We start from the raw sequence: 57,671 nt of genomic DNA, 5'->3' as shown, positions 1-57,671 counted from the left end.
GCGGCTCAACTCGGACGTGTTCGACTTCCGTGGCATCGTCCCGCTCGCCTACACCGTGTTCGCGTTCGCGGTCGGCGTCGCCGCGGGGGCCCTGTTCAAGCGGACCATCCCGGCGATGGTGGCCACGCTCGCCATCTACCTGCCGGTCAAGATCGGTGTCCTGCTGCTGCGGGAACGGTTCCAACCGCCGCTCACCGAGACGTACCCGTTCGGCACCACCAGCCCGCGCGCCGGGAAAGGCGACTGGCGGATCGCGCATGAGGTCATCGACAAGGCCGGCACCGTCACCAACCGTGTCTCCGTGCCGGCCGTGTGCCGGACGTTGCCGGACGAGGCGGCGATGCGCGCCTGCGTCACGGAGCAGGGCGGCTACCGGTTCGTCGACACCTACCAGCCGGTGGGGCGGTTCTGGACCTTCCAGCTGATCGAGTCGGGCATCTTCGTCGGCCTGTCCGCGGCGGTGCTCGCCCTCGCGGTGTGGTGGGTCGTGCGCAAGCTCGCCTGACGGTTCACAGCTCGGCCTGCGGGCACACCTCCCGGACGCGGGCGCGGGAGGCCGCGTCGAGGCGGTTGTACCGCAGGTCGAGCCGGTCCAGCGGCAGCGTGAACAGGTCCTCGGGCAGGGACCGCAGCTCGTTGAACGACAGGTCGAGGATCCGCAGCGCCCGGAATCCGCCGATGCCCGCGAGGTCACCGGCGGTGAGCGGGCCGCGGCCGCCCTTGTCGCTCGGCCCCCACCGGTCCACGGACAGCTCCACCAGGGTGGCGACCGGCACGGCGAACACCGGGCGCAGCAGCGAGTGCGGCGGCACGGGCACCGCACTGTGGTCGGTGCCGCCGGACAGCCGCAGCACCCGCAGCCGCGACAGCCCGGCGAGGCTGGGCAGCGGGGTCCGCAGCAGCCCGAGCGCGTTGCCGAGATCCAGCTCCTCGACGTCCGGCAGGTCCGCCGGCAGCGCGTCGAAGCAGTTGCCGGACAGGTCGAGGCGGCGCAGGTGCCGCAGCCCGGTGAGGCCGGGCGGGACCCGCCGCAGGTGCTGCCACGTCGAGCCCCGCAGCGACAGCTCCCGCACCTCGGCGGGGATGCCGGCGAGGTTGGTGCCGTCGGCGACCAGCCGCCGCAGCCCGGTCAGGTCCGCGGGCAGTTCGAACACCGGCAGGTCCCCCGTCGCGGACGGGCGGGCCAGACCGGACACGTCGAGCTCGACCAGGCTGGTGAGACCCGCCGGCAGGGCCGGCAGCGGGTTGCCGGCGACGCGGAGCACCCGCAGCGCGGGCAGCGCGGCGACGGCGGCGGGCAGCGACGTCAGCCGGCACGAACGCACCGACAGCGTCTCCAGGGCGGTGAGCGCGGCGATGCCCTCCGGCAGCGTGCCGAGCGCGGTCCGGTCCAGCACGAGGGTCCGCAGCCACGGCATGGCGAGGATCTGCTCGGGAAACCCGTCGAGGTCCCGGCCGGTGAGGTCGAGATGGTCGTCACGGGCGACGGCGATGTCGGCGAGCGTCTGTTCCCGGGCGGTCATCGCCCCGGGCAGCAGGACCGGCAGCCCGGCCCGCAGCCGCTCCAGGAACGCGTCCAGGTCCAGGTTGCCGCGCTTCGCGTCGAGCACGTCGGGCACGAACGACTCGGTGATGGTGCCGCGGTGGAAGTCGCCGTCGACGCCGAAGTTGTCGACGCGGGTCGCGCCGGGCGCGGTGACCCGCAGGTCGTGGTCGGAGTTCACGACCCACGGCGTGTCGATCCGGCCGGTCTCCAGGATGCCGTCGTTGTAGTGCCCGTAGACGAAGCACGTGAACGCGCCGTCACCCAGGTACACCTCGGCGTCGCCGCCCTCGAGGGTCTCCGCCCGGGTGAACCCGCCGACGTAGACGCCCGGCGTCGCCTCGTAGGCGGCGACGGCCCCGCCGACGGTGAGGTTCCCGGCGAACGCGACGAGGTCGAACGGGCCGGGCGCGACGGCCTCGACGGCGGGCAGGAGGTCGCCGTCGAACGTCACGTCACCGGCGAACAACAGCACCGTCTCGTAGTAGCCCTGGAAGCAGGCGGACAGGCCGCCGTCGAGGCGGGCGTCGGCTTCGGCGAACGGCAGCAGCTCCGGGATCACCCAGGCGATCGTAGTAGGCGAGGATCCGGGTGTACGACTACCGTCAGCGGATGAGCTCAGGACGGTTGGTCCTCATCGCCGGCGCGACCCTGCTGGCGCTGGCGGCGTGCAGTGACTCCCCCGCTACTCCTTCGGCCGCGCCGACCTCCGGCACCGCGACCAGCGGCGACTGCGGTGGCGCCGGCACCAGGGTCCAGGAGCGCCTGGCCCGGCCCGGCGTGCAGGGGGTGAGGGTCGAGGGCCAGTGCACGACCGTCGTCATCGCCACCACCCTGTCCGACGGCGACGCCGGCACCGCCCGCCAGCTGTGCGACCTGGCGGCCGAGGTGGCCTACACCGGCGGCGTCAACGGGATCCGGGTCCTCGGCCAGGCGGACAAGGAACTCGCGCGGGGCAGCGCCGGCGCGAAGTGCACCTGACAGGTCCGACCTACCGAGCGGCGCGCGGAACGATGAGGCCTGACTCGTAGGCGACAATCACGGCCTGCACCCGATCGCGGACACCGAGTTTGAACAGCACCCGGCTCACGTGGGTCTTGACGGTCTCGGCGCTCACGACGAGCCGGTCGGCGATCTGCGGTCGGGGTCGTCGGTGGCGCGCTCGCCGGCAGATCCCTGCTCCACGGCGAAGGGCTCACCGTGGCCCTCGGCTACGGGCCACCCACGTTGTCCGACCCGACGTTCCGCCGCGCCGTGCTCGGCACCGTGCTGTATCTGGTGCTGGTGTCGCTGCTCAGCGCCGGGATCGCCGCCGGGGTGCGGCACAACGGTGCCGCGGTCGGCGCCGTCGTCGCGCTGCTCTACGGGCCGTACCTGGTCACCCTCATCGTGCCCATGCCGGCCCACACGCTGCACCTCATCCAGAAGATCTCGCCGATGACCGCCGGGCTGGCGGTCCAGTCGACGGTCGCGGGCAGTGCCACCGCACCGCTGCAGCCATGGGGAGGGCTCGCGGTGTTGGCCGCGTACGCGGCCGGCCTCCTGGCCGTGGGCGGCGTGCTGTTCAAGGTGCGCGACGCCTGACGGACCCGTGCCGGCAGTTCGTCGACCGGCCGGTTTCCGACGCTGCGCAACCCGGGTGGAGACCGGCCGCAGACCGTGCGGTCCGGGCCACGCGGCAGCCCGCGTCGGAAACGGCGGCCGCGTTGGACGGCGCAGGTCACCTGTATTTGACCGCGTGAATCGACTACGGTCGTGCTGGTGACTGCCAAGCGTCTGACGCTGCCCGCCCGGGTCAAGGCCCTCACGGTGCCGCTGCCCGCCGGGAAGCACATCCGTCCCGACCTCGACGACGACGAGCCCGCGGTGCTGTGGCTGAGCAAGACGGCGCCGCCACCCGGGCTGTGGGAGGAGCTGCGGGCCGCGCACCCCACCTCCGGCCTGTGGCCGCTGCTGCTGACGCCGCTCGAAGGCGACGCGGCCCGGCCGTGGGTCGAGGGTGAGCTGGTCCCCGACGACATGTCCGACCCGGCCTCGCACGACCCCGCCGACCTGCTGTCGTCGTGGTGGGCCGGGTCCGAGACCGGCGGCGGCGCCTGGCCCGGCCTGGCACCCGCGGCCGGCCCCGACGAGGCCGCGGCCGACGCGACCGCCGACCGGGAGGCGGCGGCGCTGCTCGCCTCCCGGCGCCAGTGGCGGCTCGGCCTGGTCGCCGCCGGCCGTGGCGCGGACGCCCCGACCGTCGCCGGCTGGGACGGCCCGGCCAACCACACCGGCGACACCGCCGAGATCTCCGCCGTGCTGCGCAGCTGGGAGGACCGCTTCGGCGCCCGCGTCGTCGGGCTCGGCTACGCCGAACTGTTCCTGAGCGTCGCCGCCCCGCCGGCCACCGTCGACGAGGCGCTGCGTATCGGGGCGGAACACGTCGCGTTCTGCCCCGACACCCTCAACGACCTGCCGCTGGACGCCTACGCCGCGGGCCTGGTCGACCTGCCGGCCTGGCATTTCTGGTGGGACTGACCGCTATTTGTCGAAGTTCATGCCGCTCGGCTCGAGTTCCTTGCACGCCGTGCGCGCCTCCTGCCACTTCGGGTGGGCCGTGATCGGCACCAGCGCCGGCGGCGGGTGAAAGTCGCCGTTGCTGTCCGCGTCGGGCAGTTCGGGTATGCCGTGGGTCTGGATGCAGGCCCCCCATTTGCGCAGCTGGGCGACCTCCTCGGCGGTGCGCTCCCGGCGCGGCGGCGGGCCTTTCGCGCCCCGGAACAGCTCCTCGCACGCCGGTGGCGCGGGCAGGTCGCCGGCCGGGGGCGGAATCACCCACGTGCCCTCGGCCTCGACCGGGTCGGGATAGTCGGGAAAGCCGTTGTCGCGCATGCAGCGCACGGCCTCGAGGAGCTTGGCGTGGTCGGCCCCGCTGGACGGACGGGCGGTGGGCTGGCCGCCGCCGCACCCGGTCAGGACGAGCAGCGCCACCACCACAATCGGTCGGACTCGCTTCATGCCACCCACCGTCGCGGTTGCGGGTCGGCCGCCACTTCCCCCAAAGGTGGGCCGGTGAACCCCCCGATCTGGGGTCCGGGGTGCCCCCGCAGGCTGGGTAACCTGAGGTGGTGTCCATCCGGTTCGGCCTGCGCGGCCGCATGGCCGTGTCCTACGTGCTCGTGTCGGCGGCCGCGGTGCTGGTCGTCGAGGCGGTGCTGCTGGCGGTGGTGATCCCGCGGATCCGCGCCGCCAGCGACAGCGTCAGCCAGGCCAGGCAGCGCGAGGCCATGACGGACAGCGCGAACCTGCGACTCAAGAGCGAGGCCACGGCGCTGGACGTCGCGACCGCCCTCGGAGGCACCGTCACCGTCCTGGCCGCCAGGGCGCCCGGCAGCTCCGGGCCGCCGGAACTGTTGAGCGGCGCCGCCGCCGAGCACTACCAGGGGAAGGACAAGCCCACGGACGCCGCCGACGCGGTCGAGGTGGTCGCGACGACCGACGGGCGGGTCGTGCGGAGCACCTCCGCCGACTTCCCGGCCGGCTCGACGCTACCCACCGCCGTCACGGCGCCCGGCAGCGGCACGACCGACGTCTCGGGGCGCACCGCCGGCTGGGCCACCCGGCCGGTGGAGCTCACCACCGCGTCGGGCCGCACGGTGATCGGCGTGGTCTACGTCCGGACACCGGCACAGTCCACCGGCGGCGGCGACCTGACCGCCACCAGGATCAGCCAGGCGGTCACCTCCCTGGTCGTGCCTGGGTTGGCGGTGCTGGTGCTGCTCCTGCCGGTCGGCGCGTTGTTCGGCCTGCTCAGCACCGGCGGGGTGATCCGGCGGGTGCGGCGGCTCGCCGCCGGCGCCACCGCGATGGCCGACGGCGACCTGCAGGCCCGGATCCCGGTCGCCGGCAAGGACGAGCTGGGCCGGTTGGAGGCGGCGTTCAACACCCTTGCCCAGCGTCTGGACGCGGCGGTCGAGGTCGAGCGGACGATGGCCGGCGCGGCGGCGCGGCGGGCCGAACGGACCCGGATCACCCGGGAGCTGCACGACTCGATCTCCCAGGACCTGTTCTCGGCGAACCTGCTCGCCGGCGGGCTGCGCCGGGCGCTGCCGGCGGACACCGAGCTGCGCCGGCAGGCCGAGGCCATGGAGGAGTCGCTCGGCCGCACGATGCGGGAGATGCGCGCGATGCTGCTGCAGCTGCGGCCGATCGCGCTGGAGGACGCCGGGCTCGCCGAGGCGCTCGCCGAGCTGTGCCGCGCGTATGAGGCCCGGCTCGGCATCGCCATCACCATGCACGTCGACCCGGTGCCGCTGGAACCGGCGGTCGAGCACGCGGTGCTGCGGATGGTGCAGGAGGCGCTCAGCAACGCAGCCCGGCACGGCGATCCCAGCGCGGTCGAGCTGCGGGTCACGGCGGCCGACGGCGGGGTCGCGGTGACCGTCCGCGACGACGGCAAGGGCTTCGACCCGGCAACCGCCGGGCGTCGCCACGGGATGGGGCTGGGACTGATGCGCGAACGGGCCGGCGAACTGGGCGGCACCCTCGACGTGGTCAGCGCCCCGCGGTCGGGCACCACGGTGACGGTGCTGCTGCCGGGTGGTGCCGGATGATCCGGATCCTGATCGTCGACGACCATCAGGTGGTGCGCCAGGGGCTGCGGTTCGTGCTGGAGCAGGAGCCCGATTGCGTGGTCGTCGGCGAGTGCGCCGACGGTGACGCGGCCCTCGCACAGGTCGACGCGGCCCGGCCCGACGTCGTCCTGCTGGACATGGTGATGCCCGGCCTCGACGGGATGGGCGTGCTGCACGCGTTGCAGGACCGCGACGAGCGGCCCTCCGTGGTGGTGCTGACGTCGTTCCCGGCCGATGATCTGGTGATGGACGCCGTGCGGGCGGGGGCGACCTCCTATCTGCCGAAGACCGCCGCGGTCGACCGGGTCGTGGAGGCGGTCCGGGCGGCGGCGACCGGCGGCAGCGTCCTGGACCCGGGGGCGGCGGCGGTCCTGGTGCGCAGCGTCCGCGACGGCGGCAGCAGCCCGCTCGCCCGGCTGTCGACCCGGGAGCGTGACGTCCTCGCGGCCCTGACGCGCGGCCGGTCCAACCGGGAGATCGCCCGCGCACTGTCGTTGAGCGAGCAGACCGTGAAGTCGTACGTGTCGAGCATCCTCACCAAGCTCGGACTGCAGGACCGCACCCAGGCCGCGATCTTCGCCCTGCAGCAGGGTCTGGTGCCGCTGCGCGAGGCCCTGCAGACCGACCGGGAACCCTGACGCACGCCCGGTGTTGGCCCGCGGGCGTACGCCCGGCGGTCGATGCCCCGGACGTGCTCGGCGAATACGGTGGGTCGGTGAACCTGCGCGCGCCGCTCGTCTGGCTCCTGTTGTGCACATACCCGCTGGTGGTGGCCTCGGCTACGGCGAACGGCGGCACGGACAGCTTCGGGCTGCCCGGGCTGCGGTACGTGCTGCCGCTGCTGGTCGTGGTCATCCCACTGGTGTTGCTGAGCCGGCGGCCACTGGTCGCGCTCACGCTCATGCTCACCGGCTGCCTGATCGTCGCCGCCTACGTCTGGTCGTGGGAGTTCGGCTTCCTGCGCGACGTGCGGTACCTGCAGTTCATCACGATCGACCTCACCGTCGGGTACATCGCAACGCATCGCAGCCCGCGGGTGTCGATCGTGGCGGCGGTCGTGGCGTGCCTCGCGGAGATCGCGGCCATCGCCGCCGGCCGGCTCGCGAGCGCACCATCCTTCATCCTGGCCGTGGTCACGGCCATGCTCGCCGCGTGGCTGATCGGCAACCGGAACCGCGAACGCCGGGCACTCGCCGAGACGACACGCGCGCAGGAAGCCTCGCAGGCGATCACCGCCGAACGGCTGCGCATCTCCCGGGAGCTGCATGACATGGTCGCGCACAGCATCGGCGTCATAGCGATCCAGGCGGGTGTGGGCGCCCGGGTGATCGACACGCAGCCGGGCGAGGCCCGCAACGCGTTGCGCACGATCGAGACGACGAGCCGGGAGACCCTCGCCGGGCTGCGCCGCGCGGTCGGGGCGCTGCGCGGCAGGGAGACCGCCGACGGGCGCTACCCCCCACCACTGGAGCCGGTGCCCGGCCTGGCGGACCTCGACCGGCTCGTCGCGGCCACCGCCGACGCCGGGGTCAGGGTCGACGTGCACTGGCGGGGACCACGCCGGCAGCTGCCGCCCGACCTGGACCTCGCCGCGTTCCGGATCATCCAGGAGGCGGTCACCAACGTGGTGCGGCATGCCGGCACCGATGTCTGCCAGGTGACGATCGGACACGGCGACGACGACCTGACCGTCGAGGTCACGGACCACGGGTCAGCAGGGGCGGTCCCGTCCGGCGAGGCGACCGGCCACGGGTTCGGGCTGCTCGGGATGCGGGAACGGGCGACCCTGTTGCGGGGGGACTTCGCCGCCGGGCCACGGCCGGCGGGCGGATACCGGGTCGCGGTCCGCCTGCCGCTGCCGGCGACCGCATGAACACCGACCGGGGCGACGATCCGCCGTCCGGCACCACGATCCGGCTGGTCCTGGTCGATGATCAACCGTTGATCCGGGCGGGGCTGCGGGTGCTCATCGCCGACACTCCCGGCATCGACCTCGTCGGCGAGGCAGGTGCCGGCGAGGAGGCGGTCCGCCTGGTCCGCTCGGTGCGGCCGGACGTGGTCGTGATGGACATCCGGATGCCGGGCATGGACGGAATCGAGGCGACCCGGCAGCTCATGGTCGACCCGGGCACCGCACGGGTCCTGATCCTCACCACGTTCGACGAGGACGAGCACGTCTACGCCGCGCTGCGCGCCGGGGCCAGCGGCTTCCTCGTCAAGGACATGGCGCTGGAGGACATCGTGCACGCGATCCGGGTCGTCGCCGCCGGGGACGCCCTCATCGCCCCGAGCGTGACCCGCCGGCTGATCGCGGTGTTCGCCGAACCGGTCGCACCGTCACGGACCCCGGCGGGTGCGCGCCGGTTGCCGGACAGCGTCACGCCCCGCGAGACCGAGGTCCTGACGCTGGTCGGCCGGGGCATGTCCAACCACGAGATCGCCGCGCACCTCACGATCAGCGTCGCCACGGCAAAGGCGCACGTGGCCCGGCTGCTGACCAAGCTGGACACCCGGGACCGGGTGCAGCTCGTCATCCGCGCCTACGAGGTCGGGCTCGTGCCCTGAACCTCGGGCCCCGGCTCCTGCCGGACTACACCCACGGTAGGACCCGGCCGCCCGCAGATCCAGCCCACGGCCGGCGACGTGGCCGCCGCCGACCGGACATCCGATTCGTGCTCGACCGGATCGCGGACCTCGTCGCCGGAGCCAACCCGGACGCCGGGCACCGGCCGTTGCCGGCCGGGCTGCGCGCCGCTCTGGATCGCTCCTTCATGCTGATGACCGCCGAGTTCACGCGTGAAGCCGCAAAGTCGGGTTCTGTCCGGCTACCTTTGGGGGAAGTGGTCGTGCCGGGCCTGAGCGACCGTCAAGGTATGTCGTTGCGGATGCTTGCCGTCGCCGGGACCGCCCTGATCGCTCTGGCCGGGTGCGGTGGCGGTGATCCGCCCACCGAGCCGACCGGCAACAGCTCCACGTCCATGCTCGAGGCCGCGAAGTGCATGCGCGAGCACGGCTACCCCGGCTATCCCGACCCGGTTCGCTTCGACGACGGCCGATGGGGATTCCCGGACTCCGCGCCCGACGTGGACCCGCCCGAGGACTGCCGCAGACTGTTCATCAGGGGCAAGAACGAACAGGCCCCGAAACCCGACGCGAACGCCGCGTACCTGGCCCAGGCACGGAAGTTCGCCGAATGCATGCGGACGCACGGCGCACCAGGGTGGCCAGACCCCGACAGCGACGGATACTACGACCCGCCGGCCGCGCTGCTGGAGAAGAACAACGCCGACGTGCACCAGGCGCACGCCGCCTGCGACTCCCAGCAGCCGCCCGGCGGCGCGCTCACGAAGCCGCTGCCCGAGTGACGGCACCCGCCCCCTGGCATGGGGGCGGGAAGCTGGGCAGCCCGACGAGGTCAGTGTGTCGGCAGCCAGGCCAGGAACAGCTCAACGAACTCGTACAGCACCGCGGCGGCGACTGCGATCGAGGCTGCGGCCAGGATCACCGCGCCGAAGTCCGGCGCGCCACCGGGGCGCTGCCGGCCGGCATGCGGCTTCACGAGGGCTTCGACCCGACGCACCGTGCTGGACCCACCGAACCCGAGCGTGTGGCCGTCGCTGTGCGCCGCGAGGGCGACCTTCGCGACGGTCTGTGCCACCAGGCGGCGATCGGCGACAGCTCGGGCGGCGTCCTCGTCGGCGCTGCGTTCCGCGAGCAACCACACCGCCGACTCCACCGGGCGCAGCAGCGGGTTGACGGCTGCTGCGGCGGCGGCCAGCGCGGTCGTGCGATAGTGCCGATGGGACAGGTGGGCGCGCTCGTGCGCGAGGACCGCGGCCCGTTCACGCGGGTCCAGCAGGCGCAGCATGCCGCTGGTCACCAGGACATGGCCGCGACGGCCGTGACGCGGTGGGACGGCGACCGCTCGCGGGCTTTCCCAATCGACCACGAGGAGCCAGTCGCGTGCGGATCCGACCGCGTGCAGGTCGCTGGTGACCAGTCGCCGGCGGCGCAGTTCGGCGGCCAGCCGCCAGCCGATGAACGCCAGCAGCAGGGTGACGGCTATCGCGACGCCGTCCGGGATGGGCTCCGGCAGGATGTGGCCACGGCTGCGGGCCTGCCGCGAGTATGCGACGACTGCGGGAATGTCGTCGGCGAGCGTCGCGGCGACGAGGACGAGGCAGGCGGTCCCGCAGGCTGCGGTGACCACGGCCGCGGCCGCGAGGGCCCGGGCGGCCCGCTCCGGGCGGCGGGTGCGGGCGGAGAGTCTGGCCAGCGGCAGCAGCAGCACCGGCAGCAGCAGCGAAACGGGCACGAGCCAGGTCATGATGGGCCCGCATCAGGTGCTGCGGCGTCATCGTGGCCGGCATCGTCGTGCAGGAGTGTCCGTAGCACGTCGGCGTCGGCCGGATCGAGGTCGGCGGTGAACTGCTGCAGCACGGCCCGGCGGTCACCGGGACCGTCGAGCACGGCTCGCATCCGCCGTGCGGCCACGACGGGTTGGCCCTCGGCCGGGAAGTAGACGTGGCCGCGGCCACCGGTGAGCTTGATCCGACGGCGTGCCAGGCCCTTCTCCATGAGCCGGGTGAGGATCGTCTGCACGGTGTTGTACGCGAGGTCATCGCCGAGCAGTTGCTGGACCTCGGCCGGGCTCAACGGGGATGCCGCAGCCCATAGCACGGTCATGACGTCGGTCTCCAGAGCGCCCCAGGCTCGCCGTTCCGGACTCATCGACACACCTTAACTCCCACTGCAGTTGCGTGCGGTCGCCGCGCGCCCGTGCGGCACGTCGTTCACGCCGACTTGCGGGGTTGCCGCTGCAGTTCGTCGGCGATCTGCAGCCACTCGTCCGCGACTCGGCGGGCGACGTCGGCGAGGATGTATGTGGCGTGCGTCGGCACCTCGCCGGACACCTCCCGCCAATCCTCGACCCGCACCGCACGGGCCATCAGCCATCGCAGCAAGGTGCGTCCGGACTCGTTGAACCGCAGCGCCGGGTCGCGCTGCAGCCCCGCGAGGGCCTCGTCGATGCCGGGTGGTCGCGAGTCGGTGTGCTGCTGGCGGAAGTTGCGGCGCCGGTCCGGACCGGTGTCGGTGAACCGCCGGGCCGGCACCGGGTCCTCGCCACGGCGCAGCCGGTTGCGCACGTCCTGCGCCGTGGAGGGGGAGACACCGGACCTGCGGGCGATCTGGCGGAGTGACGCTTCCGGCTCGTTGCGGATGATCTCGGCGGCCTGGAGTCGGCCTTCCGCGTTGTCGACCGGGCGTCGACGGCCGTCGCGGCCGACGCGGGCCCGGATGCCCCGTGCGGCGTCGTCGGTCGCCTCGATCTTGCGGCGGATGCCGCCCACGGTGTTCGCGCCGAGCCCGACCGTGTCGGCGATCGACCGATCGGACCATACCGGGTTCTCGGTGATGATGCGCTCTGCGGCAAGCATCCTGTCGTGCAGCGACAACGGACGGCCGTGGGCGATGTTGGACCGTACCGCCAGGATGAAGGCCTCCTGGGTGGTGCCGTCGAAGAACCGGGCCTCGATCGTGGCGTCGCCGCGGAGCTGCGCGGCGCCGACGCGGTGCATGCCGTCGATCACCCGCATGGTGCCACGGTGCACGATGACCGGCGGAAGCGTGGTCGCGGACTCGGCCAGGACGCGTATGTGCTCGTCGTCCTCGCCGGATTGCCGTGGCGAGTCGGCCGGTTGCAAGGCGGTCAGCAGCACACGTTCAGTGCTGCCGTCCGGGTCAGGCGCGGTCGAGCCGTCATCGTCCTGCATGTGTTGCCCCCGTTTTGTGTTGCTCGACCGGCGCATGCCTGGTCAGACAGCCTCGGTGCCGCTGCCGAACGCGCAGGTCGCGCTCGATCGATAGGGGCCTCCGGGGTGCCCAGCATGGTCGTGCCGAATATCTGCTCCGCCTCATCACCGAAACGCGGTGCCGAACGCCGTTGCCGTCAAGGAAACACCCAGGAAGAGGTCGTCATCCTAGGGTGTTCAAACGTGATGCTCTCAATGCGCAACAGCCAATGTCAATAGATTGCACTACTCCTATGACTTCCTGCACCACATGGGGAGATAGGGCCAATCCTCTTACGTAATGTAGGAGTGGGCAATGCCGGCCGCCTCGATGTCATTTCCGCAGGTGACACGCATAACTGCGGAATGGTTGCACCAGATCGGCGCCGGTTGTGTTGCGTCTCAAGCCGGGCTGACACCCGACTGTTGAATACATGGTCGGCAATGATTTCCAGGATGCCGCCATTTTCCTCGAACTGCAAACGTGGACCGGACAAACGTCGACTTCATCGTCGAGCGGACCGGGAAGCTCTTGCCGCAGCCTGGGCCGCAGCCGGTTCTCAACTGCCGCCGAAGGGCTGAGCCGCACCGTTGTAGATGCCGAGCCATCCGGTCGCGTGATGGTCGCCGCGCCACGTGAAGACGGCGGCGTCAAGACCTGCCGCCTCGCTGGCGCTGGGACCGGCATCGCGCCGCCTGTCGGCGTGCGCATCAACCTGCGCGTCCGGGCCCGTTCCGTCGTCGTTGCCGAGGGCCGGCGGCTCGCAGGAGACCTCCCCGACGCCTCGCCTGATCGGCGCCGACCGATACCTGGAACCGCGCCAAACGGCCAGCACGCTGCCGGTCGGGCCGGTCGCACGCACGCTGTCGGCTGACAGCCGCACCGTGCCGGCAGAAGCACGGTCACGGCAGAGTTCCAGGTATTCGCTGTCGGTGAGCCGGCACAACGTCGGTCTGGCCTCCGATTGCCAGTCGGGTGCGGCGTGTCCACGCTCGCGCGCCGCCTGCCACAGCCGCGGAACAAGCTCCTGCGCGTGAGCCGGGGTTGCCATCTGCTCACACATCCACAGCAGCCTGCCACTACCGCGCTGCGGACGGCATCGGCGCCAGCGCACCCGTCGGCCGAGGTCCGCGGCGACGATCGCGATCCAAGGATGCACAGTGCCGAGCTGACCCTGGGCGGCCAGCCAGTGCAGATACCGCGGCGCCTCCTCCAACACCGGGTAGAGGGCCGCGTGGGGAACACCGGCGATGTCGGGGGCGTGTTCGCCGAACAGCTGTGGAGAGTTGGCAACCGCCAGCAGAGCAGCCCGGGCGAGGTCGCCACGGCGCAGGTTGGCCGGGTGCTGTGTCCCGTGCGTCGCCGGCAGCGCGCGTCGCCCCGCCGCCGCAGGGATGTCGTCGTATGCCACCCACCCGTCGGCGGCCAACAGGGCGGCCACCGCGGCCTTCGCATCGTCACCGACGTTCGCCTGCAGCATCTTCGGCACCGAGCCGGCCAGAGCGTCGACCAGCGTACGCTCGGCATCTGCCGCGTTGTCCGGCACGGGCGCGTCGTGGAGCGCGGTGCGCAGCAGATCCCCGACAGCTGTCGGCACCATCATCCGGCCGGTGAGCGCACCCAGGTCCGTGGCCGCCAGCGCCCGCTCCGGCCCCGGCGCACCCGCGCCCTGCAGCATCGCCGCCCGCACCAGAAACCCGACCGCCTCCGCCAACGGTGCACTGCTGCGGTTGTCCTGGTCCTGGTGGTAGGCCAACGTCTGGACCCACCAGCGTTCCGCCTGCGACACCGAGCTCACCGCGCCGCGCACCACCTCACCGAGGACGTGGTCGGCGAGATTGCCACGCATCTGCGACGCCACTCGGTGGCCCTGCACCAGACGGGCCTGCCAGGCGCTGCGCTCGTGCTCATCGGCGATGAGGAAGGCGTATCCACTCGCCTCGCCCACACCCACCCGGCCGGCCCGGCCGAACATCTGCTGAATGGTGGCTCCGTCGAAGCTGTCCAGGCCGACCTGGGTGTCACGAACCACGACCGCACGTGCGGGCAGATTCACACCTGCGGCAACGGTTGCCGTGGCGACCAGAATGTCGGTGCGTCGCTCGCGGAAGTCTCGCTCCGCCTCATGCCGGTGCGGCCAGCCGCTGTAGTGCAGTCCGACGCCTGCCGCTCGGCACACGACGTGAACTCGGTCGATGTCGTCCGGGTGAACGCCACCGACGTCCGCCCGCCGCCCGGCGGCGATGATCAAGGCGGTCCGACGCACGTTGCGTTTGCTGCCGCAGAACACCAGGACACTGCCACCGTCGGAACTGACCAGACGGGTGATCGCGGCGGTGAGGCGGGTACGGGCCGCCTCGGTCACGTTCCAGTCGGCGTGACCGGCAATCATCGGCAGTTGCCAGCTGAGTCGGCTGGCCCGCCACGTGATGTTGATCAGGCTGGCGTTCAGCCAGTCCGCGATCTCCTCCGCGTTCGCCACTGTTGCCGAAAGACCAACGAGACGCACCCGCGAGCCACTCTCCCGCAGCCTGGCCAGCAGCGCCTCGAGCGTCGACCCCCGCGACTCGTCGCCCAGCAGGTGCACCTCATCGACGATGAGGCAGCCGATCGGCTCCAGCGCGTCACGGAGCGACACGGTCCGCGACACCGCTTCGAACTTCTCAGTGGTGGACACCCACAGATCCGCCGCACGGAGCCGTTGCGCGTCAAGGACGTGCTCACCGGACAGTCGCTCCACCTTGAGCCCTCGCGCGCGCCAGCCCTCCAGCTCCCGATCAAGCTCGTCGGTCAACGACCGCTGCGGCACCAGCCACACCGCTCGGCGCTGGGCACCGAGGATCGCCTTGAGCGCGGCGACCATGCCGACGACAGTCTTTCCGGTGCCTGTCGGCGCGACGATGACGAGGTTGTTGTCGTCGGCCAGCACCGCCGGCATGATCTCTGCCTGCGCCGGATTCAGTGTCGGATGCTCGATGAAGCGCGCCCACTCCCGCGGCATCGCCTGCACCGCCGGCACCGCACCGGTGATCTGGGCGGTCCGCGGATCGCACTCCTGCCACATCAGATTGAAGGCGTCCATCGCCGCCTGCGCCGGTCGGCCGGAGCGGCGGGCGACGGTTCGCCGGGTCCCGCGCACCAGGCCGGTCGGGTAGGTCACGGCCTGCAGGACACCGTCCGGGCCATCCCGGACGAATTCGTGCTCAACCAGATAGGGCGTGTGCCGCACCTGCGCGCCGGCGCCGACCAGCTTGTCGGCAAGCACGTTGAACCGTGGATCTTCGGGCAGCAGCACCCGGACGTCTTGATCGGCGGAGAACTCGGGGATCGCGCTGTCAGCGTCGGCGATCTTCAGGTAGAGGCGCGGCCGACCCGGGTCATCACCGCGTTCCATGCGCCTCCGTTGCCGCTGGGTGCTCCGTCGAACGCAGTATGAACGGCGGGTACGACACTTTTCCACCGCGCGATCCGGTGACGCGGTGCGACCACAACGACCAATATGCCCGCAGCGTTCACAACCGTGACCTGGGTCACCCCGTGAGGCATGGTGCGTAACACGTTCGCCTCACCCACGTGACAGGAGCACAAACCTCATGTTGAAACGGAGCCTCGCGGTGGCGCTGCCGGCTGTGCTGCTGCTCGCCACCGGCTGCGCCAACCAGTCCGTCGGTGACTCCCCCGCCCCATCCGGTGCGGGGGCTGTGGCGTACCCGACCAAGACGCTGCAGATCATGGCGCCGGCCGGGGCCGGTGGTGGCTGGGACACCACAGCGCGTTCGATGCAGAAGGTGCTGCAGGACGCCGGCCTGCTCAACGGCCAGTCGGCGGAGGTCCGCAACGTCACCGGCGCCGCCGGCACGATCGGCCTCGCCGAGCTCGTGACCAGTCACCAGAAGGACCCTCACCAGCTCATGGTCACCGGCCTGGTCATGGTCGGCGGCGTGGTCACCAACAAGTCGCCGGTCGACCTCAGCAAGACGACGCCGATCGCGACCCTCACCGCCGAGTCCGAGGTCATCGTCGTTCGCAGCGACTCGAAGTACACGACGCTCAAGCAGCTCGTCGACGACGTCAAGGCCAACCCGACCGCGGTCAAGTGGGGCGGCGGCTCGGCCGGCGGCACCGACCAGATCCTGGTCGGGCTGCTCGCCAAGACGGCCGGTGCTGACGCCAAGACGGTCGCGAAGCAGTACGTGGCGTACTCCGGCGGCGGCGAGACCAAGGCGGCGCTGCTGTCCGGTGACGTGAGTGTCGCGGTGTCCGGCACCAGCGAGTTCGCCGACCTGGTCCAGTCCGGCAAGCTCCGCGCCCTCGCCGTGTCCAGCCCGAAGGGTGAGGACGCCGGCGCCGGCACGCCGGCGCCGAGCATCAAGGAGTCCGGCTACGACCTGGACCTGCTCAACTGGCGTGGTGTGGTGGCACCGCCCGGGCTCAGCGCCGGCGACCGGGCCGCCGTGCTCAAGCTCGTCGACGACCTGCACAAGTCGGCGCAGTGGAAGCAGGAGCTGACCGCCAAGAAGTGGCAGGACTTCTACAAGACCGGCGACGAGGCGGCCGCGTTCTACCAGGCCGAGAGCACCCGTATCAAGACGGTCCTGACCGAGATCGGCCTGGGCTGACCGCTCATGACCGCAGCGATGTCCCCTGATCCGGAGGTCACGCCCCCCGAGGCCTCCACCGTGGCGCCGGAGGTGGCCCCCTCCACCTCCGGCGCCACCGGGCCGCTCGCCGTCGGCGGCCTGCTGCTGGCCGTCGGCGCGGTCCTGCTGTGGCGGGCGGTCGCCGCCGGCGTCGACAGCGGCATCACGCTCGGCGGTCCGACGCTCGCGCCGATCGTGGTGACCGGCCTGTGGGTGGCGGTGGCGCTCTGGTACCTGCTCGAAGCCGTCCGCAAGCGCGCCGTGGCCACCGGCCAGCCGGCCGCGGTCGCCTGGCGCACCCCGGTGCTGCTGCTCGCGGCGCTCATCGGGTACGCGATCGTGCTCAAGTACACGGTGGTCGGTTACGTGCTGTCGACCGCCGTGTTCGTGCTCATCTCCGCCCGCCTGCTGAGCACCCGTCCGGTCCGTGCCGTCATCGTGCGCGATCTGGTGACGGCGGTCGGGCTGTCGCTGGGCATCTACCTGGTCTTCACCCGGTTGCTCGGGATCGTCCTGCCCGCCGGGGTGTTGCCGCTGTGAACTCGATCATGGATCTGCTGTCCGGGTTCGAGACGGTCCTCAGCCCGCAGAATCTGCTGTACGCGGCGATCGGCGTCACGATCGGCACCCTTGTCGGCGTGCTGCCCGGCATCGGGCCGGCGCTGACCATCGCGCTGCTCCTGCCGGTCGCGTTGCGCCTCGACGACCCGACCGGCACGCTGATCATGTTCGCCGGGATCTACGCCGGCGCCATGTACGGCGGTTCGACGACCTCGATCCTGCTCAACACCCCCGGCGAGTCCGCGTCGGTGGCGACGTCGATCGAGGGCTACCAGATGGCCCGGCGGGGTCGCGCCCGCTCGGCGCTCGCCACCGCCGCGATCGGGTCGTTCGTCGCCGGCACGGTCTCCACGGTGCTGCTCGCGTTCGTCGCCGCGCCGATGGCGAGCCTCGCGGTGACGTTCCGCGCGTCGGACTACTTCGCCCTCGCGGTGCTGGCGATGGTGACGGTCACCGCGATGGTCGGCGCGTCGCTGGTGCGGGGCCTGATGTCGTTGACGTTCGGGCTGTTCCTGGGCCTGATCGGGATCGACTCGCTCACCGGACAGGCCAGGTTCACCTTCGGGGTGCCGGAGCTGCTCGACGGCGTCGACATCGTCACCATCATCGTGGGACTGTTCGCGATCGGCGAGACGCTGTACCTCGCGTCCCGGCTCAAGACGCTGCCGGAAACGGTCGCGCCGCTGGAGCCCGCCGGGAAGGGGTTCGCCTGGCTCAGCCGGGAGGACTGGTCGCGATCGTGGCGACCGTGGCTGCGGGGCACCGCGCTCGGGTTCCCGTTCGGCGCGCTGCCGTCCGGGGGTGCCGAAATACCCACCTTCATGTCGTACACCTTGGAAAAACGACGATCGAAGCGCCCTGAGGAATGGGGCAACGGTGCGATCGAGGGTGTGGCGGGGCCGGAGGCGGCGAACAACGCCTCGTTCTCCGGCGTGCTGGTGCCGTTGCTCACGCTGGGTATCCCGACCTCCGCCACGGCCGCGGTGATGCTGGCCGCGTTCGGCTACTTCGATCTGTCCCCGGGCCCGCAGTTGTTCGAGAAGTCCCCGACCCTCGTGTGGGGGCTGATCGCGTCGCTGTTCATCGGCAACGTCATGCTCCTGGCGCTGAACCTGCCGATGATCCGGATCTGGGTGAAGGTGCTGCAGATCCCGCGGCCGCTGCTGTACACCGGCATCCTCGTGTTCGCCACGCTCGGCGTGTATGCGGTGTCCGGCAGCGTCGTCGACGTCCTCATCGCGTTCGCGATCGGTGTCGTCGCCGTGTTCATGCGCCACTTCGAGTTCCCGATCGCCCCGGTGATCCTCGGCGTCATCCTCGGGCCGATGATGGAGATCCAGTTCCGCCGGACGCTGCTGCTGTCCGACAACGACCTCACCGTCTTCGTCCGGCGTCCGCTGACCCTGGTCCTGCTGCTGCTCGCGGTCGCCGCGCTCGGGCTGCCGCACCTGCCTCGGCTGGTCGCCCGCGTCCGCGGCCGGGGGGACGCCCGCCGCCTGGCGTTCGGCGACGAGGACTGACATCGGTACGGGTTTACGAGGGCCGGCCGCGCCAGGCATACCGATGCTCGGGGCGGCCGGCCCCGCCGTAGCGCAGCCGCACCTCGGCCCTGCCGGACTGGACGAGGTGCTCGAGGTAGCGGCGGGTGCTGACCCGGGACAGCCCGGCGAGCGCGGCACACTCGGCCGCGGACAGGTCGGAGCCGCTGTCGCGCAGCACCGTGACCACCAGCTCCTCCGTCGCGGCGGCCAGCCCCTTCGGCAACGCCGCCGCGCGACCCGGCGGGGCGCCGAAGAGCCGATCGACGTCGGCCTGCGCCGGCCGGTGCGCCTCGGTCAGCCGCTGGACCGCCTCGGCGTACCGCTCCAGTCGTTCGCGCAACGTGTCGAAGCTGAACGGCTTGATGACGTAGTGCACGACGCCGCCACGCAACGCGACCCGGATCGTGTCGGCGTCCTGGGCCGCGGTGATCGCCAGCACGTCCACGGTGCTGGCCGCCTGCCGCAACCGGTGCAGCACCTCCAGACCGGACAGGTCCGGCAGGTAGATGTCCAGCAGCACCAGGTCGGGGCGGAGCCGCTCGACCGCGTCGAGGGCGGCCGCGCCCGTGTGGACGGTGCCGACCACCGTGAACCCCGGCACCCGCTCCACGAAGCTGTGATGGATACGGGCCACCATGAAGTCGTCGTCGACCACCACGACCCGGATCATCCGACCTCCCGGTGACCGTCGACGGGCAGGCGCGCGGTGAACGTCGAGCCCTCAACCGTGATCGTGCCGCCCCTGGCCGCACAGACCCGGCTGATCAGCGCGAGCCCGAGCCCCCGATGACCGTCGCCGCTCTTGGTGGTGAACCCGCGACCGAAGACCTCCTCGGCGTGCTCGCTGGCCACGCCGGCGCCCGAGTCGGCCACCGTCACGGCGATCTCGGCGCCGAGGTCCCGCACGGACACGCTGACCCAGCCGCCGGCCTGGACCGCGTCGACGGCGTTGTCGACGAGGTTGCCGGTCACCGTGACCAGGTCCGCGGCGAGCCGGTCGGCGGCCGGCCGGGGCATCGCCGTGTCGGCGCTGATCCTCAGGTCGACGTGCTGCTCCGACGCCACGCTTGCCTTCGCGATGAGCAGCGCTGCCAGTGCCGGGTCCGCGATCCGCGACTGCACCTCGTGGGTCAACGCCTCCTGGGTCTGGCCGGCCTGGAGGATGAACGTGACCGCCTCGTCGTACTGGCCCAGCTGCACCAGCCCGGAGATGGTGTGCAGCCGGTTGGTGAACTCGTGCGCCTGCGCCCGCAACGTGTCGGTGGCGCGGCGGCTCAGGTCGAGTTCGCGCTCCAGCGAGGTCAGCTCGGTCCGGTCGCGCAGCGTGGTCACCGAGCCGGCCGCATGGCCCCGGACCAGCACCGGCATGCGGTTGAACACCAGCACCCGCGCGTCGTGGACCACCACGTGGTCCGGCTCGTCGGAGCCGGCGGTGAGCAGCGCCACCACGTCCTCGGCCACGCTCAGCGTGCGCAGCGGCCGGCCGGTCACCTCACCGGAAAGCCCGAGCAGGCGCAGCGCCTCGTCGTTGGCGAGGGTCACCCGCCCGGCCGAGTCCAGGCCGATGAGGCCCTCCTTGATGCCGTGCAGCATCGCCTCACGGTGCTCGACCAGGCCGGCGATCTCGACCGGCTCCAGGCCCAGCGTCTGGCGCTTGATCCGCCGTGACAGCAGCATCGAACCGGCGATGCCCAGCACGGAGCCGAGCAGCAGGTAGGTCAGCAGGTCCGGGGTCGCGGTCGCGAGCAGCGCCGGCCACGACGGGTAGGTCTTGCCGACCACGACCACGCCGAGGACCTTGCCGTCGGCGGGGTCGAGCACCGGGGCGAGGGCGACCAGCGCCCGCCCGTCGTGCTCCACGACGCCGACCCAGGCCCGTCCGTCCGCGCCCCCGCCCGCGCCGAGCCCGGCGGGCTGCCCCCGCCGCGGCCCGGTGAGCAGCACGCCGTGGGCGTCGGTCAGCTCGACGAACGACACCCCGGACACGCTGCGGGCGGTCTCCGCACCGGCGGCGAGGGACTCGTGCCAGATGGTGGTGCGCAGGCCGGCCCGGATGATGTCGGTGGCGGCGAGGTTCTCCGCGGTCGAGCGGAGCTTGGCGCCCTGCTCCCGGCGGAAGGCCGCGTCCGCCTCGGCCACGGACACCGCCGCGACGGCCCCGACCACGAGCAGCACGATGCCGAGTTGGAGCACGAGAAACTGCCGGGCCAGGGAGAACTGCCAGCGCACAGGTCTCCTCCTTGCTGCGACACCGCCGGGCGGGGCGGTTGTCTGGCCGTAGGCTACCCGCCCGCGGCTATGGTGGGCAGGGTGTACCGTCGTTCGCTGCTCGCCGCTCCGTTGGCTGCCCTGCTGGCCGGCGGTTGCACCGCGGACGACGATCCCGAGCTGCGGTTGATGGTGCCCAACGCGCCGGGCAGTGGTTACGACATCACGGCCCGCACGATCGCGACGACGATGGACGTGGCGGCGGTCCGGCATGGCGTCGAGGTGTTCAACCTGCCCGGATCGGGCGGGATGGTCGGCCTGCAGCGGCTGGTGTACGAGCACGGCAACGGCTCGCTGCTGATGCTCATGGGCCTCGGGCTGGTCGGCGCGCAGCACACCACGCCGATCCCGGCAACGCTGGACGCGGTCACGCCGATCGCCCGGCTGATCGAGGAGCCGGAGGTGGTCGTCGTCACCCGCGACGCGCCGCTGCGCACGCTCGACGACGTGGTCGACGCCTGGCGTGCCGACCCGGCGGCGCTGCTCGTGGGCGGTGGCTCCTCCCCTGGCGGGCCGGACCACCTCGCCACGATGCTCATCGCGAAGGCGGCGGGTGTCGCCCCGTTGACTGTCCGCTACGCCCAGCACGACGGCGGCGGCGTCCTGCTGGGCGCGGTGTTGTCCAAGCGGGTCGCGGTCGCGGTGTCGAGCCTCGGCGAGGTCGCCAGCCAGATCGCCTCCGGGCAGCTGCGGGTGCTCGCGACAACCGGCCGTGACCGGGCCGAGGGCGTTGACGCGCCCACGCTACGGGAGGCCGGCCTGGACGTCGTGTTCGCGAACTGGCGGGGGCTGGTCGCCCCGCCCGGCCTCGACCCGGCGCACCTGACCGCCCATGGGACGTTGGTGGCGCGGCTGCGGGACTCGCAGACGTGGCAGCAGGCGATCGCCGGACACCGGTGGAGCGACAGCTACCTCGCCGGTGAAGGCTTCGGCGCCTTCCTCCGCGAGCAGGACAGCAGAGTGACCCAGGTCCTCAGCGAGCTGGGCCTGGACACCTGAGGCCTTCCGCAGCCTCGCCATCCGCATCATCACGGACCGACACGTTGCCCGACCCTGCCAGGAAGTCTCGGTGTCCGTGACCGCCCGGCCCCCGCCGATCGGTCACCCACGCGCCCGCCACTCGTGGTCGAGGCACGCGTAGACCGCGACGTCCGCCCAGTCGCCCTTGAGCCAGCGCTCGTCGCGCAGCAGCCCCTCCGGGCGCATCCCCAGCCGCTCGCACAGCCGGACCGAAGCGGCGTTGCGCGGGTCGAGCCGGGCGCAGATGCGGTGCAGCCGCACCCGCTCGAAGCCGAGGCGCAGGGCGGCCCGGGCCGCCTCGGTCGCGTAGCCGTGGCCGGAGTGGTCGGGGTGGAACACCCAGCCGATCTCGCCCTGGGCGTGGCGCGCCCGGCCGCGGCTCAGCGCGATGTCGCCGATGACGTGACCGTCGAGTTCCGCGCCCAGCAGGAGCCGGTCCTCGGGGTGGTCCAGGCTCGCGAACTGGGCCATCATGGCGACGTAGCGGCCGATCGTGGCCGGGGTCAGCGGATTGTCGTCGAGGTAGCCGAACACTTCGGCGCGGCCCCGGTACGCCAGCACGTCGACCTCGTCCCCGGCCCGCAGCGGCCGCAGCACGAGCCGCTCGGTGACGAGCGGGAAAGCGCTGGGCGCGGGCCCGTCGCCGTGCCCGAGCAGATCCATCAGCTCCGCGCGGTGCCGCTCGATCAGCTGCCGCAGGTCGCCGGAGATCGCATCCTTGGGGGCGACCGCGCGCAGCCGGCCGTCGCTGATGTACAACTTGATGCCGCGTTCGTCGAGCTCGTCGAGCAGCGCGGCGGCGGGTGCTGTCATCGCGGTTCACCGTCCTCGTCGACCGGCCGGCCGGGGCGGAACTCCTGTGGGAGCCTCGCACGCCGCGCCGAGTGGCGGAAGCGGTCACCAGCGGGCCGTCAGCGCCACGCATCCCGGCCTCCAGCACGCGGATCCGAGTACCGCGCTACTCGTGCCCGACCGGCGACGGCCACCCATCATCCGATGTGAACCGGCGGATCTCCCGGCACGCCGACGGTCCGCGACCCCGGTCACACAAAGGGAGTGGCTCATGACAGGCGATGCTTCGACAGTACGCAACGTGGTCGTCGTCGGCGGTGGCACCGCCGGCTGGATGACGGCGTCGTACCTCAACGCCGCGTTCGGCGACCGCGTATCGATCACGGTCGTCGAGTCGGCGCAGATCGGCACGATCGGCGTAGGCGAGGCGACCTTCAGCGACATCCGGCACTTCTTCGACTTCCTCGGCTTACCCGAGCGCGAGTGGATGCCGGAGTGCAACGCGACCTACAAGCTCGCCGTGCGGTTCCAGGACTGGCGCGAGCCCGGGCACCACTTCTACCACCCGTTCGAGCAGCTGCGCTCGGTCAAGGGCTTCCCGCTCACCGACTGGTGGCTGCGCTACAAGCCCAACGAGCGCTTCGACATCGCCTGCTTCGTCATGGCGGCGCTGATCGACGGCGGGCGCAGCCCCCGTCACCTCGACGGCCGGCTCATCGAGCAGGAGTTCGTCGAGGCCGACGGCGTGCCCTCGACGATCGCGGAGTACCAGGGCGCGCAGTTCCCTTATGCGTACCACTTCGAGGCGCACCTGCTGGCGAAGTACCTGACGCGGTACTCGACGCTGCGCGGCGTGCGGCACGTCACGGACAACGTCGTGGACGTCGGCCTGGACGAGCGCGGCTGGATCACGCACGTCGACACGGCCGAGCACGGGCGCATCGCCGGCGACCTGTTCGTGGACTGCACCGGCTTCCGCGGGCTGCTCATCAACAAGGCGCTCGCCGAGCCGTTCGTGTCCTATCAGGACTCGCTGCCCAACAACAGCGCCGTGGCGCTGCAGGTGCCGATGGACATGGACAAGGACCCGCTGCGGCCGTGCACCACCGCCACCGCGCAGGAGGCGGGCTGGATCTGGACGATCCCGCTGCTGAGCCGGATCGGCACCGGCTACGTCTACGCCAGCGACTACCTGGAGCCGGACCAGGCCGAGCGCACACTGCGGGAGTTCGTCGGGCCGGCGGGGGCCAACGCGACCGCGAATCACATCAAGATGCGCATCGGGCGCAGCAACCGCTCGTGGGTCAACAACTGCGTCGCCATCGGGCTGTCCAGCGGCTTCGTCGAGCCGCTGGAGTCCACGGGCATCTTCTTCATCCACTACGCCATCGAACAGCTGGTGAAGTACTACCCGGCGGCCGACTGGAACCCGTCGCTGCGCGACGGTTACAACGACTCGGTGCGCCACGTCCAGGACGGGGTGCGTGAGTTCCTGGTCCTGCACTACAAGGCCGCGAAGCGGGACGACAACGCATACTGGCGCGACGCCAAGACGCGGGTCATGCCCGACGGGCTGGCCGAGCGCCTCGAGCAGTGGCGCAGCAAGGTGCCCGACGCCGGCTCGACCTATGCGCGCTACCACGGCCTGCCGCCGTACTCGTACAACTGCATCCTGCTGGGCATGGGTGGCATCGACGTCGCGCCGTCGCCGGCCCTGGAGCTGCTGGACGAGAAGGCCGCGCTGACCGAGTTCCACCAGATCCGGGACAAGGCGCAGGCGCTGCTGCGGGTGCTGCCGACGCAGAACGAGTACTTCAGGCGGATGCGCAACGAGGCCTGATCGACCGGCCGCACCGCCCCCGGCAGCTCGCCGGGGGCGGTGCCAGGCCTTAGGCGACCCAGCGGCCGTAGGTGCGGTCGTAGTAGACCAGCGGCCGCCCGGGATGTCCGATGCGGCCGGACGAGCGCACCAGTCCGATGAGGATCGCGTGGGTCCCGGCCGGGATGTCGGCCTCCACGGCGCACTCGACGTAGGCCGCGGCGTCGTCCTCGAGCAGCGGCAGCCCGAGCTCGCCGTCCAGGCGCCATCGCAGCGCGGCGAACTTGTCGCCCGACGGCGAGGCGAACAGCTCCGCGAGCGCGTGCCGGTCCTCGCGCAGCAGGTTCACCATGAAGCCGCCGCTGCCGCGGATCGCCTGCAGGCTGCCGCTGTGCTGGTTGACGCAGATGAGCAGCGACGGCGGCGCCATCGACACGCTGCACACGGCGCTGCACGTCATGCCGCGGGGCAGCCCGTCGCCGTCGAGCGCGGTGACGATCGCCACCGGGCTCGGGAAGGCGCCCATCGCGCGGCGGAAGCCCTGCTCGGTGCCGAGCCCGCCGTCATCGGGCGGCACCGCGGCGAACAGCGGGAAACCCGGAACACTCTCGATGGTCATCACGGAGTCCCTTCGCCGCGCCGCCGGTCACCGCCAGCCGATGCCCGAATGGGCGAGCTCGCGAACAAGCTCGCGGATCGTTTCCGGCGGCGCCGAGCGGCCTGGCCGGGCCGCGGCCGAGACGCCGAGTCCCCGCCGCGCGAGCGCCTGGTCGGCCGCCGACCACACCTGCCGGTCCACGAGCCCGTCCACGACCTCGTCGAGGCCGGCCTCCTCGACGCCGAGGCCGCAACGGCGCCCGGCGTCGCGGGCGGCGCCCACGATCGTGGCGCCGCACAGGCGGGCGGCGGCGCTGTCCTGGCCGTGCTGCAGCGCGAGTCCGGCCAGTGCCAGGACGGCCGCCGAGCCCTCGCCGAGGCCGTCGAGGTCGTAGCCGCGAAACAGGTTGTGCACGTTTTCGACCACGCTGTTCATGTGCAGCTGGCGGAAGAAGGCCGGCGTCAGGCAGTCGCGGACATCGGCGCGCCACCAGTAGTTGACCGAGACCGCGAGGTCGGGGGCCGACACCTGGTGCCACCAGAACGCGGGCATGAACAGCATGTCGCCGGGCTCGACGACCGCCTCCCAGTACTCGGCCCGGGCCAGCTTCGGGAAGCGGTCCAGGTCGGGCGCGTTCAGCTCGACCTGGCTCAGGTGCTGGCTGCGGGTGTTGAGCGGGCCGGGGTACAGCAGGTCGAACTGCGCCGGATTGAACAGCCGGAAGCGCTTGCGGCCCTCGATCTGGACGAAGATGTTGTGCATGTCGTCGTAGTGCAGCGGCGTGCGCGAGTCCGCCGACGCCATCCACAGGTTGATGTCGTTGATCTTGTCGGCCGGCACGTAGGGCGGCACCGTCAGCTCGGGCAGCAGCTCGGGCAGCCGGCTCTCGATCGGCATCTGCTGCATGCACAGCTTGCGCTCGGTCGTGGTGCCGCGGAACTCCGCCGCGAGCTTCGCGCCCTGCATCGGTTCGAAGTGCAGGCCGCCGGCCATGTCGGGGTTGTAGCGGAACGCGCCGTCGGCGTCGGCGACGCTGATCGGCACCTCCCGCTCGCCGATGCGCTCGGAGATGTGCTCCGGCGTCCACCCGGCAACCTTGCCCACGACGTTCTCGCCGCGAATGATCACCGGCACGGTGTCCTTGACGGGTGCGCGCGTGACGGGCCGCTCCGGCAGCTCCGGGACGACCTCGACCGAACCCAGCCTCCGGGGAAGCTCCATACCGATCCTCCGATCCGCGGCGGGGCCGCCCTGCCGTCTCAGGCTACGAACTGCGGCCGGCTCTGCCGACCGCCCTCCACCGGCGCTCCAACGCCGGATCAGAACTCGAACGTCTCGTACTCCTCGCCCGGCCCGGCGCCCAGCTCCTCCTCGACGACCCGGGCCAGGCCCTCGATGGTCGGTTCGTCGAACAGGGTGGCCAGCCGCACCTCGACGCCGAGGGAGTCGCGGATCCGGCTGACCGCGCGCGTGGCGAGCAGGGAGCTGCCGCCGAGCTCGAAGAAGTCCTCGTCCACGCCGATGTCGTCCAGGCCGAGCAGCTCTTGCCAGATCTCGGCCAGCGCCCGCTCCACGGGCGTGCGGGGCGCGGCCGCGCCGGCGCTGTCGCGGTGCACCTCCGGCGCCGGCAGCGCCTGGTGGTCGACCTTGCCGCTCGGCGTGAGTGGCAGCGCGAGCAGCTCGACGTACTGCGTGGGCAGCATGTGGTCGGGCAGCTGGGCCCGCAGCTCGGCGCGCAACTCCGCCTGGTCGCCCACACCGACCAGGGGGTCGGCGGCCACCACGTAGGCGACCAGGACCGGCTGGCCGGCGACCGGCCGCACCGTCACCGCGGCGGCGGCGACGGCCGGCAGCCGGTGCAGCAGCGTCTCGATCTCGGCCGGCTCGATCCGGTGCCCGCGGATCTTCAGCTGCCGGTCGGTGCGGCCGAGGATGTCCAGCTGGCCGTCGTCGCGCCGGCGGACCAGGTCGCCGGTGCGATACATGCGCGCCGCGCCGGCCGCGAACGGGTCGGCCACGAAGCGCTCGGCGGTCAGCTCCGGACGCCCCCGGTATCCGCGGGCCAGCCCGGCGCCCGCGATGAACAGCTCGCCGGGCACGCCGACCGGGACCGGTCGCAGGGCCGGATCGAGCACGTACACCAGCGTGTTCGCGATCGGCCGGCCGATCGGCAGCGCCCGCGTCGCGCCGGGGTCGATCGCCACCGTCGAGGCCACCGTCGTCTCGGTCGGGCCGTAGGCGTTGATGAACCGCCGACCGGGCGACCACGCCGCGGCCGTGTCGGGCGGGCACACCTCCCCGCCGGCCTGCACCGTGCGCAGGTCGGGCAGCGCGGCGGGGTCGAGCTCCCGCAGCAGGACCGGGGAGATCAGCCCGGCGGTGGCCGGAAGCCCGGCCAGCAGCGCCTGCAGCAGCGGACCGGACCGCCGCTGCCCAGCCTCGGCGATGACCACGCGGGCCCCCGCCGCCAGCGGCGCGAAGAGCTCGCTGACCGCCGGGTCGAAGCTGAAGGAGGCGATCTGCGCGAGCGTGTCGCCGGGCGCCAGGCGCAGGTGCTCCGCCTGGGCCTCGACCAGGTTCGCCACGCCGCCGTGGGTCGCCATGACGCCCTTGGGCCGCCCGGTCGAGCCGGAGGTGTAGATGACGTAGGCGAGCTGCTCCGGCCGCGGGAGCCCGGCCGCGCCTTCGCCAGGCCCGGCCGCGCCGGTGTCGGGCCCAGCCGCGCCGGTGTCGGGCCCGGCCGCGCCGGTGTCGGGCCCGGCCGCGCCGGTGTCGGATCCGGCCGTGCCATTGTCGGGCTCGTCCAGGCGGAGCCGCGGCACCGCGCAGTCCAGCGCGTCGACATGGTGGTCCCCGGCGAGCAGCACGGCTCCGCTGTCGGTCAGCATGAAGGCCAGCCGGTCCGCCGGGTAGTCCGGGTCGAGCGGCAGGTAGGCGCCGCCGGCCTTCCACACGGCGAGCACGGCGACCGGCAGCTCGAGCGACGGCTCCAGGCACAGCCCGACGACCGTCTCCGGCCCGGCGCCGGCCGCCCGCAGCCGTCCGGCCAGCGCATCCGCGCGCTCATCCAGTTGGCGGTAGGTCAGGGTCCGCTCGCCGGCGGTGACCGCCGGCGCGTCCGGGTGCCGCTCGACGCCGCGGGCCAGCAGCTCCAGCACGCTGTCCGCGGTGCCCGGGCGGCCGGTGTCGTTGCCCTGCGCGAGCCGGTCGAGCTCGGTGTCGCCCAGCATCCGCAGCGCCGACAGCGGCGCACCGGGGTCGGCGGCGACCTCGGCCAGCAGGCCGGTCAGGTGCGCCGCGAGCCGCCGCATGGTGGCGGCGTCGAAGAGATTGGTGCTGTAGTTCAGCGAGCCCGACAGCACCTCGTCGTCCTCCGTGAGGTCGACCGTGAGGTCGTACTTCGCCGGGGGCACCGGCAGGTCGACGCCCCCGTCCGCGGCGTCCGCGCCGGGCAGCTCGGCGGCGCCGGTGCGCCGCGCGTGGGTGAGCATCACCTGGAACAGCGGGTGCCGCGAGCGGTCCCGCTGCTGCCGCAGCTCGTCGACGAGCTGCTCGAACGACACGTCCTGGTTGGCGTAGGCGCCGAGCGCGCCGGCGCGGACCCGGTCGACCAGCTCGCCGAAGGTCGGGTCCCCGGACAGGTCGGTGCGCAGCACGAGGGTGTTGACGAAGAAGCCGATGAGGTGCTCGATCTCGGCGCGGTTGCGGTTGGCGACCGGCATGCCGAGCGTCACGTCCTCGGTGCCCGCGTGCCGGCCGAGCACGGCCGACAGCGCCGCCGCGAGGACCATGAACAGCGAGGCGCCGCGGGCGCGGGCGATGCCGCGCAGGGCGTCGAGGACGGGGCCGGCCACCTCGAACGTCTCGTTGTCGCTCTCCGACGACCAGACCGCCGGCCGGGTCCGGTCCGTCGGCAACTCCAGCACCGGCGCGCTCGCCAGCCGCTGGCGCCAGAAGTCGAGCTGCCGCTCGAGGAGCCCTCCGGCCAGTCGCTCGCGCTGCCACACGGCGTAGTCGGCGTACTGGATCGGCAGCCGCGGCAGTTGCGCTCCGGTGTAGAGGGCGTGCAGCTCGCGCTGCAGGACCCCGGCCGACCAGTCGTCGAAGACGATGTGGTGCAGGATCACCACGAGCACGTGGTCGTCGGGGGCGAGCCGGACGAGCCGCGTCCGCAACATCGGCCCGGCGGCGAGGTCGAAGGGCACCGCCGCGTCGGCGGCAATGAGCCGCTCGGCCGCCCGTCGCGGGTCCGGCTCGCCGCTGACGTCGGTGACGGGCAGGTCGCACGGCGCCGGGTCGGCGACCACCTGGCAGGCGGTGCCGTCGACGACGACCAGGGTGGTGCGCAGCACCTCGTGCCGGGCCACGATCGCGCCGAGCGCCGCCCGCAGCGCCGGCTCGTCGAGGTCGCCGGCGAGGCGCATCGCGAGGGGGATGACGTTTTCGACGGAGCCCGGCTCGAGCTGGTCGAGCAGCCACAGCCGCTGCTGGGCGAACGACAGCGGCAGCGGCCGGCCCCGGTCGGCGGCGGCGATGGGCGCGATCGTCCCGCCCGCGGCGGACCGATCGAGCACCGCCGCGAGCTCCGCCGGCGTCTGGTGGTCGAACAGCGCCGACACGGGCAGCTCGACCGCGGCGGCGTCGCGCAACCGGGACACCACCTGGGTCGCGATGAGCGAGTGGCCGCCGAGGTCGAAGAAGTTGTCGTCGCGCCCGACGGACTCGACGCCCAGCACCTGCGACCAGATGCCGGCGATCAGCGACTCACTGCCGGTGACCGGGGCGGCGTAGGCGGTCGAGCGGGCGGCGGGGGCGCCGCCGGCCGCGGCCAGCACGGCCCGGTCGATCTTGCCGTTCGGGGTGAGCGGCAGCTCGGCGATCGCGGCGAACGCCGTCGGGATCAGGAAGTCCGGCAGCGACCGGCGCAGGAATGCGCGCAGGTCGGCGGCCGGCGGGAGGTCCGCGCCCGCGGGCACGAGGTGCGCGACGAGGCCGTCCTCGCCGTCGCCGGCGACCACCGCCTGGGCGACGTCGGGGTGCTCGCGCAGCGCGGCCTCCACCTCGCCGGGCTCGATCCGGTGGCCGCGCACCTTCAGCTGCTCGTCGGCCCGGCCGAGGAAGTCCAGCTGCCCGTCGGGGCGCCACCGCGCCCGGTCGCCGGTGCGGTAGAGCCGATCGCCGTCGCCCCGGAAGGGGTCGGCGACGAACCGGGCGGCGGTGAGGTCGGGGCGGCCGCCGTAGCCGCGGGTCAGGCCGGCGCCACCGATGTACAGCTCGCCGGGCGCGCCGACCGGGACGGGACGCAGTCGGCCGTCGAGGACGCGGATGCGGGTGCCGGGCAGCGGGCGGCCGATCGGGGCCGAGCGGTCGGTGCCACCGTCGTCGCCGGTGCCGTCCGGGTCGCCGGCCGTCGAGTCGATCGCCGTCTCGGTGAGCCCGAAGGCGGTGCGCACGAGCACGTCCGGGCCGAGGATGCGCCGGGCCCGGCCGGCCGCGGCCGTGCGCCACAGGTCGGTGGTGACCAGCAGCAGCCGCAGCGCGGGCAGGGCGGCGCCGGTGCGGGCCAGGTGGGCGGCGAGGGCGTCGGCGTAGCGCGGCGCGCACTCCAGCGCCGAGATCTCCTGCCCGGCCAGGAACCCGGCCCAGGCCTCGGTGTCGGCCTGCAGCCCGGGCTCGCCGAGCACCAGCGTGCCGCCGGAGCCCAGCGCGCGCACCAGGTCGCCGGTGAAGACGTCGAAGCTGATGCTCGCCAGGGACAGCCAGCGGTGTGTGGCGCCGTTCGGGAAGTGGGTCGCCGACCAGGCCGCGTGGACGGCGGCCAGCGCGGCATGGGTCACCCACGTGCCCTTGGGGCGCCCGGTCGAGCCGGAGGTGTAGATGACGCATGCGGCCTGGCCCGGCGCGAGGTCGGCGCCGGTGGGCGGCGGCCCGGCTGGAGCCTCGACCAGGGGCTCGACCGGCGCACCGAGGCGCACGACCGGCGCACCGCCGGCCCAGGCCGGGTCGTGGTCGGCCAGCAGCACCGCGACGCCGGCGTCGTCGCTCATGTGCCGCAGCCGCTCCGCCGGATAGGCCGGGTCCAGCGGCAGGTAGGCGGCGCCGCAGCGCCACGCCGCGAGGACGGCGGCGATGGCCGCGGGGCCGCGCCGCGCGCAGACGCCGACGACGGACTCGGCCACGACGCCGTGCTCGCGCAGGCGCCGCGCGAGGCTGTCGGCGCGATCGAGCAGCTCCCCGTAGGTGAGCGACTCCCCGTCGGCCACCACCGCGACGCGGTCCGGCGCGGCGGACGCCCACCGCGCGATGAGCTCGGGCACGGCCGGGCGGGCCGCGGGCAGCGCCGGCCCGGCCGCCCAGGCCTCCAGCGTGTCCAGCTCGCCGGGCGTGACCCACGGCAGCTCCGACAGCGGCCGCAGCGGGTCGGCCGCGGCCGCGCCGAGCAGGGCGAGCAGGTGGCCCACCAGGCGCTCGGCGGTCCCGGCGTCGAACAGCGCCGTGCTGTATTCCAGGGTGCCGGCCAGCTCGCCGCCGAGATCGGCGAAGGTCAGCGTGAGGTCGTAGAGGGTCGTCGTGCGCCCGATGCCCACGTCGGCCGGCCCGTTGCCGTCCGCGGCGGTGGCCCGCTCGCCGAAGGAGAACATCACGTCGAACAGCGGGTTGCGGGAGCGGTCCCGCGGCCGGCCCAGCTCGTCGACGACGCGCTCGAAGGGCACGTCCTGGTGCTCGTAGGCGGCCAGGGCGCCGGCCCGCACCCGGTGCAGCAGCTCGGTGAAGGCCGGGTCGCCGGACAGGTCGGTGCGCAGCGCCAGGGTGTTGACGAAGAGCCCGACGAGGTCCTCGATCTCCGCCCGGTTCCGGCCGGCGATCGGCGTGCCGACGACCACGTCCTGCTGGCCGGCGTAGCGGCCGAGCAGGACGGCGAACCCGCCGAGCAGCGTCATGAACATGGTCGTGCCGGCGTGCCGTGACAGCTCGCGCAGCCCGGCCGCCGTCTCGCTCGGCACGGCGAAGTCCACGACGGCGCCGGCCGACGAGCGCACCGGCGGCCGGGGCCGGTCGGTCGGCAGCTCCAGCGCGGGCGCGCCCGCGAGCGCGCCGGTCCAGTGTGCGAGCTGCCGCGCGAGCGCGTCGCCGTCGAGCTCCTCGCGCTGCCATACCGCGAAGTCGGCGTACTGCAGGGACAGCGCCGGCAGCTCGCCGCCCGCCAGCAGTGTCTCCAGCTCGCGGCGCAGGATGCCCAGCGACCACTCGTCGGACACCGCGTGATGCATGCACAGCGCCAGCACGTGCTCGGCCGGGGCGAGCCGGTAGAGGGTGGCGCGGATGAGCGGCCCGGCGGCCAGGTCGAACGGGGTCGCCGCGTCGGCCGCCATCAGCTCGCCCGCCCGGTCCCACGGCTCGGCCGCGCCGGTCAGGTCCACTGTGGACAGCGGCAGGCCGGCCGGCGGCGACACGACCTGGCGGGCCACGCCGCCGTCGCTGACGAACCGGGTCCGCAGCGACTCGTGGCGCGCGACGATCGCGTCCAACGCGGCGCCCACCGCGGTCGAGTCGAGCTCGCCGCCGAGGCGCAGCGCCACCGGCAGGTTGTAGTCGGCCGAACCCGGCTCGAGCTGGTCGAGGAACCACAGCCGCTGCTGGGCGAACGACAGCGGCAGCGGCCGGTCGCGCTCCGCGGGTGCGATCCGCGCCGCCGGCGACCCCGACTCCGCCGCCGCGGCGAGCGCGGCCGCGAGGGTCCGGACGGTGCGGTGCTCGAAGATCGCCGCGACCGGCAGGTCGCGGGCGAACGCCTGGCGCACCCGGGAGAGCAGCCGGGTGGCCAGCAGCGAGTGGCCGCCCAGCTCGAAGAAGTCGTCGTCCAGGCCCACCCGTTCGATGTCGAGCACCTGGGCCCACAGGGCCGCGAGGAGCTCCTCGACCGGGGTGCGGGGCGCCGCGTACTGCGCCGCGGGGCCGGCGCGGCCCGGCTCGGGCAGCCCGGCGCGGTCGATCTTGCCGTTGGGGGTCAGCGGGAGCGTGTCGAGCTCCACGAACGCCGAGGGCAGCATGGAGTCGGGCAGCGACCCGGCCAGCCGGGCCCGCAGCCGGGCCGGGTCGGCGCCGCCGCCCGCCGCGGGCACGACGTAGGCGACGAGGCGCGGCTCGGCGCCGACGGCCATGACGACGGTCGCGGCGACCGACGGGTCGGCCAGCAGCGCCGCCTCGATCTCGGCCGGCTCGATCCGGTGCCCACGGATCTTGACCTGATGGTCCGTGCGGCCCAGGTACTCCAGCCGCCCGGCGCGCGAGCGGCGCACCCGGTCACCGGTGCGGTAGAGGCGGGCGCCGCCGCCGGCGACCGGGTCGGCGACGAAGCGCTCGGCCGTGAGCTCCGGGCGCCCGCGGTAGCCGCGGGCCACGCCCAGCCCGCCGATGTACAGCTCGCCGGGCACGCCCGGGGGCACGGCCCGCAGGTTGCGGTCGAGCACGTGCACGTGCGTGCCGGCGATCGGCGCGCCGAGGTGCACGCCCTCGCCCGGGGCGAGCCGCGCGCAGGTGGACCACACGGTGGTCTCGGTCGGGCCGTACATGTTCCACACCTCGGCGGCGCGCTCCAGCAGCGCCTCGGCCAGCGGCCCGGGCATGGCCTCGCCGCCGGCCAGCACCCGCAGCCCGGGTGCGCCGGCCCAGCCGTCGTCGGTGAGCATCTGCCAGGTCGACGGCGTGGCCTGCATGACGGTGGCGCCGCTGCGGTCGATCAGCTCGGCCAGCCGGGCCGGGTCGCGCGCCTCGTCCTCGCCGGCGATCTCGACGCGGGCGCCGGACAGCAGCGGCAGGAACAGTTCCAGGCCGGCGATGTCGAAGGCGAGCGTGGTGACGGCGAGCAGCACGTCGTCGCGGTGCACGCCCGGCCGGTCGCGCATGGCGAGCAGGAACGCGGCCAGGTTGGCGTGGGTGATCTCGACGCCCTTGGGCCGGCCCGTCGAGCCGGAGGTGTAGATGACGTACGCCAGGTCGCCGGGCGCCGTGCGCGCGGGCGGCGTGGTGTCGGGCGCCGACGCGATCGCCGGGTCGTCGAGCCAGACCGTCGGATGTCCGGCGGCCCAGTCGCCGACGACGCCGCGCTCGCCCAGGATCACCGTCGGCGCGCCGTCGGCGATGAGGTACCGCAGCCGCTCGGCCGGGAACTGCGCGTCCAGCGGCAGGTAGGCCGCGCCGGCCGCCCACACGGCCAACGGGGCGGCCACCAGGTCGGCGTTGCGGCCGGTGCACACGCCGACGACCGAGCCGGGCCGCACACCGGCGGCGCGCAGCACGTTCGCCAGCCGGTTGACCCGCCGCCGCAGCCGCGTGTAGGTCAGCCGCTCCCCACCGGCGGCGACCGCGATCCCGTCGCCGTCCGCGACGAGCGCCGCCACGCCGGTCCAGGCGTCCGGCGCCGCGAACGCGTCGTCGGGGCCGGGCGCGACCAGCTCCGACAGGTGCCGGCCCGGGTCCGCGGCAGCCGCCGCCAGCAGCTGGACCAGGTGCTCGGCGAGGCCCTCGACGGTCTCGCGGTCGAACAGGGCGGTGCTGTACTCGAAGCCGCCGCCCAGCCGCCCGTCGCCCCCGTCGAACAGGGTGAGGGTGAGGTCGTACTTCGCCGCCGCGAACACCGGGACCGCCGGCCCGTCGCTCGGCGGGGTGTTGAGGTAGGTGAACATCACCTGGAACAGCGGGGTGCGGGAGCGGTCGCGGGCCGCCGCCCCGAGCTCGTCGACCAGCCGCTCGAACGGCACGTCCTGGTTGGCGTAGGCGGACAGCGCGGCCTCGCGCACCCGACCGAGCAGCTCAGTGAACGTGGGGTCGCCGGCCAGGTCGGCCCGCAGCACCAGGTTGTTCACGAAGCAGCCGACGAGACCCTGCAGCTGCTCGTGGTCGCGCCCGGACACGGGGGTGCCGACCGCCACGTCGGTGGCGTCGGCGTAGCGGCCGAGCAGCGCGGCGAAACCGGCCAGCGCGGTCATGAACATCGTCGCGCCGGCCGACCGCGCGACCGTGCGCAGCCGGTCCGCGACCTCGCCGGGCACGGCGAAGTCGAGCACGGCGCCGGCCGAGGAGCGCACGGCCGCGCGGGGCCGATCCGTCGGCAGGTCGAGGTCGGGCACGCCGGCCAGGGTCCGGCGCCAGAAGGCGAGCTGCCCGTCGAGCGCCTCGGCGCCGAGGCGCTCGCGCTGCCATCGGGCGTAGTCGGCGTACTGCACGGGCAGCGCCGGCAGCGAAGGCTCCTCGCCGCGGCGGCAGGCGTCGTAGAGCGCCTCCAGGTCGCGGCGCAGGACCTCCATCGACGCGGCGTCGGCCACGGCGTGGTGCAGGCACAGCAGCAGGCGGTGCTCGTCGGGGCCGACCCGGACGAGAAGGCCGCGCACCAGCGGGCCGGCCGCGAGGTCGAAGGGCTCGGCCGCGGCGGCGGCCAGCCGCCCGTCGACGTCGCCGGGGTGCCCGGTCGCGTCGAGGACCTCCAGCGGGAACGGCGCCGGCGGGTCGATCTGCTGGTGCGCCTCGCCGTCGACGGCCACGAGGCGGGTGCGCAGGACCTCGTGCCGGCGGGTCAGCGCGGTCAGCGCCGCGCGAAGCGCCTCGACGTCGAGGGGCCCGTCGAAGCCGATGATCTCCGGCACGTTGTACTGCGCGGAGCCCGGCTCCAGCTGCTGCAGGAACCACAGCCGCTGCTGCGCGTAGGACGCCGGTAGCAGCCCGTCGCGCGGCGCCGCCACGATCGGCACGACCGCGCTGTGTTCCGCGCGCCGCACGGCGCCGGCGAGGCCGGCGACGGTCGGGTGCTCGAAGAGCGCGGCCATCGGCAGCTCCACGCCGAGCACCGAGCGGACCTGCGAGATCACGCGGATGGCGAGCAGCGAGTGGCCGCCGAGGTCGAAGAAGTTGTCGTCGGCGCCGACCCGATCGCGGCCGAGCACCTGCGACCAGACGGACGCCAGCAGCTCCTCGGCCGGCGTGGCGGGCCGCCGGTACCCACGCTCCGGCGCACCCGGTGCCGGCAACGCGGCCCGGTCGATCTTGCCGTTGGGGGTGCGCGGGAATGCGGCGAGCTCGACCACCTCGGCCGGGATGAGGTACTGCGGCAGCGACCGCCGCAGCCGCTCCCGCAGCTCGGCGGCGGACGGGGCCGGGGCGCCGGGTGCCGGCACGACGTAGGCCACGAGCCGGTCGGCGGCGGCCGTGACGACGGCGGCGGTGATGCCCGGATGGGCGGTGATCGCGGCCTCCACCTCGCCGGGCTCGATGCGGTAGCCGCGGACCTTGAGCTGGTGGTCGACCCGGCCGAGAAACTCCAGGCCGGCGTCGTCGTTCCAGCGGGCCCGGTCGCCGGTGCGGTAGAGCCGGGTGCCGTCGGCGGTGAACGGGTCGGCGACGAACCGCTCCGCGGTCAGGTCGGGGCGGTTGCCGTAGCCGCGGGCGACGCCGGCACCGCCGAGGTACAGCTCCCCCGGCACCCCGACCGGCACCGGCCGCAGCCGGCCGTCGAGCACGTGGGCCGCGGTGTTGGCGATCGGGCCGCCGAGGTCGACCGCGGCGGCGTCGAGGATGCGCCGGCAGGTGGACCAGATCGTCGTCTCGGTCGGGCCGTACATGTTCCACAGCGCGCCCACGCGGGGCAGCAGCGCCTCGGCGAGGGAACGCGGCAGCGCCTCGCCGCCGCACAGCGCGGTCAGGCCGGGCGCGCCGGCCCAGCCGTCGTCGACGAGCATCCGCCAGGTCGCCGGGGTGGCCTGCATGACCGTGGCGCCGCTGCGCCCGATCAGGTCAGCCAGCCGGGCCGGGGCCCGCACGGTGTCCTCGTCGGCGATGACGAGCCGGGCACCGGTCAGCAGCGGCAGGAACAGCTCGAGCCCGGCGATGTCGAACCCGAAGGTGGTGACGGCCAGCAGCGCGTCGCCGGGGCGCAGGCCCGGCGCGTGCCGCATGGACAGCAGGAAGTTCAGCAGGTTGCCGTGGCTGACCTGCACGGCCTTCGGGCGGCCGGTGGAGCCGGAGGTGTACATCACGTAGGCCGTCCGCGCGCCGTCGCTCGCGACAGCGGGGGCGGTGTCCGGCATGGACGCGAGGTCGGGGTCGTCGGGCCGGATCGTCGCGGCGTCCCCGCCGACGACGACGCTGACGCCGCTGTCGTCCAGCATGTACCGCAGCCGCTCGGCCGGGAACTGCGGATCGAGCGGCAGGTAGGCGGCGCCGGCCTTCCACACCGCGAGGGGCCCGACGGCCAGGTCGGCGTCGCGGGCGAGACACAGCCCGACGACGTCGCCGGGCCGCACGCCGGCGCGGACCAGCAGGTGGGCCAGCCGGTTGGCCCGCGCGTCGAGCTCGGCGTAGGTCAGCGAGACCGGACCGGCCTGCACCGCGACGCCGTCGTGGGCCGTGAACGCCTCGTGGACGGCGACGCCGGGCACCGCGGTCGCGGCCGGCCGGTGGTCGTCCGCGCCCGGCAGGTCGAACGCCGACAGCGGCCGGTCCGGGTCCCGCACGAGCTGCGCGAGCAGGCCGGTCAGGTGATCCAGCAGCCGCCGGACCGCGGCGCCGGTGAAGCGGGCCCGGTCGTAGGAGGCGCCGAGGATCAGCCGCGGCCCGGGCGCGGCGATGACGGTGAGCGGGTAGTTGATCTGCTCGCGGGCCACGCCGGACGAGAAGCCGGCCGGGGGCTCGCCGTCGGCATCGGCGGTGTCGTCGCCGCCGACCGCCGGGTAGTTCTCGAACAGCAGCAGGCTCTCGAACAGCGGCTGGCCGGCGGCCAGCGGCGCGCAGCGCTGGATCTCCGCCAGCGACGCGTGCTCGTAGCGCTGCCCGGCGGCCTGCTCGGCCTGCAGCCGGCCGAGCCACTGCGACGCCGGGGCCTCGGCGTCGACGGCGACCCGCAGCGGCACGGTGTTGATGAACAGGCCGACCATCGACTCGACGCCGGCGAGCTCCTCGCTGCGGCCGGCGACGGTCACGCCGAAGACGACGTCGTCCGTCGCGCTGTAGCGGGCCAGCAGCAGCGCCCAGGCGCCGCGCACGACGGTGTTGAGCGTCAGCCGGTGCCGCCGCGCGAGCTCGGCGAGCTCGCCGCTGAGGGCCTCGGGCAGGTCGACGCGCAACGTCTCGTGGCCCTGCGCGCCGGTCTCGCGGTCGACGCCCAGCGGGGTGGCGGCGGTGAAGCCGTCCAGCCGCTCGCGCCAGTAGCGCGCGGCTTCGCCCGGGTCCTGGCCGGCCAGCCAGGCGACGTGGTCGCGAAACGGCCGCACCGCCTCCAGGTGCGGCTCCCCGCCGGCCCGGTAGGCCTCGTAGGCGGCGATCAGGTCGTTGAGCACGGTCGGCGCGCTCCACCCGTCCAGCAGCAGGTGGTGGTAGCTCCACACGAGGTGGTGCCGGTCGTCGGCCGCGCGCAGCAGCGTGACCCGCATCAGCGACGGGCCGTCCAGCGGCAGGCCGCGGGCGCGGTCGGCGGCCAGCCACTCCTCGACGTCCGGCTCGGCGTGCTCGAGCACCGGCTCGGCCGTGGCCGGCACGAGCAGCAGCGGCACCGGTACCCCGGCGTGCACGACCCGCCCGCGCAGCACCGCGTGCCGGGCGAGCACCAGGCGCCAGGCGCGGCGCAGGGCGTCCTCGTCGAGCTCGCCGTCCAGCACCAGGCCGTTCTGCACGTGGAAGACCCCGGAGTCGGGCTCGAGCAGGCTGTGGAAGAGCATGCCCTGCTGCAGCGGCGTGAGGGGGTACAGGTCCTCCACCGGTTCGCCGGCCGCGGCGAGGACCCGGTCGAGGGTGGGCTGGTCGAGCCCGGCGAGGGGGAAGTCCGACGGGGTGGCCCCGCCGGCCCCGGCCGAGACGCAGTGGTCGATCAGGGCGGCGAGCACGTCGAGGTACCGGCCGGCGATGCGCTCGATCGTCCCGGCCCGGTGCACCTGCTCGCTATAGGTCCAGCTCACCTCGAGCCGGCCGCCGGTGATCAGGCCGTTGATCTCGATCGGGTGCGTGCGCCGGCCGCTATCGGCCCGTTCGGGGCCAAACGTGCCCGGCAGCTGTTCGAAGCGGGCGCCGCCCGCCGGTGCGGCCAGGTCGATGCGGCCGAGGTAGTTGAACGCCGCCTCGGCCGGGTCGCCGCCCGCGAGGTGGCCCAGCAGGCCGCGGCGCGGCACGGCGCGCAGCCGCTCCTTGGTCGCCTTGAGCAGTCCGGCGGGGTCGCCGGCGGAGCCGCCGAGGCGCACCGGGTAGAGGCTGGTGAACCAGCCGACGGTCCGGGACACGTCGATGCGCGGCCCGACGTCCTCGCGGCCGTGGCCCTCGAGGTCGACGAGGACCGGGTGGCCGGCCCACTCCTGCAGGGTGGCGCCGAGCGCGGCCAGCAGCATGTCGTTGATCTGGGTGCGGTACACCGCGGGCACCCGCTCGAGAAGGGCCTCCGTGCGCTCGGGGTCGAGCGCGCCGCGGATCGTGCGGGCGGAGTCCACGTCGCCCGGCCCGGCGGCGGCGTGGTCGCGCGGCAGCGGCCCGGCGCCGGCGGTGGCGGCCAGCCAGTAGTCGGCCTCGGGGCCGGCCGCCAGCTCCTGCAGCGCGGTCGCCCAGCGGTGGATCGAGGTCGTCTTCGCGGGCAGCGTCACCGGCTCGCCGCGCTCCCGCTGCCCGTAGGCGAGCTCGAGGTCCTCCAGCAGGACCCGCCACGACACGCCGTCGACCGCGGTGTGGTGCACGACCAGCAGGAGCACCTGGGCCCGGCGGCCGTCGCCGAGCGGGGCGGCGTCGAACAGCACGGCGCGCAGCAGCGGGCCGGTCTCCAGGCGCAGTCCGGTCTGGGCGGCGGTGGCGGTCTCCCGCATCCGGCGTTCGGCGTCGTCGTCGCTCAGGCCGGCGAGGTCGGCATGCTCGAGCGGTGCCCCGCCGTCCGGCGGGGCGATGCTCGCCGCGCCGCCGGCGAAGCGCAGCCGCAGTGCGTCGTGGTGGCCCAGCAGCGCGACGAGGGCCTCCCGCAGCGGGGCGGGGTCCACCGGCGCGTCGGCGACGAGCGCGACCGACTGGTTGTAGTGGTCGGGCTCGGGCAGCTGCCGGTCGAAGAACCAGCGCTGGATCGGGGTCAGCGGCAGCGGGCCGGTGACCGGCCCCTGTTCGGCGTCGATGTCGGCGACGGGGCGCCCGACGGCGGCCAGGGCGGCGACCGTCTGGTGCTCGAAGGTCTGGGCCGGGTTGAGGTGCAGGCCGCGGGCGCGGGCCCGGGTGACCATCTGGATGCTGAGGATGGAGTCGCCGCCGAGCTCGAAGAAGTTGTCGGTGGCGCCGACGCGGTCGCGGCGCAGCAACTCGGCCCAGACCTCGGCGAGGATGCGCTCCGCGGCCGTGCGCGGTGCGACGAACGCCGCGCCCTCGGTGGTGGCGCCGGGCGCCGGCAGGGCGGCCCGGTCGAGCTTGCCGCTCGGGTTCAGCGGCAGCGCGTTGAGCTCGACGAAGGCGGCCGGGATCAGGTAGTCGGGCAGCGTCGCGGCCAGGCGGGCACGCAGCTCGGCGGCCGGTGGGACGCCGTCCTCCGGCTCGGCGGGCACCAGGTAGGCGACCAGCCGGGCGCCGGTGCCGGCGTCGGCGCGGGCGATGACCGCGGCCGACGCGATGGCCGGGTGGGTGATCAGCGCCGCCTCGACCTCGCCGGGCTCGACCCGGTAGCCGCGGATCTTGACCTGCTGGTCGACCCGGCCGAGGAACTCCAGGTCCCCGTCGGGCCGCCGGCGGACCTGGTCGCCGGTCCGGTAGAGCCGGGAGCCGTCGTTGCCGAACGGGTCGGGCACGAACCGCTCGGCGGTCGCCTCGGGCCGGAACACGTAGCCGCGGGCGATGCCGGATCCGGCGACGTACAGCTCGCCCGGCACCCCGACGGGCACCGGCCGCAGCTGACGGTCCAGCACGTAGACGCGGCTGTTGGCGATGGGCGCGCCGATCGGCGGTCCGCCGGGGGCGTCGGGCTCGCAACGGGCCACGGTGGCACAGACCGTGGTCTCGGTCGGGCCGTAGGCGTTGAACAGCCGCCGCCCGCGACCCCACCGGGCCGCGACCTCGGGTGCCAGCCGCTCGCCGGCGGCGATCAGCGTCGCCACGCCGTCGAGCTGTCCCGGTTCGAGCGCGCGCAGCAGCGACGGCGGCACGGTGGCCGCGGTGACCCCGGCCGCCGCCGCCTCGGCGGCCAGCACGTCCGGCTCGGTGCGGGCCCGGGCGGTCGCGATCGTCAGCGCGCCGCCCAGGCCCAGCGCCATCGCCATCTCCCACACGGAGGCGTCGAAGCTCAGCGGCGCGAACTGCAGCACGACGTCGTCGGGGCCCACACCGAACGCGGCCCGCTGCGCTTCGACGAGATGCACCAGCCCGCGGTGCGGCACCACGACGCCCTTGGGCCGGCCGGTGGAGCCGGACGTGTAGATGAGGTACGCGGCCTGTTCCGGGCGGGCGGCGGCGGGGGTGAAGGCCCGGGCCGGGGGGGCGTCGAGCTGGGCCAGCCGGATGAGCCGGGTCCGGCCCGCGGGCAGCAGGTCGGCCGTCTCGTCGTCGCAGACCAGCACCGAGGCGCGGCTGTCGGCGAGCATGAACGCGAGCCGTTCGGCCGGGTAGGCGGGGTCCAGCGGCAGGTAGGCGCCGCCCGCCTTCCACACCGCCAGAATGGCGGCGACGACCCCGATGCCCCGCGGCAGGCACAGCGCCACGACGGTCTCGGGACCGACCCCGGCGTCGCGCAGTGCCGCCGCGTACCGCTGGGCCCGGGCGTCGAGGTCCGCGTAGTCGAGCCGCTCGCCGTCGAACGTCACGGCGGTGGCGCCCGGCCGTCGCGCGGCGTGCCCGGCGACCAGCTCGTGCAGGCCGGCCGAGGGCGGCACCGGGCGGGCGGTGTCATTCCAGCCGGCGACGGCGAGCCGCAGCTCCGACGGGTCGAGCAGCGGCAGGTCACTCACCCGGCACCGCGGATCGGCGGCGGCCGCCGCGAGCACGACCAGCAGGTGCCCGACCATCCGCTCGGCCGTCGAGCGGTCGAACAGGTCGGTGCTGTATTCCAGGTGCCCGTCGATGCCCTGCGGCCCGTCGCTGAGCGACAGCGTGAGGTCGAAGCGGGCGACGGCGGAGCCGAACGGCACGGACTGGATGTCGAGCCCGCCGAGGGCGAGCGGGGTGTCGCCGACCCGGTCGACGCCGAACATCACCTGGAACAGCGGGTGCCGCGACCGGTCCCGCTCCGGCTGGAGCTGGTCGACCAGCTGCTCGAACGGCACGTCCTGGTGCGCGTAGCCGGCGAGGGCGCCGTCGCGCACCCGGCGGATGAGCTCGGCGACGGTCGGCTCGCCGGACAGGTCGAGCCGCAGCACGAGCGTGTTGACGAAGAAGCCCATCAGCGGCTCGAGCTCCGACCGGGTGCGGTTGGCGATGGGCGTGCCGACGAGCAGGTCGTCCTGGTCGGCGTACCGGCCGAGCACCACGCCGAAGGCGGCCAGCAGCGTCATGAACATGGTGGCGCCGGTATCGCGGCTCAGCGCGCGCAGCCCGGTGACCACCTCGTCGCCGAGCTCGAACGGCACGAGGCCGCCGGCGGACGAGCGGACCGCGGGCCGGGGCCGATCGGTCGGCAGGTTCAGGGTGGGCACGCCGGCGAGGCGGTTCCGCCAGTAGGCGAGCTGGCCGTCCAGCACCTCGCCGCGCAGCCACTCCCGCTGCCAGACGGCGAAGTCGGCGTACTGCACGGCCAGCGGCGGCAGCGGGGACTCCGCGCCGCGGCGGAACGCGTCGTACAGGACCTCCAGCTCGCGGCGCAGCACGCCGACCGACCACTCGTCGGACACCACGTGGTGCATGCACAGGCTCAGCACGTGCTCGTCGGGGCCCAGCCGGTAGAGCAGGGCCCGCCACAGCGGCCCGGCCGCCAGGTCGAAGGGCAGGTCGAGGTCCTCGGCCACCAGCCGCGTCGCGGTCGCCGCCGGATCGTCCGCGCCGCTGAGGTCGCGCACGGTCAGCCCGGCCCCGGCCGGCGCGACCACGATCTGGTGTGCCACGCCGTCCGCGTCGGCCGCCAGGCGGGTGCGCAGCACCTCATGGCGCTCGACGATCGCGTCCAGCGCCCGGCCGAGCGCGCCGGCGTCGAGCTCGCCGGTCAGCCGCAAGGCCATCGGCACGTTGTACTCGGCGGATCCCGGCTCGAGCTGGTCGAGGAACCACAGCCGCTGCTGGGCGTACGACAGCGGGATCGGCCGGCCCCGGTCGGCCGGGACGATCGGCGGCGCCTGGTCCTGCGGTGCCATGCTGTCGACCACCGGCGCCAGTTGCCGCACGGTCGGGTGGTCGAACACGGCGGACAGTGCCAGCTCGACCCCGAGCCGGGCACGCATCTGCGACGCGACCCGGGTGACGAGCAGCGAGTGGCCGCCGAGCTCGAAGAAGTCGTCGGTGACGCCGACCCGCTCCCGGCCCAGCACCGCGGCCCAGATCTCGGCCAGGACCAGCTCGGTGGCGCCCTCGGGGGCGGCGAATCCGGCCTCGGCGGTGGTGTCGGCGCCGGGCTCGGGCAGGGCCGGCCGGTCGACCTTGCCGTTGGCGTTGAGCGGCAGCGCGGCCAGCTCGACGAAGGCGCCCGGGACGAGGTAGTCGGGCAGGCTCTCGCGCAGGTGGGCCCGCAGGGCGGCGGTGGCCGGCAGCCCCTGGCCGAGGTCGGCCGGCACCAGATAGGCGACCAGCCGGCGCTCGCCGCCGTCGGCCCGCACGTCGACCACGGCCGCCTTGACGGCGGGGTGGCGCAGCAGGACGTGCTCGATCTCGGCCGGCTCGATGCGGTGGCCGCGGATCTTCACCTGCCGGTCGACCCGGCCGATGAACTCGATCGCCCCGTCCCGCCGGCGCACGAGGTCGCCGGTCCGGTAGAGGCGGCCGCCGTCGGGGCCGTGCGGGTCGGCGACGAACCGCTCCGCCGTGAGGTCGGGGCGGCGGTGGTAGCCGCGGGCGACGCCGACGCCACCGAGGTGCAGCTCGCCGGGCACCCCGTCCGGCACCGGCCGCAACGACCGGTCCAGGACGTAGGCCTCCATGTTGGCCAGCGGCCGCCCGATCGGCACGGTGGCACCCGCGACGCGGGTCACCGGGTGCCAGGTGGCGAACGTGGTCGTCTCGGTGGGCCCGTACACGTGCAGCAGCCGGCCGGGCCGGCCCAGGGTCAGGACGCGGCGCACGCTGAGCGGGTCGACGGCCTCGCCGCCGAACAGCAGCGTGCGCACGCCGCGCAGGCCGTAGGGCGCGTCGGCCGCGAGGCGGTTGAACAGGGCCGTGGTCAGGAACAGCACGGTCACGCCCTGCCGCTGCAGGTCGTCGCCGAGCCGCTCGGGCGCCAGCAGCACCTCGCGGTCGATGCCGGCCAGGCAGGCGCCGTTGGCCAGCGCCCCCCAGACCTCGAACGTCGCCGCGTCGAACGCGGTGGTCGAGGCCTGCGCCACGACGTCGGCGGCGCCGATGGAGACGTAGTCGCCGGGGGTGACCAGGCTGAGGATGTCGCGATGGCAGACGGCGGTGCCCTTCGGCCGGCCGGTGGAGCCCGAGGTGTAGATGATGTAGGCGAGCTGACCCGGGTCGGTCCGGGCGTCGAGCGGTTCGCTGCCGGCGGCCTCGATCGCCGCGGCCGTCCACGGGTCGTCGAGCCGGACGACCCGCTCGGCGAGTCGCGCGGGGGTGCGCGCGTCGCCGAGGACGAGCGTCGCGCCGCTGTCGGAGCACATGTACTCGAGCCGGTCGGCGGGGTACGCCGGGTCCAGCGGGAGGTATGCCCCGCCCGCCTTCAGCACGGCGAGCAGCCCGACGATCAGCTCCACGCCGCGGTCCAGGCAGAGGCCGACCACCGTCTCGGCGGTGACGCCCTCGCCGAGCAGCCAGCGCGCCAGGCCGTCGGCCCGGCGGTCGAGCTCGGCGTAGGTGAGGTGCCGATCGCCGTAGCGCACCGCGACCGCGTCGGGGCGCTGCCGCGCCTGCTCGGCCACGAGCTCGTGCACCCCACCGACCGGCGGCAGGGGCAGCGCTGCCTCGTTGCGGCTGATCCCGGCGAGGCCGGCCATCAGGTCGCCGACCGGGCGGCCCGGGTCGGCCCCGATCGCGCCCAGCAGGCCGATGAGCTGTCCGGCCAGCCGGTCGATGGTGTCCGGGGCGAAGCGGGCCCGGTCGTACACCAGGTTGATGCTCAGCTCGGCGCCCGGGCCGGCGACCACGGTCAGCGGATAGCTGGGCTGTTCGTGCGAGAGGTTCTCCTCCATCCGCAGGCCGCCGGCCCGCGAGGCGTCCTTGCCGCTGTCCAGCTCCTCGGCCGGGAAGTTCTCGAAGAGCAGCAGGTAGTCGAAGAGCGCGCGGCCGGCGGGCAGCTCGCTGCAGGACTGGACCTGCACCAGCGGCACGTGCTCGAAGCGGCGGGCCTCGACCTGCTCGCGCTGCAGCCGGCGCAGCCAGGTGGACACCGACGCGTCCCGGTCCAGCCGGACGCGGGCGGGGGTCGTGTTGAGCAGCAGGCCGACGATCGACTCGACGCCGGGCAGCTGGCCGTTGCGGCCCGAGGTCGTCACGCCGAACACCACGTCGTCCGTGCCGGCGTACACCGACAGCAGCATCGACCAGGCGCCCTGGACGACGGTGTTGAGCGTGAGCCGGTGGCGCCGGGCGAGCTCGGTGAGCGCCCGGGTGGCCGCGCCGGTGAGCCGGTTGCGGTAGCGCTGCACGCCCTGTGTCCCGGCCGCGGTGTCGAGCTCGACCCGCAGCGACGTGGCCTCGTCGAACCCGCGCAGCCGGTCCCGCCAGAACGTCTCGGCGGCCCGCTCGTCCTGGGCGGCCACCCACGCGACGTGGTCGCGGAACGGGGGCCGCGACGGGGCCTGCGCCGGGCGGCCGGCCCGCAGCGCGTGGTAGGTGTCGAGCAGCCCGGTGAGCACGATCGGGACGCTCCAGCCGTCCAGGAGCAGGTGGTGGTAGCTCCACACCATCTGGTGGCGCCCCTCGGCGAGCCGGAACACGCGGACCCGCCACAGCGCCGCGCCGTCGGCGTCGGCGCCGCTGGCCCGGTCCCCGGCCATCCACTCGTCGAGTGCCGCCTCGGCCTCGGCCCCGCTCAGCGCCGACCAGTCGGCGACCTCGAGGTCCACGACCGCTTCGCGGGCCACCACGAAGTGCGGGACCGGCACGTCGCCGGCGAGCAGCGAGCCGCGGAGCACGGCGTGCTGGGCGGCGACGGCGACCCAGGCCCGCCGCAGCGCGGCCAGGTCGACGTCGCCGTCGCCGTCGAGCAGCATCCCGTTCTGCACCCAGTAGACCCCGGAGCCCGGGGCGAGCCGGGAGTGGAACAGCATGCCCTGCTGCATCGGGGTGAGCGGGAAGACGTCCTCCACCGCGGCGGGCGGCAGGGTGTCCAGCGCGGCCTGGTCGAGCTCGGCCAGCGGGAAGTCCGACGGGCTGTAGCCGCCGGCGCCGGGGGCGCAGCAGTGCTCGACGAGGCCGGTGAGGGCCTCCACGTAGGCGTGGGCCAGGCGGGCGATCGTGGCCTCGTCGTGCACGGCGGTCGAGTACGACCAGCCGATGGTGAGCGCGCCGTCGACGACCTCGCACTCGATCTCGACGAGGTGGGTGCGCTCGCCCTCGGCGGCGCGGGCGTCGCCGAGCGAGCCGTCCAGCCGCTGGAAGCGGGGGGCGGCGCCACGGTCGGTGCCGGCGGTGCCGCCGCCGGCCTGGCCGAGGTAGTTGAAGCTGACCTCGGCGCCGGCCGGACGGGCGGGGGCGGGCGCGAGGAAGCGGCGCAGCCCGTAGCCGATGCCGCGGCGGGGCACGGCCCGCAGCCGCTCCTTGGTGCCCAGCAGGGCCCGGCCGGGTTCGCCGCCGGCCGGCTCGAGCCGGAACGGGTGGAAGCTGGTGAACCAGCCGACCGTGCGGGACACGTCGATGTCGGCGCCGGTGTCCTCACGGCCGTGGCCCTCGAGGTCCACCAGGACGGGCGCGTCGCCGGCCCAGGCGGTGAGGACCGCGCCGAGGGCGGTCAGCAGTGCGTCGTTGACCTGGGTGCGGTAGGCGGCCGGCACCCGGTGCAGCAGCCGGTCGGTCCGCTCGGCGTCCAGCGCCACGCGCACCTCGGCCGTGGTGTGCACGGCGTTGGCGCCGTCGCGGTCGCGGGGCAGGCGGGCGGCGCCGGCGACCTGCTCGTGCCAGTACCCGTCCTCGGCGGCCACCTCGGCCGAGCCGGCGAGCTCGGTCAGCCGCCGCGCCCACCGGGTGAACGAGGTCGTCTTCGCCGGTAGCCGGATCGCGCCGCCGGCCCCCCGCGTGGCCGCCTCGGCCTGGTCGTAGGCGGCGGCCAGGTCGTCGAGCAGGATCGACCAGGACACCACGTCGACGACGAGGTGGTGGGCGGCGACCAGCAGCAGCGCGGCCCGCGCCGGGCCCCGGTCGAAGAGGGCGAACCGGATGAGCGGGCCGTGCTGCAGGTCCAGGCCGGCCTGGACCTCGGTGGCGGCGGCCTCGAGCTGCGCGTCGGTGAGCTCGGCGGCCTCGACCAGCCGCAGCGGCTCGCCCGCCTCGGCGGGCACGGTGTGGGCCAGCCAGCCGGCGTCGACCCGCAGGAACCGCGAGCGCAGCGCGTCGTGGTGGGCGAGGACCGCGCGCACGGCGCGGCGCAGCGCGTCGGCGTCGACGGGGCCGGCGGCCTCGAGCAGGACCGACTGGTTGTAGTGCGCGGGTCGCGGCAGGTCGCGTTCGAAGAACCAGCGCTGGATCGGGGTCAGCGGGTACTCGCCGGCGACCGTGCCCTGCTCGGCGTCGACGGGCGCGCTGTGCTGCGCCACCCGGGCGAGCGCGGCGACGCTCTGGTGCTCGAACATGTGCGCGGCCGTCACGTGGACGCCGAGCGCCCGGGCCCGGGACACGACCTGGATGCTGGCGATGGAGTCGCCGCCCAGCTCGAAGAAGTTGTCGCCGGCGCCGACCCGCTCCACCCCGAGGACGTCGGCCCACACCTCGGCGAGGATCCGTTCGGTCGGTGTCTCGGGCGAGACGTAGGCGCCGCCGGCCCGGGACCGGGACGCCTCCGGGGCCGGGAGCGCGTCGTGGTCGATCTTGCCGTTCGGGGTGAGCGGGAGCTGGGCCAGCTCGATGAAGTGGCTCGGCACCATGTGCGCCGGCAGCGTGGCGGCGAGCGCGGCGTGCAGCTCGGCGGCCTCCGGGACGCCCCGCTCAGGGTCGTGGGCGACCAGGTAGGCGGCGAGCACGGCGCGGTCGCGGTAGGTCTTGGCGGTCACCACCGCCGCGGCGATCTCCGGCCGGGCGGTCAGCAGTGACTCGATCTCGCCCGGCTCGATCCGGTTTCCGTGGACCTTGATCTGCCGGTCGACGCGGCCCAGGAACAGCAGGTCCCCGTCGCTGCGGCGGCGCACCAGGTCTCCGGTGCGGTAGAGCCGCCCGCCGTCGGCGGCGAGCGGGTCGGGCACGAACCGCTCGGCGGTGAGGTCCGGGCGGCCCAGGTATCCGCGGGCCACACCGACGCCGGCGATGAAGAGCTCGCCGGCGACGCCGACGGGCACGGGGCGCAGCGCCGCGTCGAGGACGTGGACCCGGGCGTTGGCGATGGGCCCGCCGATCGGCAGGGCGCCCGCGGTCGGCGGGTCGATGGCGAGCGTGGCGCAGACGGTCGCCTCCGTCGGCCCGTAGGCGTTGATGAAGCGGCGCCCGGCGGACCAGGCGGCGGCGACCGGGGGCGGGCACGGCTCCCCGCCGGTGAGCACGGTCCGCAGCGCGGGCACGGCCGCCGGGTCGAGCTCCCGCAGCAGGACCGGCGGGATCTGGGCGATCGCGACGCGGTGCGTGGCGATCAGCTCCTGCAGCGCCGGGATGGACCGGCGGGCCTCGCTGTCGGCGATGCGCAGCTCGGCACCGGCCGCGAGCGGCGAGAACATGTCGCTGACGGACACGTCGAAGCTGAACGACACCAGCTGCAGCGCGACGTCGCCGGGGGCGATGGCCAGGTCCCGGGCCTGTGCGGCGACGAGGTTGGCGGCGCTGCGGTGCGACACCATGACGCCCTTGGGGCGCCCGGTGGAGCCGGAGGTGTAGATGACGTACGCGAGCTGGTCCGGCGCGAGCCGGGCGGGCCCGGTGTCCGGGGCGGTCGCCGGGTCGGGCCGGTCGATGCGGACCCGGCGCGCGGTGCCCTCGACGCCCTCGATGCGGTGGTCGCCGACGAGCACGCTCGCGCCGCTGTCGGCCAGCATGAAGGCGACCCGGTCGAGCGGGTGGTCCGGGTCCAGCGGCAGGTAGGCGCCGCCGGCGCGCCACACCGCGAGGACGGACGCCACCATGTCGGGGCCGCGGTCGAGATACAGGCCGACCACGGTCTCGGGGCCCACCCCCGCCGCGCGCAGCCGGGCGGCGAGGTCGGCGGCGCGCTCGTCGAGCCGGCGATAGGTGAGCGTCTCGCCGCCGAAGGAGACCGCGGGCGCGTCGGGGTTCGCCGCCGCGGCCCGGGCGACGAGGTCGAGCACGCTCGCCGCCGGCTCCGGCGCGGCGGTGGCGTTCCACTGCTCGAGCGAGCGCAGCTCGGCGGCGGGCACCATGGCGAGGGCGGACAGGCGCCGGCCGGGGCCGGCCGCGGCCGCGGTGAGCAGCTCGGTCAGGTGCTCCGCGAGCCGCTGCACGGTCGCGGTCTCGAACAGGTCGGCGTTGAAGTTCAGCAGGACGCTCAGGCGCGCGTCGCCCTCGGTGAAGACGACGGTGAGGTCGAACGTGGGCGGCCGGGCGGGCAGGTCGACGCCACCGGACGCGACGTCGGACGCCTCGGCGGCGCCGGTCTGCCGGGCGTGCGTCGCGAGGACCTGAAACAGCGGGTGGCGGCCGAGCTCGCGCTGCGGCTGCAGCTGCTCCACCAACCGTTCGAAGGGCACGTCCTGGTGGTCGAAGGCACCGAGCACGCTCTGCCGCACGCGGCCGACGAGCTCGCCGAACGTCGGGTCGCCGGACAGGTCGGCCCGCAGCGTCAGGGTGTTGACGAAGAAGCCGATGAGGTCTTCGATCTCGGCGTGGTGGCGGCCGGCCGCCGGGGTGCCGATCACGACGTCGTCCTGGGCCGCCCAGCGGCCGAGGACCGCGGAGAGCCCGGCCGCGAGCACCATGAACAGCGAGGCGCCGCCGGTCCGTGCGGCGGCGCGCAGGCCGGTGAGCACGTCGGCGTCGAGCTCGAACTCGACGCCGCGGCCGGCCGGCGAGCCGGTCAGCCGGCGCGGGTGGTCCAGCGGCAGTTCGAGGGTGGCGGCGTTGTGCAGCCGCGCGCGCCAGTAGCCGAGCTGGTCCGCAAGCGTCGCGCCGTCGAGTCGTTCGCGCTGCCAGACCGCGAAGTCGGCGTACTGCACCGGCAGCGGGTCGAGCGCGACGGGCGCGTCGTCGCGCAGGGCGGTGTACACCCGGATCAGCTCACGCTCGAGGATGTCCGACGACTGGTCGTCGAAGACGGCGTGGTGCAGCACCAGGAGCAGCACGTGCTCGTCGGCCGCGATGCGGATGAGCCGGCCGCGGATCGCCGGCCCGGCGGCCAGGTCGAACGACGCGGCGGCGTCGACCGCGGCGAGCTCGGACGCGGCGGCCCGGGGGTCGGCCTGGTTGGAGACGTCGGTGGTGCGCAGCTCGAACGGGGCCGGCTCGGACACGACCTGGCGGGGCACCCCGTCGACGGTGACGAGCCGCGTGCGCAGCACCTCGTGGCGGGCGATGACGGCGTCGAGCGCCCCCTGCAGCGCGCCGGGCTCGAACCGGCCGCCCAGACGCAGCGCGAACGGCACGTTGTACTCCGGCGAGCCCTTCTGCAGCTGGTCGAGGAACCACAGCCGCTGCTGGTTGAACGACAGCGGCAGCGGCCGGTCCCGGTCGGCGGCGACGATCGGCGGCGCGGCCCCGCCGGGCGCCAGGGCGTCGATCACGCTCGAGAGCGCCGCGACGGTGGGCTGGTCGAACAGCGCCGCGAGGGGCAGCTCGCGCTGGAAGGCCGTGCGGATGCGCGAGATCGCCTGCACGCCGGCGAGCGAGTGGCCGCCGAGGTCGAAGAAGTCGTCCCGGACGCCGACCCGGTCCAGGCCGAGCACCTCGGCCCAGATGCCGGCGACGACCTCCTCGGTCGGCGTGCGGGGGGCGACGAACGCCTCGGCCTGCCCGGCGCGCACGCCGTCGGGGACGGGCAGCGCGGAGCGGTCGAGCTTGCCGTTCGGGGTCCGGGGCAGCACGTCGAGCTCGACGAACAGCGACGGGATCATGTAGTCGGGCAGGGTCTCGCCGAGCCGGGCCCGCAGCCGGGCCGCGGCCGGGATGCCCTGCCGCGGGTCGGCCGGCGTCAGGTACGCCACGAGCCGGTCGGTGAGGACCACGACCACGGCGGCGGAGACCAGCGGGTCGCCGACGAGGGCAGCCTCGATCTCGCCGGGCTCGACCCGGAACCCGCGGACCTTGACCTGGTGGTCGGTGCGGCCGAGGTACTGCAGGCGGCCGTCGGTGCCGCGGCGCACCAGGTCGCCGGTCCGGTAGAGGCGGGCGCCGTCGGTGCGGAACGGGTCGGCGACGAACCGCTCGGCGGTGAGGTCGGGCCGGTCGTGGTAGCCCCGGGCGACGCCGGTGCCGCCGAGGAACAGCTCACCGGGCACGCCGGCCGGGACCGGCTCCAGGGACCGGTCCAGGACCAGCGCGCGGGTGTTGGCGACCGGCCGGCCGAGGGTCAGGTCGGCGCCGGCGGTGACCCGCTCACACGACGACCACACCGTGGTCTCGGTCGGCCCGTACATGTTCCACAGCTCGCCCGTGCGGGCGAGGATCGCGTCGGCCAGGTCGGCCGGCAGCGCCTCTCCCCCGCTCAGCGCGCGCAGCCCGGACGCGCCGGCCCAGCCGTCGTCGACCAGCATCCGCCAGGTGGCCGGCGTGGCCTGCATGACGGTCGCCCGGACCCGGCCGAGCTCGGCGGCCAGGGCCTGGGGCGAGCGGGCCGTGGCCCGGTCGGCGATCGCGGTCCGCCCGCCCGTCACCAGCGGCAGGAACAGCTCGAGCCAGGCGATGTCGAAGCCGGCGGTGGTGACGGCGAGCAGCGTGTCGTGCTCGCCGAGGCCGGGTTCGCCGGCCATGGAGACGAGGAAGTTGGTGAGGTTCTCGTGGGAGACCACGACGCCCTTGGGGCGCCCGGTGGAGCCGGACGTGTAGATCAGGTACGCGGCGCGGGCCGGGTCGACGAGCGGCTGCGGCGGGGCCGGCTCGCGCCGGGCGAGCTGCCGGGCGGTCTCCGGGTCGTCGAGCCAGAGGCCGCGCACGATCGAGCCGGCCAGCGCCTCGGTCGCGCCGCGGTGGCCGACGACGAGCGTGGCCGCGCTGTCGGCGAGCAGATACTCCAGCCGCTCGGCCGGGAAGTCGGGGTCCAGCGGCACGAACGCGCCGCCGGCCCGCCACACCGCCAGCAGCGCCACGACGAGGTCGAGGCCGCGCTCGAGGCAGATCCCGACCACCGACTCGGGGCCGATGCCGAGGTCCAGCAGGTGCCCGGCCAGCCGACCGGCCCGCTCCTCGAGCTCGGCGTACGTGAGCGAGTGCGGGCCGGACGTCACGGCGACGGCGCCGGGGTTCGCCCGTGCCCGGGCGGCGATGCGCTCGTGGACGCCGAGGGGGTCGGCGAGCGCGACCGCGGTGTCGTTCCAGCCGTCGAGCGCCATCGCGCGCTCGCCGGCGGTGAGGACCGGCAGCCGGGACAGCCGCTGCCCGGGGTCCGCGGCGACCGCGTCGAGCAGCGTCACCAGATGCCCGGCCAGCCGCTGCACGGTGGGACGGTCGAACAGGTCGGTGCTGTACTCGAACCCGCCGAAGATGCCCTGTCCCTCGACGTCCATGAGACCGAGGGTGAGGTCGAACTTGGCGGTGCGCCGCTCCACCTCGAAGCCGGTGACGCTGAGGTCGCCCGGTTCGAACTCGGCGCCGTCGCCCGCGGCGTAGTCGAACAGCACCTGGAACAGCGGGGTGCGCGAGCGGTCCCGCTCGGGCACGAGGGCCTCGACGATCCGCTCGAACGGGACGTTCTGGTGCTCGTACGCGGCCAGCGCGGTCTGCCGCACCCGGCCCAGCAGGTCGGTGAACGCCGGGTCGCCGGACAGGTCGGTCCGCAGCACGAGGGTGTTGAGGAACAGTCCGATGAGATGCTCGGCCTCGGCGTCGCCCCGGTTGGCGATCGGCGTGCCAATCACCACGTCGTCCTGCCCGGTGTGCCGGCTCAGCAGTGCGCTGAATGCCGCGAGCAGGGTCATGAACATCGACGCGCCGGTGTCCCGGGACAGCTGGCGCAGCCGGGCGGCGGTCGGCTCGGAGATCTCGACGTCGTAGCGGGCGCCGGACGTGCTGCGCACCGGCGGGCGGGGGCGGTCGGCCGGCAGCTCCAGCACCGGGAGGCCGGCCAGGTGCCGGGTCCAGTAGTCGAGCTCGGCGGCGCCCTTCGGGCCGTCGAGCCAGCCGCGCTGCCAGAAGGTGAAGTCGGCGTACTGGGTGCTCAGCGGGGCCAGCGGCGACGGGCCGCCGGACCTGAATGCCTCGTAGAGGACCGTCAGCTCGCGGTGGAGGATCTCGGCCGACCATTCGTCGGACACGACGTGGTGCATGCAGAGCGCGAACACGTGGTCGTCGTCGGCGAGCCGGATGAGCGTGCCCCGGATGAGGGGCCCGGCCGCCAGGTCGAACGGCACCGCGACGAGCTCCTCGACGATGCGGTGGGCCCGGTCCATCGGGTCGGGCGCGTCGGAGGCGTCCGCGTGGGCGAGGTCGAAGGGGCCGGGCGGGTCGATGATCTGGCGCGCCACCCCGTCCTCGGCGACCAGCCGGGTCCGCAGCACCTCGTGACGCTCGACGATCGCCTCGAGCGCGGCCCTGAGCGCGGCACCGTGCATCGGGCCGGTCAGGCGCATCGCCATCAGCACGTTGTAGTCGGTGGAGCCGGGCTCCAGCTGGTCGAGGAACCACAGCCGATGCTGCGCGAACGACAGCGGAACCGGTCCGGCCGGACGGGCGGTCCTGGTGGGCGCCGACAGCTCGCCGCGCAGCCGGCGCTTGAGCAGTTCCTGCTTCGACTCGGAGAGCATGCGGTGGAACCTCCAGGCAGAAGGGGGCGCGATCAGGCCAGCACGGTGAGCAGGTCGTCGAGGCTCTTGAGGATCGACGTGTGGTCGAAGCCGAAGTCGATGAGGCAGGCGACCTCGTCGACCCCGAGCGCGGCGGCCGCGGCCAGCCGCTCGGGGATCTCCTCGGCCGTGCAGATCAGGCCCGCGCCGAGGAACCGTTTGACGCCGAGGGCCGCGACCGCCGAGCGGTCCGCGGAGCTCATCGCCCCGTAGGTGGTGGGCGCCTCCGGGTGGGCGACGTCGGTCGCATCGAGGCGCATCGAGGCGGACAGGTACCGGGCCAGTTCCGCCTCCGCGCGCTCGGCCGCCCGCGCCGAGCCGTCCAGCACGTAGGTGTGCATCATCAGCGTCACGTGGCCGGGGCCGGCGGTGTGCGCCGCGCGGTAGGCGGCGATGTTGCGCCGCAGGTCGTCCGGCTCCTGGCCGACGAGGTGGGTGAGCACGCCGGCGCCGATCGTCCCGGCGAGCTCGAAGGTGCCGGTCGAGCCGCCGGAGGTGACCCAGGCCGGCAGCTCCGGCTGGACGGGCCGGGGGCGGGTGGTCACCGCCAGCTCGTTGCCCGACGCGTCGGCGAACACCCGCTCCTCGCCCCGCCACAGGGCGCGGACGGTGTCGATGCCCTCGAGCATGACCCGGCGCCGTTCGCTGTGCGGGTGGGGCGACAGGATGAAGTCGCGGCCGTGCCAACCCGAGGCGAAGGAGACCCCGACCCGGCCGCCGGAGAGCTGGTCCACGGCGGCCCACTCCTCGGCCACCCGGACCGGGTGGTGCAGCGGCAGCACCACGCTGCCCGCCCGGATGCCGATACGGCGGGTGACGGCGGCGACGGCCGCGCCGAGCACCGACGGGTTCGGGTAGCAGTGCCCGAAGTCGCCGAAGTGCCGCTCGGGGATCCAGACCGCCTCGAGCCCGGCCTCGTCGGCGAGCCGGGCGGTGTCGAGCAGGACGTCGTAGGGGTTCGCGGCGCCGGCCGTGCCGGCGGCGAAGTACGAGAGACTGACCTTCACCACGAGAAGGCTCCTTCGCTGAGGTACGCCACCGTGTCCGAGACGAGGCGGGGGTCCGGTTCCGGATACCGGGCGAGCAGCGCCCCGGCGCGGGCGTCGGCCGGTGCGCGCCGCTCAGCGGTGCGCAGCACCGAGCGGGCCAGCGCGTCGGCCGCCCGGCTCTCGCCGATGTCGGCGAGCAGTGCCAGCAGTTCGGCGGCGCCGCTGACCGGATCGTCGCCGCCCAGCTCGAACGTCCCCGCGAGGGCGCCGAGGTCCTCCTGCACCGCGGTCGACTGCAGCTGCCGCATGAACCCCGGGCAGAGCACGTCGAGCACGTGGGCCCGCCACCAGAAGTTGACCGACACGGCGACGTCGTGCGAGGCGACCTGGTGCCACCAGAAGGCGGGCAGCAGCAGCGCCTCGCCGGCCTGGACGGTGGCGCTGCGGTAGGCGAGCGACCCCGTCCGTGGGTGGCGCTCGAGGTCCGGCTGGAACAGGTCGACCCGGCTCAGGTGCTGCGCGCCGGTGTTGAGCGGGCCCGGGTACAGCGCCTCGAGGTTCTCCGGCGGGAAGAGGTAGAACGTCTTCGAGCCCGACACCTGCGCGAACAGGTTGTGGGTGTCGTCGTAGTGCAGTGGGGTCACGGTTCCGGGGGCGGCCATCCAGAGGTTGACGGCGTTGATCAGCTCCGGTGGGACGCACGACGGGTAGTCCAGCCGCTCGGCGAGCACCGGCAGCCTGTCCCGGACGGCCACCTGCTGCAGGCACCAGCGGGGGCCGTCGGGGTCGGCCATGTCGTCGAAGAACCGGGCGACCGGCAGCGGGCGGCTGGCCAGCGCCCGGCCCGGCTCGTATGCGAACGTGCCGTCCGGCCCGGGCAGGGTGGCGTCGAGCTTCTCGTCGCCGATCAGCTCACGCAGGCGGTCGGGGGTCCATCGCCACACCTCGGACATCAGCTCGGACGCCCCGGTGATGACGACCGGCTCGCGCAGCAGCGGCGATCCGGCGTCGAGCGCGGTGATCTCGCCGGCCGGCCGCTTCGGCACGGGCCCGGCGAAGGGCAGGCCGGGGGTGTCGGTCATGAGTTCGCTCCTCGGTCGCGGCGGTCGATCTCCGCGTCGAGCCGGGCCGCGACCTGGGCGGCGGACTCGCCGTAGACGACCTCCTTGTGGGCGGCGGGCAGTTCGACGATCTCGGGTTCCCCGGCGAGCAGGCCGCGCCACTGCTCGAGGGTGATCCGCCGGGCGTCTTCGGGGTCCTCCCGCGGCATGAACAGCGTCACGGGGCCGGAGAAGGGCTTCGGCGGGCGGCGCCGCAGCCCGTAGCGGCGGCCGGCCCAGTTGTTGAGGATCGCCACCCGGCCCGCGCGGAGCCACTGCCGGTCGCCGGCCCGAACGGCCGCCTCGGCGTCCGCGGGCACCTCCCAGTCCTGCAGCAGGCGCTCGACGACGGCCGGGTCCAGCGTGGCCCGGGGTCCGCCGTCGATGTACCGGCCGAGCTCGCGGGCCTGGGCCCGGGCGTTGCGCTCCTGCTTGCGTTCGTCGTCGAGCAGCCCCTCGTAGTGCGGCGGCCCGACGATGAACAGCCCGCCGAGGGTGCCGCCGGCGGCGCTGAGCTGCCGGGCCATCTCGAGCGCGACGTAGCCGCCCATGGACCAGGCGGCGAACAGGTACGGGCCGTCGGGCTGCAGCGCGCGGGCGTCCTCGAGGTAGGCGGCCGCCATCTCCTCGACGGTGGCGAGCGGCTCCTCGCCCTCGCCGAGGCCGATCGAGCGCAGGCCGACCAGCCGGTGCTCGCCACGCAGCTGACCGGCGAGCTCGGTGTACTCGGTGATGCCGCCGTTGCCGGCGTGGACGAAGAACATGATCGGCGTGGCGGATCCGGCCCGGATCTCGACGGCCGCCCGGGTGGCCGCCGTGGGGCGGGTCGACCGGGCGGCCAGGGCGAGGCCCGCGACCGTCGGGACGTCGAAGACCTCACCGACGGTCAGGTCGTAACCGGCCGCCCTGGCCCGCGCCACCATCTCGGCGACGAGCAGCGAGTTGCCGCCGATGTCGAAGAAGTCGTCGAGGACGCCGACCTCGTCGAGGCCGAGCACGTCCCGCCAGACGCCGGCCAGGGCCGCCTCGATCTCGTTGCGCGGCGTGACGACCGCCGCGTCGGGGTCGGGTCGGGCGGCCCCGGGCGCCGGCAGCGCGGCCCGGTCGAGCTTGCCGTTCGCGGTGAGCGGCAGCCGGCTGACCTCGACGAGGAGCTCGGGGACGAGGTGCGTGGGCAGCCGCCGGCGCAGGAAGTCGCGCAGCTCGTTGTGGCCGGGGCCGCCGGCCTCCGG

29 protein-coding genes and 1 pseudogene (1 of these 30 running past the window's edge) are annotated in these 57,671 nt (G+C 74.2%); 14 read left to right on the top strand and 16 right to left on the bottom strand.

Annotated features, from left to right (window positions below; translation table 11 throughout):
• Window positions 1–505 carry the 3' portion of an ABC-2 membrane transporter-related protein gene (locus Dsi01nite_RS35770; RefSeq protein WP_203850789.1) on the top strand. 461 nt of this gene lie to the left of the window's left edge, so only the last 505 of its 966 coding nucleotides appear in the window; its start codon lies off the left edge, out of view; it ends in the stop codon at window positions 503–505.
• A gap of 4 nt (window positions 506–509) precedes the next feature.
• Here Dsi01nite_RS35770 and Dsi01nite_RS35765 read toward each other — a convergent pair whose 3' ends face one another.
• The gene (locus tag Dsi01nite_RS35765) at window positions 510–2,105 is read right to left on the bottom strand and encodes a leucine-rich repeat domain-containing protein (RefSeq protein WP_203850788.1); all 1,596 of its coding nucleotides are present in this window, start codon (window positions 2,103–2,105) and stop codon (window positions 510–512) included.
• A gap of 50 nt (window positions 2,106–2,155) precedes the next feature.
• Here Dsi01nite_RS35765 and Dsi01nite_RS35760 point away from each other — a divergent pair, with 50 nt between their 5' ends.
• Entirely contained in the window at window positions 2,156–2,524 is a 369-nt protein-coding gene (locus tag Dsi01nite_RS35760; protein WP_203850787.1) for a hypothetical protein, read from the top strand.
• Window positions 2,525–2,534: 10 nt separating this feature from the next.
• On the opposite strand, the pseudogene Dsi01nite_RS35755 reads toward Dsi01nite_RS35760, so the two are convergent.
• A pseudogene (locus Dsi01nite_RS35755) lies at window positions 2,535–2,681 on the bottom strand (response regulator transcription factor); the annotation flags it as partial.
• Between the two features lie 62 nt (window positions 2,682–2,743).
• On the opposite strand from Dsi01nite_RS35755, the gene Dsi01nite_RS35750 reads away from it, so the two are divergent.
• Both Dsi01nite_RS35750 and Dsi01nite_RS35745 read left to right on the top strand, forming a co-directional pair.
• Window positions 2,744–3,127, top strand: coding sequence for a hypothetical protein (locus Dsi01nite_RS35750; RefSeq protein ID WP_203850786.1), 384 nt, complete (start codon window positions 2,744–2,746; stop codon window positions 3,125–3,127).
• Between the two features lie 177 nt (window positions 3,128–3,304).
• A complete protein-coding gene (locus Dsi01nite_RS35745; protein WP_203850785.1) occupies window positions 3,305–4,063 on the top strand; it encodes a DUF4253 domain-containing protein in 759 nt (252 codons plus the stop codon).
• 3 nt (window positions 4,064–4,066) lie between these two features.
• Here Dsi01nite_RS35745 and Dsi01nite_RS35740 read toward each other — a convergent pair whose 3' ends face one another.
• A complete protein-coding gene (locus Dsi01nite_RS35740; protein ID WP_203850784.1) occupies window positions 4,067–4,543 on the bottom strand; it encodes a hypothetical protein in 477 nt (158 codons plus the stop codon).
• A gap of 110 nt (window positions 4,544–4,653) precedes the next feature.
• Between Dsi01nite_RS35740 and Dsi01nite_RS35735 the strand changes: the two genes are divergently transcribed.
• The 5 genes from Dsi01nite_RS35735 (at window position 4,654) to Dsi01nite_RS35715 (ending at window position 9,524) form a co-directional block, all read left to right on the top strand.
• Complete coding sequence (locus tag Dsi01nite_RS35735; protein WP_203850783.1) at window positions 4,654–6,138, top strand: HAMP domain-containing sensor histidine kinase; 1,485 nt, start codon at window positions 4,654–4,656, stop codon at window positions 6,136–6,138.
• On the top strand, window positions 6,135–6,797 hold the full coding sequence (locus tag Dsi01nite_RS35730) for a response regulator (RefSeq protein ID WP_203850782.1): 663 nt from the start codon (window positions 6,135–6,137) through the stop codon (window positions 6,795–6,797). The genes Dsi01nite_RS35735 and Dsi01nite_RS35730 overlap by 4 nt, the downstream gene beginning before the upstream one ends.
• Window positions 6,798–6,874: 77 nt before the next feature.
• Window positions 6,875–8,032, top strand: a complete 1,158-nt coding sequence (locus tag Dsi01nite_RS35725; RefSeq protein ID WP_203850781.1) for a sensor histidine kinase — start codon at window positions 6,875–6,877, stop codon at window positions 8,030–8,032.
• A complete protein-coding gene (locus Dsi01nite_RS35720) occupies window positions 8,029–8,724 on the top strand; it encodes a response regulator (protein WP_203850780.1) in 696 nt (231 codons plus the stop codon). Before Dsi01nite_RS35725 ends, Dsi01nite_RS35720 begins: the two co-directional genes overlap by 4 nt.
• Before the next feature lie 107 nt (window positions 8,725–8,831).
• On the top strand, window positions 8,832–9,524 hold the full coding sequence (locus Dsi01nite_RS35715) for a hypothetical protein (protein WP_203850779.1): 693 nt from the start codon (window positions 8,832–8,834) through the stop codon (window positions 9,522–9,524).
• Window positions 9,525–9,574: 50 nt separating this feature from the next.
• On the opposite strand, the gene Dsi01nite_RS35710 is transcribed toward Dsi01nite_RS35715, so the two are convergent.
• The 4 genes from Dsi01nite_RS35710 to Dsi01nite_RS35695 form a co-directional block, all read right to left on the bottom strand.
• The gene (locus Dsi01nite_RS35710) at window positions 9,575–10,486 is read right to left on the bottom strand and encodes a M56 family metallopeptidase (protein WP_203850778.1); all 912 of its coding nucleotides are present in this window, start codon (window positions 10,484–10,486) and stop codon (window positions 9,575–9,577) included.
• Window positions 10,483–10,890 (bottom strand): BlaI/MecI/CopY family transcriptional regulator, encoded by a 408-nt coding sequence (locus tag Dsi01nite_RS35705; protein ID WP_203850777.1) that lies wholly within the window; start codon window positions 10,888–10,890, stop codon window positions 10,483–10,485. The genes Dsi01nite_RS35710 and Dsi01nite_RS35705 overlap by 4 nt, the downstream gene beginning before the upstream one ends.
• A 62-nt stretch (window positions 10,891–10,952) precedes the next feature.
• The gene (locus tag Dsi01nite_RS35700; protein ID WP_203850776.1) at window positions 10,953–11,933 is read right to left on the bottom strand and encodes a ParB/RepB/Spo0J family partition protein; all 981 of its coding nucleotides are present in this window, start codon (window positions 11,931–11,933) and stop codon (window positions 10,953–10,955) included.
• A gap of 578 nt (window positions 11,934–12,511) precedes the next feature.
• Complete coding sequence (locus Dsi01nite_RS35695; RefSeq protein WP_203850775.1) at window positions 12,512–15,346, bottom strand: DEAD/DEAH box helicase; 2,835 nt, start codon at window positions 15,344–15,346, stop codon at window positions 12,512–12,514.
• Window positions 15,347–15,545: 199 nt separating this feature from the next.
• Between Dsi01nite_RS35695 and Dsi01nite_RS35690 the strand changes: the two genes are divergently transcribed.
• The 3 genes from Dsi01nite_RS35690 to Dsi01nite_RS35680 are packed head-to-tail and all read left to right on the top strand — an operon-like array spanning window position 15,546 to window position 18,673.
• Window positions 15,546–16,571 carry a Bug family tripartite tricarboxylate transporter substrate binding protein gene (locus tag Dsi01nite_RS35690; protein ID WP_203850774.1) on the top strand — a complete coding sequence of 342 codons (1,026 nt, stop codon included), beginning with the start codon at window positions 15,546–15,548 and terminating at the stop codon, window positions 16,569–16,571.
• Window positions 16,572–16,589: 18 nt separating this feature from the next.
• Complete coding sequence (locus Dsi01nite_RS35685; protein WP_203850773.1) at window positions 16,590–17,132, top strand: tripartite tricarboxylate transporter TctB family protein; 543 nt, start codon at window positions 16,590–16,592, stop codon at window positions 17,130–17,132.
• The gene (locus tag Dsi01nite_RS35680) at window positions 17,129–18,673 is read left to right on the top strand and encodes a tripartite tricarboxylate transporter permease (RefSeq protein WP_203850772.1); all 1,545 of its coding nucleotides are present in this window, start codon (window positions 17,129–17,131) and stop codon (window positions 18,671–18,673) included. The genes Dsi01nite_RS35685 and Dsi01nite_RS35680 overlap by 4 nt, the downstream gene beginning before the upstream one ends.
• Before the next feature lie 13 nt (window positions 18,674–18,686).
• Here Dsi01nite_RS35680 and Dsi01nite_RS35675 read toward each other — a convergent pair whose 3' ends face one another.
• Entirely contained in the window at window positions 18,687–19,364 is a 678-nt protein-coding gene (locus tag Dsi01nite_RS35675) for a response regulator (protein WP_203850771.1), read from the bottom strand.
• Window positions 19,361–20,923, bottom strand: coding sequence for a sensor histidine kinase (locus Dsi01nite_RS35670; RefSeq protein ID WP_239136408.1), 1,563 nt, complete (start codon window positions 20,921–20,923; stop codon window positions 19,361–19,363). The genes Dsi01nite_RS35675 and Dsi01nite_RS35670 overlap by 4 nt, the downstream gene beginning before the upstream one ends.
• An 81-nt stretch (window positions 20,924–21,004) precedes the next feature.
• On the opposite strand from Dsi01nite_RS35670, the gene Dsi01nite_RS35665 reads away from it, so the two are divergent.
• Window positions 21,005–21,961, top strand: a complete 957-nt coding sequence (locus tag Dsi01nite_RS35665) for a Bug family tripartite tricarboxylate transporter substrate binding protein (RefSeq protein ID WP_239136407.1) — start codon at window positions 21,005–21,007, stop codon at window positions 21,959–21,961.
• Between the two features lie 102 nt (window positions 21,962–22,063).
• On the opposite strand, the gene Dsi01nite_RS35660 is transcribed toward Dsi01nite_RS35665, so the two are convergent.
• The gene (locus tag Dsi01nite_RS35660; protein WP_203850768.1) at window positions 22,064–22,795 is read right to left on the bottom strand and encodes a GNAT family N-acetyltransferase; all 732 of its coding nucleotides are present in this window, start codon (window positions 22,793–22,795) and stop codon (window positions 22,064–22,066) included.
• Between the two features lie 250 nt (window positions 22,796–23,045).
• Here Dsi01nite_RS35660 and Dsi01nite_RS35655 point away from each other — a divergent pair, with 250 nt between their 5' ends.
• Window positions 23,046–24,614, top strand: coding sequence for a tryptophan halogenase family protein (locus tag Dsi01nite_RS35655; RefSeq protein WP_203850767.1), 1,569 nt, complete (start codon window positions 23,046–23,048; stop codon window positions 24,612–24,614).
• 49 nt (window positions 24,615–24,663) lie between these two features.
• Here the strand turns inward: Dsi01nite_RS35655 and Dsi01nite_RS35650 are convergent, their stop codons facing one another.
• From Dsi01nite_RS35650 to Dsi01nite_RS35625, 6 genes are all read right to left on the bottom strand, one after another.
• Window positions 24,664–25,212, bottom strand: coding sequence for a flavin reductase family protein (locus tag Dsi01nite_RS35650; RefSeq protein WP_203850766.1), 549 nt, complete (start codon window positions 25,210–25,212; stop codon window positions 24,664–24,666).
• Between the two features lie 27 nt (window positions 25,213–25,239).
• Window positions 25,240–26,412, bottom strand: a complete 1,173-nt coding sequence (locus Dsi01nite_RS35645; protein ID WP_203850765.1) for a cupin-like domain-containing protein — start codon at window positions 26,410–26,412, stop codon at window positions 25,240–25,242.
• A 98-nt stretch (window positions 26,413–26,510) separates the two neighbouring features.
• On the bottom strand, window positions 26,511–54,311 hold the full coding sequence (locus tag Dsi01nite_RS35640) for a non-ribosomal peptide synthase/polyketide synthase (RefSeq protein ID WP_203850764.1): 27,801 nt from the start codon (window positions 54,309–54,311) through the stop codon (window positions 26,511–26,513).
• A 32-nt stretch (window positions 54,312–54,343) separates the two neighbouring features.
• Window positions 54,344–55,360: a MupA/Atu3671 family FMN-dependent luciferase-like monooxygenase gene (locus Dsi01nite_RS35635; protein WP_203850763.1), complete on the bottom strand. Its 1,017-nt coding sequence runs from the start codon at window positions 55,358–55,360 to the stop codon at window positions 54,344–54,346.
• Window positions 55,354–56,421, bottom strand: coding sequence for a cupin-like domain-containing protein (locus tag Dsi01nite_RS35630; protein WP_203850762.1), 1,068 nt, complete (start codon window positions 56,419–56,421; stop codon window positions 55,354–55,356). The genes Dsi01nite_RS35635 and Dsi01nite_RS35630 overlap by 7 nt, the downstream gene beginning before the upstream one ends.
• Window positions 56,418–57,671, bottom strand: a 1,254-nt coding sequence (locus tag Dsi01nite_RS35625) for an alpha/beta fold hydrolase (protein ID WP_203850761.1), incomplete at its 5' end; no start/stop codon positions are given. The genes Dsi01nite_RS35625 and Dsi01nite_RS35630, both read right to left, overlap by 4 nt.

It is taken from the genome of Dactylosporangium siamense (assembly GCF_016862795.1).
GTDB lineage: Bacteria > Actinomycetota > Actinomycetes > Mycobacteriales > Micromonosporaceae > Dactylosporangium > Dactylosporangium siamense.
This window is presented reverse-complemented; position numbering and strand designations above follow the sequence as displayed.

Bases quoted from the DNA above. Each gene is read 5' to 3' on its own strand.
- Dsi01nite_RS35705 (WP_203850777.1), bottom strand. From the start codon at position 10,890: ATGAGTCCGGAACGGCGAGCCTGGGGCGCTCTGGAGACCGACGTCATG.
- Dsi01nite_RS35645 (WP_203850765.1), bottom strand. From the start codon at position 26,412: ATGGAGCTTCCCCGGAGGCTGGGTTCGGTCGAGGTCGTCCCGGAGCTG.
- Dsi01nite_RS35675 (WP_203850771.1), bottom strand. From the start codon at position 19,364: ATGATCCGGGTCGTGGTGGTCGACGACGACTTCATGGTGGCCCGTATC.
- Dsi01nite_RS35650 (WP_203850766.1), bottom strand. From the start codon at position 25,212: ATGACCATCGAGAGTGTTCCGGGTTTCCCGCTGTTCGCCGCGGTGCCG.
- Dsi01nite_RS35660 (WP_203850768.1), bottom strand. From the start codon at position 22,795: ATGACAGCACCCGCCGCCGCGCTGCTCGACGAGCTCGACGAACGCGGC.
- Dsi01nite_RS35630 (WP_203850762.1), bottom strand. From the start codon at position 56,421: ATGACCGACACCCCCGGCCTGCCCTTCGCCGGGCCCGTGCCGAAGCGG.
- Dsi01nite_RS35700 (WP_203850776.1), bottom strand. From the start codon at position 11,933: ATGCAGGACGATGACGGCTCGACCGCGCCTGACCCGGACGGCAGCACT.
- Dsi01nite_RS35730 (WP_203850782.1), top strand. From the start codon at position 6,135: ATGATCCGGATCCTGATCGTCGACGACCATCAGGTGGTGCGCCAGGGG.
- Dsi01nite_RS35760 (WP_203850787.1), top strand. From the start codon at position 2,156: ATGAGCTCAGGACGGTTGGTCCTCATCGCCGGCGCGACCCTGCTGGCG.
- Dsi01nite_RS35720 (WP_203850780.1), top strand. From the start codon at position 8,029: ATGAACACCGACCGGGGCGACGATCCGCCGTCCGGCACCACGATCCGG.
- Dsi01nite_RS35655 (WP_203850767.1), top strand. From the start codon at position 23,046: ATGACAGGCGATGCTTCGACAGTACGCAACGTGGTCGTCGTCGGCGGT.
- Dsi01nite_RS35695 (WP_203850775.1), bottom strand. From the start codon at position 15,346: ATGGAACGCGGTGATGACCCGGGTCGGCCGCGCCTCTACCTGAAGATC.
- Dsi01nite_RS35640 (WP_203850764.1), bottom strand. From the start codon at position 54,311: ATGCTCTCCGAGTCGAAGCAGGAACTGCTCAAGCGCCGGCTGCGCGGC.
- Dsi01nite_RS35685 (WP_203850773.1), top strand. From the start codon at position 16,590: ATGTCCCCTGATCCGGAGGTCACGCCCCCCGAGGCCTCCACCGTGGCG.
- Dsi01nite_RS35710 (WP_203850778.1), bottom strand. From the start codon at position 10,486: ATGACCTGGCTCGTGCCCGTTTCGCTGCTGCTGCCGGTGCTGCTGCTG.
- Dsi01nite_RS35690 (WP_203850774.1), top strand. From the start codon at position 15,546: ATGTTGAAACGGAGCCTCGCGGTGGCGCTGCCGGCTGTGCTGCTGCTC.
- Dsi01nite_RS35740 (WP_203850784.1), bottom strand. From the start codon at position 4,543: ATGAAGCGAGTCCGACCGATTGTGGTGGTGGCGCTGCTCGTCCTGACC.